The sequence below is a fragment of the Stutzerimonas degradans genome, from assembly GCF_024448505.1.
Classification (GTDB): domain Bacteria; phylum Pseudomonadota; class Gammaproteobacteria; order Pseudomonadales; family Pseudomonadaceae; genus Stutzerimonas; species Stutzerimonas degradans.
Genome location: NZ_JAMOHV010000010.1, coordinates 112,861 through 155,904 on the forward strand (window position 1 = coordinate 112,861; position 43,044 = coordinate 155,904).

Sequence of the window (43,044 nt, forward strand, 5' to 3'; positions counted from 1 at the left end):
GGCACTGGCCGACAGCGTGGCGAGCATCGCCGTGCCGCCCAGCGACAGGCCCATGAAGCGCGCCAGCAACGCGCCGACCAGCGCACCGAGCAGCGGCATCACCAGCGCAAAGGCGGCGAGCTTGATGCCGTAGCGTTTCAGCGAAGCGAGCTGGCCGGAAGCGATCAGCCCCATCTCCAGCAGGAAGAACGCCAGCACGGGCTTGAACATGCTGGTGTACAGCGGCTCCAGCGGCTTGATCGCCTCCTTGCCGGCGATCGCGCCGATCAGCAGACCGCCCAGCAGCAACATGATGCTCTTGCCGAGGAAGATCTCGCGGCCCAGCGCCTTCCAGTGGGTATCGCGCGACACGCCCTTGGCCAGCAGGATGCCGACCAGGATCGCCGGAATCTCGAGGATCGCCACGAACAGCGGCATGTAGCTCTCGAACGCCACCTGGCGCGCCGCCAGATAGGCCACCACCACGGCGAAGGTACCAGCACTGACCGAGCCGTAGTGCGCGGCGACCGCTGCGGCGTTGATGCGGTCGAAGCGCAGGCCGCGCAACAGACCGAACGCCAGCACCGGCAGCAGCATGCCCAACGCCAGCACCAGCAGCGACTGGCCAAGCAGCGCGGCACTGGCCTGCTCGGCCAGCTCGACGCCGCCGTGCAAGCCGATGGCCAACAGCAGCACGATGGACAGCGTGTCGTACAGCGCCGGCGGCAGCTTCAGTTCGCTCTTGAGCAGCCCGGCGCACAGGCCGAAGACGAAGAACAATACGACGGGGTCGATACCCATTTGTTTCTCCTGGCAGAGGATTGGAATCCGAGCCCGTCCCTGGTCGACATCCGCGGCTGAAAAAAAGGGAGCCGCGCGGGCTCCCTGATTCGTTACGACACGCGCTATCAGGCCTCGATTTCAATCAAGACTTCGCCCGGGTTGACGCGGTCACCTTTCCCGACGTGTACCGCCTTCACGGTGCCGGCGATCGGCGCCTGGATTTCGGTTTCCATCTTCATCGCCTCACTGACCAGTACCGGCTGGCCGGCCTTGACCGTATCGCCGACCTTGACCAGCACGTCGACCACGTTGCCCGGCATGGTCGTGCTGACGTCGCCCGGCGCGCTGGCCTGCTTGCGTCCGCTGCTGCCACCGCCGACGAACTCGTTGAGCGCCTCGAACACCACTTCTTCCGGCATGCCGTCGATGGACAGATAGAAGTGGCGCTTGCCTTCGGCCTTGACGCCGACGCCGGTGATGTCGACGCGGTAGGTTTCACCGTGCACGTCGATGACGAACTCGGTCGGCACGCCTTCCTGGGCGACGCTGGTGGTGGTGCCCGGGATCGGCAGCAGCGCTTCGGGCTGCAGGGTGCCGGCTTCGCGCTCTTCGAGGAACTTGCGGCCGATGTCCGGGAACATGGCGTAGGTCAGCACGTCCTCTTCGCTCTTGGCCAGCGCGCCGACTTCCTTGCGCAGCTTGTCCAGCTCCGGCGCGATCAGATCGGCCGGACGGCATTCGATGACTTCCTCGCTGCCGATGGCCATGAAGCGCAGGCGCTCGCACACCGGTGCCGGGGCCTGACCGTAGCGGCCCTGCAGGTAGAGCTTCACCTCGTTGGTGATGGTCTTGTAGCGTTCGCCGGCGAGCACGTTGAAGAACGCCTGGGTGCCGACGATCTGCGAGGTCGGGGTGACCAGCGGCGGGAAGCCGAGGTCCTGGCGCACCTTGGGAATCTCCGCCAGCACTTCGTCCATGCGGTGCAGCGCGCCCTGCTCCTTGAGCTGGTTGGCGAGGTTGGAAATCATCCCGCCGGGCACCTGGTTTACCTGCACGCGGGTGTCGACGCCGGTGAATTCGCTCTCGAACTGGTGGTACTTCTTGCGCACCGCGTAGAAGTACAGGCCGATCTCCTGCAGCAGTTCCAGATCGAGGCCGGTGTCGTACGGCGTGTCACGCAGCGCGGCGACCATCGACTCGGTGCCCGGATGGCTGGTGCCCCAGGCCATCGACGAGATGGCGGTGTCGATGCGGTCGGCACCGTTTTCCACGGCCTTGAGCTGACACATGCTGGCCACGCCGGCGGTGTCGTGCGAGTGCACCACCACGTCCAGCTGCGGCAGCGCCTCCTTCAGCGCCTTGACCAGTGCGCCGGTGGCGTACGGCGTGAGCAGGCCGGCCATGTCCTTGATGGCGATCGAGTCGATGCCCATCGCCGCCATCTTCCGCGCCTGCTCGACGAAGGCGTCGATGGTGTGCACCGGGCTGGTGGTGTAGGCGATGGTGCCCTGGGCGTGCTTGCCGGCCTTCTTCACCGCGCGGATGGCGGTTTCCAGGTTACGTACGTCGTTCATCGCGTCGAAGATGCGGAACACGTCGATGCCGTTCTCCGCGGCCTTGGCGACGAAGGCCTCGACCACGTCGTCGCTGTAGTGGCGGTAGCCGAGCAGGTTCTGCCCGCGCAGCAGCATCTGCAGGCGGGTGTTGGGCAGTGCGGCCTTGAGCTGGCGCAGGCGCTGCCACGGGTCTTCCTTGAGGAAGCGCACGCAGGCGTCGAAGGTGGCGCCGCCCCAGACTTCCAGCGACCAGTAGCCGACGCGGTCGAGCTTGTCGCAGATCGGCAGCATGTCTTCGGTGCGCATGCGGGTCGCCAGCAGCGACTGGTGGGCGTCACGCAGGATGGTGTCGGTAACGCTGATTTTCTTCTGAGCAGTCATGGGTCGTTCCTCACAGGCCTGCGTGGGCGGCAATGGCAGCGGCGATGGCCAGGGCCAGTTCGCCCGGCTTGCGTTTGATCGAGTAGTGCAGCAGCTCCGGGTGGTTGTCGACGAAGCTGGTGTTGAACTGGCCGCTGCGGAAATCCGGGTTGGCCAGGATCTGCTGGTAGTAGGTGGCGGTGGTCTTCACGCCCTGCACGCGCATGTCGTCCAGCGCGCGCGAGCCGCGCGCTAGCGCCTCTTCCCAGGTCAGCGCCCAGACCACCAGCTTCAGGCACATGGAGTCGTAGTACGGCGGGATGGTGTAGCCGGTGTAGATCGCCGTGTCGGTGCGCACGCCGGGGCCGCCGGGCGCGTAGTAACGGGTGATCTTGCCGAAGCACGGCAGGAAGTTGTTGCGCGGGTCCTCGGCATTGATGCGGAACTGCAGGGCATAGCCGCGGTACTGGATGTCTTCCTGCTTGACCGACAGCGGCTGGCCCGCGGCGATGCGGATCTGCTCGCGCACGATGTCGATGCCGGTAATTTCCTCGGTGATGGTGTGCTCCACCTGCACGCGGGTGTTCATCTCCATGAAGTACACCTCGCCATCGGCGAGCAGGAACTCCACGGTGCCGGCGTTCTCGTAGCCCACCGCCTTGGCCGCCTTGACCGCCAGGTCGCCGATGTAGGCGCGCTGCTCGGGGGTGAGCTGCGGGCTGGGGGCGATCTCGATGAGTTTCTGGTTGCGCCGCTGGATCGAGCAGTCGCGCTCGAACAGGTGCACGGTGTTGCCGAAGGAGTCGGCCAGCACCTGCGCCTCGATATGCTTGGGCTCGACGATGCATTTCTCGAGGAACACCTCGGCACTGCCGAAGGCCTTGGTCGCCTCGGAAATGACGCGCGGGTAGGCCGCTTCCAGCTCGGCGCGCGTGTTGCAGCGACGGATACCGCGGCCGCCACCGCCGGAGGTGGCCTTGAGCATCACCGGGTAGCCGATGCGCTCAGCTTCGCGCAGCGCCTCGGCGAGGTCGGCGACGTTGCCTTCGGTGCCCGGCGTGACCGGCACGCCAGCCTTGATCATGCTGCGCCGCGCTTCGGTCTTGTCGCCCATGCGGCGGATGACCTCGGCGCTCGGACCGACGAAGCGGATGCCACGCTCGGCGCAGATTTCCGCCAGTTCGGCATTCTCGGAGAGGAAGCCGTAGCCCGGATGCAGGGCATCGCAGCCGGTTTCCACCGCCAGGTTCACCAGCTTGCGCGGGTTCAGGTAGCCGGCCAGCGGGTCTTCGCCGATGAAATGCGCCTCGTCGGCGCGCTTGACGTGCAGCGCATGGCGGTCGGCCTCGGAGAACACCGCCACCGAGCGGACGCCCATTTCGGCACAGGCACGCACGATGCGCACCGCAATTTCCCCGCGGTTGGCGATCAGCAGCTTCTTGATCACGCTGTCTTCCTCGGATCGATGAGCAGGCGACCCGCAGGACGGGTCGGGAAGTGCCCGCCTCGGCGAGCGTTTTTTACCCTACGCCTTGCTTATCGATTACCGAAAATAAATAATTGTTTGCTTATGGATAAGTGAAAACTTATACATGCGTGCAGATACCGGTATTACCGGGCTGCGGCGCGCTTAGCTGACCGCTTGAACAGTAAAAATTCGTTGTCTGCCAGGCGCCCGTGGCGCCGGAGAACCTTCATGCGAAAGTCCCTGATGCGCATGACGCTGCGCCAGCTTCAGGTGTTCGGCGCCGTCTGCGAAAGTCGCTCCTACAGCCGCGCGGCTGAGGAAATGGCGCTGACCCAGCCGGCGGTGAGTCTGCAGATTCGCCAGCTGGAGGAGCTGGTCGGCCAGCCGCTGTTCGAGTACGTCGGCAAGAAGCTCTACCTGACCGAGGCCGCCGAGGCGCTCAAGCGCGCCAGCAGCGACATCTTCGCCCGCCTCGACAGCCTCGACATGCAGCTGACCGACCTGCAGGGCTCGCTGCAGGGCCAGCTCAACCTGGCGGTGGAATCCAGCGCCAAGTACTTCGTGCCGCACCTGTTCGCCGCGTTTCGTCGCCAGCATCCGGACGTCAGCCTGCAACTGAGCGTGGTCAACCGTGCGCAGGTGATCAAGCGCCTGTCGGACAACCGCGACGATCTGGTGATCATGTCGCTGATGCCCTCGGAAGTCGCGCTGGAGTTCCTGCCGTTCCTCAACAACCCGATCGTCGCCGTGGCGCCGCCGGAGCATCCGCTGTGTCAGGCCAGCCGGCTGTCGTTGCAGGACCTGGCGGCCTATCCGCTGCTGGTGCGCGAACCCGGCTCGGGCACGCGCAAGGCCTGCGAGGAATACTTCCAGCAAAAGCGCGCGCACTTCGCGCAGACGGTGCAGATCGCCTCGCTCGATGCGCTGCGCGAAGCGGTGATCGCCGGCCTCGGCGTGGCGCTGCTGCCGCGCCATGCGGTGACGCTGGAACTGGCCCACGGCCTGCTGCGCGAGCTGCCGGTGGACGAGCTACCGCTCTACCGCAGCTGGTGCGTCGCGCATGCCCGCGGCAAACGCCTGAGCCCGGTGGCCCAGGCATTCTTCGCCTTCATCCGTGACCAGCGCGCGCAGGTCAGTGCGCTGGCCGCGCGCTTCGGCGGTTCTCCGCCCAAGCCCGCTGCGCAGTGAATGCGGCCGGCTCGGCGAACGGGTCCAGCAGCGCGTGCAGACGGCGCTCCTCGGCGTAACTCTCGATGGCGCGACGGAACTGCATGCGCCGCACGTCCTGCTCCTTGCGGCGGGCCTTGGAGTCGGACGGCGGAAGGTCGGTATACGGGTACATGGGCGGTCTCCCAGGACGGGTATCGGGAAACCCAGCATCGGACCGCCAGATGACGCCTTGAAGACAGTGCGTTGAACGAGCGATGAACGCGCCCGTTCAGTCGTCGTGCTTCACCGATTTGGGCGACAGCCGCAGGCTGCGCAGGCTGCGCTTGACGCTCTTGAGGTGGTTGACCAGGCTCGGGCCGCGCGCCATCGCCACACCCATCGCCAGCACGTCGATCACCACCAGATGGGCGATGCGCGAGGTCAGCGGCGTGTAGATCTCGGTGTCTTCCTGCACGTCGATGGCCAGGTTGATGGTCGCCAGCTCGGCCAGTGGCGTCTGGCTCGGGCACAGGGTGATCAGCGTGGCACCGGATTCGCGCACCACGTTGGCGGTGATCAGCAGGTCCTTGGAGCGTCCCGACTGCGAGATACAGATCGCCACGTCGGTGGGCTTGAGGGTCACCGCCGACATCGCCTGCATGTGCGGGTCGGAATACGCCGCCGCCGACAGCAGCAGACGGAAGAACTTGTGCTGGGCGTCGGTGGCCACCGCACCGGAAGCGCCGAAGCCGTAGAACTCCACCCGCTCGGCCTTGGCGCAGGCCTCGATGGCGCGCTCCAGCGCCTGTGGATCGAGGCGCTCGCGCACCTCCATCAGGGTGTGCAGAGTGGTGTCGAAAATCTTCAGGCTGACATCCATCACCGAGTCGTTCTCACTGATGGCGAACTGGCCGAAGCTGGCGCCGGCGGCCAGGCTCTGCGCCAGTTTCAGCTTCAGGTCCTGGAAGCCCTGGCAGCCGATGGCGCGGCAGAAACGCACGATGGTCGGCTCGCTGACACCCACCGCATGCGCCAGATCGGCCATCGAACTGTGCATCACCGACGCCGGATCGAGCAGGACGTGGTCGGCCACCTTCAGTTCCGACTTCCTCAACAGGCTTCTCGATTGGGCGATGTGTTGCAGCAGATTCACGTGGCGGACTCGCTTATGCTCGCGTGCGATGGCCTGGGCGCCGCAGCGCCGCTCGACCATCAGCGGGTTGTAGTGGGGCGGTAGTTATACTACAAGCCTCGCCGCGACGCCCCCTTTTTGGCCTCCAGGAGTGCTCCCGTGTCGATTTCCTGTGACATGCTCGTGTTCGGCGGAACCGGCGACCTGACCCTGCACAAGCTGCTGCCGGCGCTCTACCACCTGCACCGCGACGGCCGCCTGCATAGCGACGTGCGGATTCTCGCGCTGGCGCGCAAGAAGCTCGACCGCGCCGGCTACCTGGCCCTGGCCGAGCGCCATTGCCGGGCGCAGGTCGCGCGCAGCGACTTCAGCGTCGACACCTGGCAGGCCTTCGCCCAACGGCTGGACTATTTCGCCATGGACGCCAGCCAGCGCGGCGAATTCGTCCGCCTGGCGCACCACCTGGGCAGCGGTGACAGGCGCGTGCGGGTCTACTACCTGGCCACCGCGCCGGACCTGTTCGAGCCCATCGCCAGCCATCTGGAAAGCGCCGGGCTGGCCGGGGAGAACGCACGCATCGTGCTGGAGAAACCCATCGGCCACTCGCTGGAATCGGCGCAGGCGATCAACGCGGCAATCGGCGCGGTGTTCGCCGAGTCGCGCATCTACCGGATCGACCACTACCTGGGCAAGGAAACCGTGCAGAACCTCATGGCGCTGCGCTTCGCCAACGCGCTGTTCGAGCCGATCTGGCGCGCCGGGCACATCGACCACGTGCAGATCACCGTGGCCGAAACGCTCGGCGTGGAGAACCGCGGCGGCTACTACGACCACGCCGGCGCCATGCGCGACATGCTGCAGAATCACCTGCTGCAGCTGCTCTGCCTGGTGGCGATGGAGGCGCCGGTGCGCTTCGACGCCGAGTCGGTGCGCAACGAGAAGGTCAAGGTGCTGCAGGCGCTCAAGCCGATCACCGGCATGGACGTGCTCGACAAGACCGTGCGCGGCCAATACGGCGCCGGTCAGATCGGCGGCCACGACGTGCCGGCCTACTACTTCGAGCCCAGCATCGACAACGACAGCGACACCGAAACCTTCGTTGCCGTGCAGGCCGAGATCGACAACTGGCGCTGGGCCGGCGTGCCGTTCTACCTGCGCACCGGCAAGCGCATGGCGCGCAAGCGCTCGGAAATCATCATCACCTTCAAACCGGTACCGCACCTGCTGTTCAAGAAGGGCGAAGCCAACCGTCTGGTGATCCGCCTGCAGCCCGAGGAATGCATCGGCCTGCAGCTGATGGCCAAGGCGCCGGGCAAGGGCATGCAGCTCGAACCAGTGGAACTGGATCTGAACCTGGCGCACGCCTTCAGCAGCAGCCGCCGCTGGGACGCCTACGAGCGCCTGCTGCTCGACGTGATCGAAGGTGATTCCACGCTGTTCATGCGGCGCGACGAGGTGGAAGCCGCCTGGCAGTGGGTCGATCCGATCCTGCGCGGCTGGCAGGGCCATTACCGCAAACCGCGCCCCTACCCCGCCGGCAGCGACGGCCCGGAACAGGCCCACCAGTTCATCGAACGTCAGGGCCGCGGCTGGTCGTACTGAGGCATTCCGCGCGCACTGGGTGAACTGCGCGGAGTGCGCGCGCGAATCACGCCATACTGCGCGGCATATATGGCCGATATGCCGCCAGATGATTCGCAGGAACTTCCCGCGCCCTACGTCACATCACAGAAGATCAACTTTCCGGCAACGCCCCAGATGAAGGCGCTCGTCGGCCAGTGAACCACGCCAAGTTCATCCAGCAGTTGGTTCGCGATATTCAACTGCATGCCATGCCATATCGGTCAGATAGTTCTGCGGCAACTTCCCGCCGTTCTCGAGACCGCCAGCGCTGCAATTGAATCCGCTGCAAAGCCACGCCGTACGCGGCCTGCAGCCTACCTTTCCGCCATTCGCATGGAACTTTGCGCGAACGCCAAGTTCAACTTCGACATCGACCTCCGTATCTCGTTCGAATTGGCGCCGTGAAACACATTGAATCACCTTCGGCAACTTACCGTTATCCGTGGATATCCTATGAGTTCATGCCCGCCGACTTGCGGCCAATATCGGCACAGCGGGTTGAGATAATCTTTTCAATGTGTTTACCCTGAAAAAGGACTGAATCAACCGAAAGGAGTTGTTTTGAGTTTTGCCACCGTAATGCTCCGTCGTCCAACCGACAGCGACGGTTACAACCTCCATCAGCTGGTAGCGCGCTGCCAGCCCCTCGACAGGAACTCGGTCTACTGCAACCTGCTGCAGTGCTCCGACTTCGCCGACACCGCCATCGCCGCCGAAACCGCCGACGGCCGCCTGGTCGGTTTCATCTCCGGTTATCGCCCGCCCTCACGGCCGGACACGCTGTTCGTCTGGCAGGTCGCCGTCGACGCCTCGATGCGTGGCCAGGGGCTGGCCCTGCGCATGCTGCTGGCATTGACCGCCCGCGTTGCTCGCGAACACGCCGTGCGTTTCATGGAAACCACCATCTCGCCGGACAACGTGGCGTCGCAGGCGCTGTTCAAGCGCGCCTTCGACCGTCTCGACGCCAATTGCACGACGCGCACGCTGTTCGCCCGCGACACGCATTTCGCCGGACAGCACGAGGACGAGGTGCTCTACCGCGCCGGTCCGTTCACCGTTTCCCACCTAGAAGAAGAGCTCAAGGAGCACGCATGAACACCTTTGAACTGAACGAATCCCAGGTTCGCAGCTACTGCCGTTCCTTCCCCGTGGTCTTCAATCAGGCGCTCGGCGCCGAGCTGATCACCCAGGACGGCACGCACTACATCGATTTCCTCGCCGGCGCCGGCACGCTCAACTACGGGCATAACCACCCGGTGCTCAAGCAGGCGCTGCTCGACTACATCGAGCACGACGGCATCACCCACGGCCTGGACATGTACACCGCGGCCAAGGCGCGCTTTCTCGACACCTTCAACCGGCTGATTCTCGAGCCGCGCGGCATGGGCAGCTACCGCATGCAGTTCACCGGCCCGACCGGCACCAATGCGGTCGAGGCGGCGTTGAAGCTGGCGCGCAAGGTCACCGGGCGCAATAACATCATCAGCTTCACCAACGGCTTCCACGGCTGCAGCATCGGCGCGCTGGCCGCGACCGGTAACCAGCACCACCGCGGCGGTGCCGGCACCGGCCTCAGCGATGTCAGCCGCATGCCCTACGCCAACTACTTCGGCGACAAGACCAACACCATCAGCATGATGGACAAGCTGCTGTCCGACCCCTCCAGCGGCATCGACAAGCCGGCCGCGGTGATCGTCGAGACGGTGCAGGGCGAAGGCGGCCTGAACGTCGCCTCGGCCGAGTGGATGCGCAAGCTGGAAAAGCTCTGCCGCAAGCACGAGATGCTGCTGATCGTCGACGACATCCAGGCCGGTTGCGGCCGCACCGGCAGCTTCTTCAGCTTCGAGGAGATGGGCATTCAGCCGGACATCGTCACACTGTCCAAGTCGCTGTCCGGCTACGGCCTGCCGTTCGCCATGGTGCTGCTGCGCCAGGAGCTGGACCAGTGGCAGCCGGGCGAACACAACGGCACCTTCCGCGGCAACAACCACGCCTTCGTCACCGCCGCCGCGGCGCTGGAGCACTTCTGGCAGAACGACGCGTTCGCCAGCAGCGTGAAGGCCAAGGGCAAGCGCATCGCCGACGGCATGCAGCGCATCATCCGCCGCCACGGCCCGGATTCGCTGTTCCTCAAGGGCCGCGGAATGATGCTCGGCATCAGCTGCCCGGATGGCGAGATCGCCGCCGCCGTCTGCCGTCACGCCTTCGACAACGGCCTGGTGATCGAGACCAGCGGCGCCCACAGCGAAGTGGTCAAGTGTCTCTGCCCGCTGATCATCAGCGACGGGCAGATCGACAAGGCACTTACCATCCTCGACAAGGCGTTCGCCGCCGTGATGAGCGAACAGACCGCGAACCAGGCTTCCTGAGGTATTTGCAGATGATCGTCAGAACCCTCGCCGAATGCGAAAAGACCGAACGCAAGGTCCACAGCCAGACCGGCACCTGGGACAGCACGCGCATGCTGCTCAAGGATGACAACGTCGGCTTCTCCTTCCACATCACCACCATCTACGCCGGCAGCGAGACGCACATCCACTACCAGAACCACTTCGAGTCGGTGTACTGCATCAGCGGCAATGGCGAGATCGAAACCCTCGCCGACGGCAAGATCTACAAGATCGAGCCGGGCACGCTGTACGTGCTGGACCAGCATGACGAGCACCTGCTGCGAGGCGGCAGCGAGGACATGAAGCTGGCCTGCGTGTTCAACCCGCCGCTCAACGGCCGCGAAGTGCATGACGCCAGCGGCGTCTATCCGCTGGAGGCCGCAACCGTCTGATTCACCGGGGCGGCCAGCATGCCGCCCCGCCACGACAAGAAAGGAGGCAAGCGTGCAGCCTATGCAAGCCGACCTGTATCCCTCGCGCCACGAGAACCAGCCGCGCTGGCAGGACCGTCTGGACCCGGTCGTCTACCGCAGCGACCTGGAGAACGCGCCGATCGCCGCCGAGCTGATCGAACGCTTCGAGCGCGACGGCTACCTGGTCATCCCCCAGCTGTTCAGTGCCGAGGAAGTAGCCCTGTTTCGCGCCGAACTCGAGCGCATGCGCCAGGATCCGGCCGTCGCCGACTCCGGCAAGACCATTCAGGAACCCGACAGCGGCGCGATCCGCTCGGTGTTCGCTATCCACAAGGACAACCCGCTGTTCGCCCGCGTCGCCGCCGATGAGCGCATCGCCGGCATCGCCCGCTTCATCCTCGGCGGCGACGTCTACGTGCATCAGTCGCGGATGAACTTCAAACCGGGCTTCAGCGGCAAGGAGTTCTACTGGCATTCGGATTTCGAAACCTGGCACATCGAGGACGGCATGCCGCGTATGCGCTGCCTGTCCTGCTCGATCCTGCTGACCGACAACGAGCCGCACAACGGCCCGCTGATGCTGATGCCCGGTTCGCACCGCCACTATGTGCGCTGCGTCGGCGCCACGCCGGAAAACCACTACGAGAAATCCCTGCGCAAGCAGGAGATCGGCGTGCCCGACCAGAACAGCCTGAGCGAGCTGGCCAGCCGTTTCGGCATCGACTGCGCCACCGGCCCCGCCGGCAGCGTGGTGTTCTTCGACTGCAACACCATGCACGGCTCCAATGGCAATATCACCCCGAGTGCGCGGAGCAATCTGTTCTACGTCTACAACCATGTGGATAATGCCGTGCTGGCTCCGTTCTGCGCGCAGAAGCCGCGCCCGGCGTTCGTCGCCGAGCGCGAGACATTCAAGCCGCTCGACATTCAGCCGCAACAGTATCCTTGAGGCGTTCGGGTGCGTCTGATGACGACCCGACCCCGGCCGTGCCACACGGCCGGGGGATGAATCCATTTCCAGCTCGTTGACCGCCGGCGCTTCCGCGCGCGGCCTGCCAGCGGCCTGCCAGATGCGGACGTAATAAATAGATGCATACCGTGGAAAAGATCGGCGGCACGTCGATGAGCCGCTTCGACGAACTGCTCGACAACATCTTCATCGGCTCGCGCCGGGGTGACGCGCTGTACCAGCGTGTGTTCGTCGTCTCGGCCTACAGTGGCATGACCAACCTGCTGCTGGAGCACAAGAAGACCGGCGAGCCGGGCGTCTATCAACGCTTCGCCGAAGCCCACAACGACGAAGCCTGGCGCGAAGCGCTGGAGACCGTGCGCCAGCGCATGTTGGAGAAGAACGCCGAGCTGTTCACCGGCACGCCCGAGCTGCAGGCCGCCGATCGCTTCGTCAACGAGCGCATCAACGACGCCCGCGATTGCATGGACAGCCTGCACAAGCTGTGCAGCTACGGCCATTTCCAGCTCAGCGAGAACCTGATGAAGGTGCGCGAAATGCTCGCCTCGCTAGGCGAGGCGCACAGCGCGTTCAACAGCGTGCTGGCGCTGCGGCAGCGCGACATCAACGCGCGGCTGGTCGACCTCAGCGGCTGGCAGCTGGACAAGCCGCTGCCGTTCGAGACGATGATCGCGCAGAGCTTCGCCGACCTCGATCTCAGCCGCGAGCTGATCATCGCCACCGGCTACGCGCATTGCGCCGAGGGCCTGATGAACACCTTCGACCGCGGCTACAGCGAGATCACCTTCGCCCAGATCGCCGCCGCCACCGGCGCGCGCGAGGCGATCATTCACAAGGAGTTCCACCTCAGCAGCGCCGACCCGAACCTGGTCGGCGTCGACAAGGTGGTCACCATCGGCCGCACCAACTACGACGTCGCCGACCAACTGTCGAACCTCGGCATGGAGGCGATCCACCCGCGCGCCGCGCGCACGCTGCGCCGCGCCGGCATCGAGCTGCGCATCAAGAATGCCTTCGAGCCCGAGCACGGCGGCACGCTGATCAGCCAGGACTACTGCAGCGCGCGGCCCTGCGTGGAGATCATCGCCGGACGCAAGGACGTCTTCGGCATCGAGGTATTCGACCAGGAAATGCTTGGCGACCCCGAGCACGACATCGAGATCAGCAAGCTGCTCAAGCAGCTCAAGCTGTACGTGATCAACAAGGGCTGCGACGCCAACAGCATCACCTACTACGTCAGCGGCTCGCGCAAGGCGATCAACCGCGCCGCGCGGCTGATCGAGGAGCGCTTCCCGGCGGCCGAGGTGACCATGCACAACGTCGCCGTGGTGTCGGCGATCGGCTCCAACCTCAAGGTCAAGGGCATCCTCGCGCGTACCGCCACGGCACTGGCCGAGGCCGGTATCAGCATCCAGGCGCTGCACCAGTCGATCCGTCAGGTGGAGATGCAGTGCGTGGTCAACGAGGAAGACTACGCCGCCGCCATCGCCGCGCTGCACCGTGCGCTGATCGAGCCGGAGAACCATGGCGATGTGATCGCCGCCGCCTGAGCCTTCGAGGCACTCGCCAAAACGCCGGACATTGTCCGGCGTTTTGCTTTGCGGCGGCTTTCACCGCAGCGGCTGACGCCGGTCAATACCCCCCGCGGGCGCCGGGCAGAGCATGGAGTCAGGAAGCCGGTCACGGTTCACGTCTGCACCTTGCGTGGCGTGGCCGTCCGCGCGCAGCTCACCCACCACGCAGGAGTTTCCATGTTTCCCGAATACCGCGATCTGATCACCCGCCTGAAGGCTGAGAACCGGGCGTTCGCCCGCCTGTTCGACGAGCACAACGAGCTGGACCAGCGCGTCAAGAACATCGAGGCGCGCATCATCCCCGGCACCGACAGCGAAGTCGAAGCCCTGAAGAAGGAAAAACTGCAGCTCAAGGACCGCCTCTACGAGATGCTCAAGGAGGCATCGCCCACCTGAGGCCAGCGGGCGCTCCGCCAGACGGGGCGCCCTGCTCGACCGCCGATCCGCCCATTGGCCGCGCACTCCGGGCACGAGCGCAGTAGAATGCCGCGCTTCGATGCCCCTGCGAGTCCCGCCCCCATGAGTACCACCCGCCGTACCGAGCTGCTGTCACCCGCCGGCACGCTGAAATCCATGCGCTACGCCTTCGCCTACGGCGCCGACGCGGTCTACGCGGGGCAGCCACGCTACAGCCTGCGCGTGCGCAACAACGAGTTCGACCACGCCAACCTCAAGCTGGGCATCGACGAGGCCCATGCGCTGGGCAAGCAGTTCTACGTGGTGGTCAACATCGCCCCGCACAACGCCAAGCTGAAGACCTTCATCAAGGATCTGGAGCCGGTGGTGGCGATGGGCCCGGACGCGCTGATCATGTCCGACCCGGGGCTGATCATGCTGGTGCGCCAGCACTTCCCGCAGCAGACCATCCACCTCTCGGTGCAGGCGAACGCGGTGAACTGGGCGACGGTGAAGTTCTGGGAAAGCCAGGGCGTCAGCCGGGTGATTCTCTCGCGCGAACTGTCGCTGGAGGAGATCGGCGAGATCCGCGAACAGGTGCCGGGCATGGAGCTGGAAGTGTTCGTTCACGGCGCGCTGTGCATGGCCTATTCCGGCCGCTGCCTGCTGTCGGGCTACATCAACAAGCGCGACCCCAACCAGGGCACCTGCACCAACGCCTGCCGCTGGGAATACAAGACCCACGAGGCCAAGGAGGATGAACTGGGCAACTCGGTCCACCTCTACGAGCCCATCGCCGTGCAGCAGGTCGAGGCACAGGACAACCCGACCCTGGGTGTCGGCGCGCCGACCGACAAGGTATTCCTGCTCGAAGACGTCTCGCGCCCCGGCGAATTCATGGAGGCCACCGAGGACGAGCACGGAACCTACATCATGAATTCCAAGGACCTGCGCGCCGTGCAGCACGTCGAGCGGCTGGTGCAGATGGGCGTGCACTCGCTGAAGATCGAGGGCCGCACCAAGAGCCACTACTACGTGGCGCGCACCGCCCAGGTCTACCGCAAGGCCATCGACGACGCCCTGGCCGGCCGGCCGTTCGACAGGTCGCTGATGGACACGCTGGAATCGCTGGCGCACCGCGGCTACACCGAAGGTTTCCTGCGCCGTCACGTGCACGACGAATACCAGAACTACGAGCGCGGCTTCTCGCTCTCCGAGCGCCAGCAGTTCGTCGGCGAACTGACCGGCGAGCGCCGCAACGGCCTGGCCGAGGTGAAGGTGAAGAACCGTTTCGCCGTCGGCGACCGGCTGGAGCTGATGACCCCGCAGGGCAATCTCAACCTGCGCCTGGAGCGTCTGGAAAACAGCCGGGGCGAAGCCATCGACGTCGCGCCGGGCGATGGCCACACCGTCTACCTGCCGGTGCCCGAGAACGTCGAGCTGGCCTACGGGCTGCTGATGCGCGAACTGGAGAGCGGCACGACGAGAGGGTAAGTCGGCGCGTACTGTCATCGGCAGGCGAACCTGATAATTCAGGCCCTGTGTTCGGCGCGCCCGGCTTCAGCGAGCGCGCCGGCAGTCGACCAACCGCGTCGAGCCGCTAGGCGTAGCTGGGTGTCGGTCTGGCAGCGACTCCCGCCAGCTTCTGCGCCGCCTGGTGCTCTTTCAGGGTCTGCCACTGGGCAAACAGTTCGACCACGTCCGCCCGCCCGGCAAATTCACCCAGGACGCTGCGCGGCGTAACCACCCGCGCGGCTTGAGCCAACAGACGCTGCTGCGCCCGCGACAAAGCCTGTTCCTGCTCGTTGCGAAGCTGCTCGCCTTTCTGCAGCGCGTCGGCGTAGATGGCGCGCAGCTCCAGATCGCTCTTGCCATAGAAGCGCATGTCGCCGCTGCGCCGGACCTTCCAGCGGAACTCATTGAAGGAGCGCGGCTGCCAACTCTCGAGAAGCTGTCGGACATTCTTCACCTGGGCGTGGATATCGCGGACTTCACTGTCGGTGAACAATGCGCCCTGGCGTTTTTCGACGCTGTCATGCCAGCGCAGCAGCGTCGTCAACGCTGCGCGGGCGTAGCCGCTATCGCTCGAGTGATGCGCACCGGACAGCGGCACGCGCTCCGGCATATCCCCGTCGAGGGCAATCTCTCCCATGTAGTGCGCACAGGTCTGCTCGTCGATCAGCGCACAGCCCGACTGCCAGAGAATGGCTGCCTCGCTTCCGCCGCCCGGCTTGCGCGGCATGAAGTGCCGCTGCTCTCCATGATGCTCGTAGGGATCGCCGTGCAGATTCACCAGTCCTGCGAGCAACAGCACGATGCCCGCCACCGGCGAGCTGAACAGCAGCGCAGTACCGGGCAACGCCAGCCTCCACTCCGCATCCATCCACGGCAGCGGCAAGGCCGGGATGGGATCGTCGTGATTGACGATGCGATGGTGGGTCAGCGCTTGAGCGGCCTGGACGAACGCACGGTCGCCGGCGCGAGGTGCACCGAAGGTATAGAGCTGAACGTCGTCGGACCACTTTCGACGAAGCCATTCCGCAAGCAGCAACGCGATAGCACCACCGAGGCTGTGGCCGCAGACGATGAGCGTGTGCTCGGCAGTGTGAAACGCATCCAAGTAACGCTCGACAAACGGTCTTACCGCCAGAAATCCGCCATGAAAGCCGCGGTGCGCCTGGCCTATGCCCTCGTAGGGCACCTGGCGCGCGTCCAGATCACGCCCGGTGTCGGCAAGCATCTCTTGGGTGCCGCGCACCGAAATCAGCACGATCTTGTCGTTGTGGGTGATGAATGCCTGGGTACTGGAATCCTTGTCGTAGAGAAAGTGCACGTCCTCAGGGTTCTTCCAGCCTTTCTCCGCCTCCTTCGCATAGCGCTCGGGATCGTACGGCATGATTTCCAGGCGTTTGGAATAAGGCACTTCCTCACAGAGCAAATGGTATGGCCCGGCGGCGTTAAATTGTGTCGGCTTGACCAGACGCCCCAGCTGATTCTGCAATACATGACCGATGCTACCGAGCGTTGTGTAGGGTGGCGGCGACGATTCATAACGCTCGAACGATCCCGGCTCCTTGCTGAACGGTGCGTAGACAAACGCACTCATCACCGCCAGGTGATAGGCGTTCAACGCACAGAACTCCTTATCCCTAGAAAACAGTGGGCTATAGGCGCGCAGGGCTTTGACTTCGAGTACGTAATGCGCGCTTTCTGCCATTAACACGATTCCCGGTTGCTCTTCCGGCAAACCGACATTTCGTTTGGGAACGGCTGGAGGGCGCGGCTGCCATGTCTCGTCTATCTCAGGTAGATGGCCAGCAGTCTTAGCGAAATCCCTAACTTCCACTCGAAAAAAACGAGCTTTCTCTTGTGATGCACGCGCTTCCGCTAGATAGGTTTTTCCGTCTGTACGACGCGGCCCAGAAGGCACCTGTTCAGCCGCTACTTGCAGAGCCGTTAGCGGCAATCTGAACGATTTCCGAATGGTCAGCCTTTTATACCAAGCATCTAATTCACCGGAATCTGGAGCGGAAAAATCCAGAATCGCCGGGCCACAATTACAGGCATTGATTCGGGCAAACCCGTCATCATTCAAAACGCCTTCGAACTTTTGCCCCTGACTGTCATGCAATGTGAAGCAAAGGCCCGAATAGGGTGCTCCGCTGCCATGCTCATCTACAAGCCGAAAGCTAATCCAATGACTACGTAACGGGCACTCCAATACAACCTCATCCTTGGCTGAATTAAGCATCCTTGCTACTCCGTGCAGTTAGGGTAAACCGTGCATTCGCGGCCATTCATCTTGAATGTTTTAAAGACCGGGGGCCGCTGGCAATTAGGCCAGCCTGGCTTAGGTAGACAAGGCTTCCACCCAGTCGGAAACTTCACCCACGTGTCATCCTGTGATGGCTCTTCTTCAGCGTTCACCAGAAAAGACAGCTTAACTTTTCGCCCTGATAGCTCATCTCTAATTAGGTACGCCCCGGCACCCCTGCAGTTTAGCAATTTGCTGATCTGGTCCCGTCGGGATTTAGCCGAACTCAACTGGAACCACCAAGAACACACCGCCGTCTTCGCAAATACCCCATCACCCCCAAACGCCGGAGCACCTTCTGGAAGTTTATCGACTATGACCAATCCCCCGCTGTCATAGGTCTGCTGCCACTCTTTTTCACCGTAACGCCCGTTTATGGTCAGCTTCACCTTTGCCAGTTGCATTTCGCATAAGCCGGAACGGTAGTTGACCGGAATCTTGAAACGATACTGATGCGGAGCGCTCTCATAATCCGTCTTGAATGTCTTGCTTTGGCTGCGGCCATTGCATGCATCGGCGACGTCATATTCCGCTTGCGCCTTGAGCGAGAAATCGGCCGGTAACTCGCCTTCAAAAATGAAGGATTCCCCGCCGAACGAACCCAGTGCACTGCAGGCACTCAGGGAGAATCCCAGCAGCAACGGTGAGAGCACATGAATGCGGGATGCCTTGAGGTAATGATTCATAACAATTGATCCCGAGCAGTAGAAGTGGCGTGCAGCATCTGGCTGAGCCTGGCGAAATGCATTTCAGGCGATTCCCGTTCTTCGGGAATCCAGGCGGGATGGTTCGCGAGTTCCGGGTCGAGCTGGTAACGCAGCAGGAACTGTAGGTGTTCCAGCGACCGCCATCCCCAGACTTCGGCCTTATCCAGCTGCTCACTCAGCCAATCGCTGAGAACGCGAGTTTCGGCGAGGCGCGCGGTGGCCGCCGCATGGTTCTGCCACAGCCAAAGCGTCAGGTTATGACGATGGATCTCCTGCACGACCCTGTCCGGTTCGGGCAGGGCCAACCAGGCGGCTTCGAACGGTGCAGCGTACTGTCCCGGCCGTGGGTTATCGAAACACCGCCAGTGCTCACCATCCCAGCACAGGGCGCTCGCCAGAGGCCCCAGCAGCAACGGTTGCTGGTGCGCTGCAAGCTCGGCAAGGTGACGGGCGATGACCCGGTTGTCCTGGAATCGGTACAGCGAGCGCTGTCCCTGATCATCTACCTGCATACGTTCGCGCCAATGCTGCGCGAGGACAGGCAGCTCGACGCGATCGGCGCTGGCCAACCAGCCCCAGTTGCGTTCGGGCGCATCGAGCAACGGCTGGATCCGCGCGATCTCGAATTCGCTCAAAGCGACCAGCCACGGACCGATATCCGCCAGGTCGGCAAACTCGGTTGCATGGTAGAGATTGACGTAATCGTGCATCAGGTCGCGGGCAAACAGCTCCTGAACGGGATTGGGTTCGGCCAGGCTGTCGATAACGAGTAGCAGCTGTCGCTGTTGCGCCCGCTGGTCATCGAGCCACTGGTACAGGGGCTCGTTCATGCGCTCGGCCCCGTGTCGCAGACGCCGTCTCTGCAGGCTTCGCAGATCGGGCAGCGGCTGGCGCCGATCTGCCGCGCCTTGCGTGCCATCATCAGCTGGGTGTTGGCCAGCGCCAGCTTCGGCTTGGCGCCGGCGCGGGCCTTGCCCGCCGCATTGGGCAGGGCGGACGCAAGCACCTTCAGCCCCGAGCCGCTACCGGGTGCGCCACCGGAATTCATTTTGATCGTCGCGCCGCTCACCGTAACGCCACTGGGGTCGAGCTTGAGGAAACTGCCACCACCGCTGGCGGTGAGTTCCATACCGGCGTCGATGACGACCTTGCTGCCGGCGTAGTAGTGGATCTCATCGCCGGCTTCGATGAACTGCCCGCTGCCGATCCGGACGTGCTGGGTGTTGCCGACGATGAGGTGATCGCTGGCTCTGACTTCGGTCTTGCGGTCGCCGTGAGTCGTGCGGTGTTCCTCGGCCCTGAACTCGCTGTAGCTGTTGGCTTCCACGGTGTCGTGACGCTCGTGGCCGACGCGGATCTTCTGGTCGTGGTCGATGTTCTCGTCCCAGTCGCGCTGGGCGTGGAGGTAGATCTGCTCGGCGCCCTTGCGGTCTTCTATGCGCAGTTCGTTGTAGCCGCCACCGCCGGGCGAGCTGAGCGTCTTGAACACCGTGCGGGTCTTGTTGGCCGGCAGGTCGTAGGGGACCTGATGCTCCTTGTGGTAGAGGCAGCCGGTCACCAGCGGTTGATCGGGATCGCCTTCGAGGAAAGTCACCAGCACTTCCATGCCAACGCGTGGGATGGCGATACCGCCGTAGCGGTCGCCGGCCCAGCTGGAGCTGACGCGCAACCAGCAGCTGGTCTTGTCGTCGGCCTGGCCGTGGCGGTCCCAGTGGAACTGGACCTTCACGCGACCGTACTCGTCGCAGTGGATCTCTTCGCCGGCGGAGCCGGTGACCAAGGCGGTTTGGCTGCCGAAAACCTTGGGCTTGGGATGTTCGCGTGGCGGGCGGTAGAAGACATCCCACGGCGAGGCGGCAAAGTGGTTGCGATAGCCCTGATGGAAGTCGGCGTCGCCACTGTCCGCTGTGGCGGTGCTGATCGACTCTTCCAACACCTGTGGCTGTCGGCCCTGATGGAATACCTCGGTGAGCAGCCAGAGATCGTTCCACGATGGACGCGGATGGTCGGTGAGGGCGAGGAAGTGACCGCTGGCCAGATAGGCGTCGCTGGCGCCCTCGGCCAGCTCGTAGTCCGCGCGCAGGCGCTGCAGGCTGCGTTTGGCCAGGTGCTTGCCGCGTTCGCGAGTGGTGAAGCGCCCGGGATAGTCGTAGGCCTCCAGTATCGGCGCGAACTCGCTGCCATGGCCGGCTTCCAACCGCAGTCTGGGCTGCTCGAAGTCGTAATCGCGCAGGCTGGCGTGGCTGCTGCGAGTCTCCAGGCGTACGCCGAAGCGCTTGACGACCGTACGCTCGGCGACCAGCCCGGAATCCTGCTGGTAGGCCAGCGGTGCCAGTTTCGCGAACACCGTCTGATCGTCGCCGAACACCAGAACATGGCCGGATTCGCTGTGCTGGAAGTGAAAGCTGATGCCCTCCTCTTCGCACAGTCGCTGGATAAAGCGCAGATCACTTTCGTCGTACTGCACGCAATAGTCGCGTTCGGGATACGAATGACCGAGCTGGAAGCGATACGCGTCGGCCTGGATGCCGTGGGCTTCCAGCACCTGCGCAATGACTTGTGGCATGCCGAGATGCTGGAAGATGCGCTGGTCGTGGCTGTGCGCCAGGTAGGCCAGCTGCGGGCGCAGGCTAAGGCTATAGCGCGTCAGGCGCTTGCCCGATTCACCCTGGCGGACGCGCTGCAGCACGCCGTGCACGCCCTTGCCGCTCGGCCCGAAGGCGAGGTACGCCGGGCGATGCAGCAGGGCTTCGAGATCGAGATCGGGGCGCTCGCTGACCACTTCGATGTCGAAGCGGTAGGGCTGATTGAGTTTCTCGTGGCCTTCGAAACTGAGCACTTGCAGGTCGGTTTCGACGCCGGAAATGGCGAGGGTGATATGCGCTCGATTGGCATCCAGCATGCCTTGGCCTCCATCCTTGAGTCAGGCGAAGGCCGAAGGTTGAACGACCTCGATGCCCGATTCAATGATGGCGGGACGACCGCATGACCGGAATCACGCTTCTTGCCGCGCAAAGTTCGTACGCCGCGGCTACCCCAGCAGCTCGGCGAGTTGGACGGCAGGCACCGGGCGACTCACGAGGTAGCCCTGGATTTCGTCGCAGCGCTGGTCCTTGAGAAAATCCATCTGTGCCTGGGTTTCCACGCCCTCGGCCACCACCTGCAGTTCCAGGTTGTGCGCCATCGCGATGATTGCGCGGACGATCGCCGCGTCCTCGGCCGAATGCTCCAGCTCGCATATAAAGGTGCGGTCGATCTTCACGTAATCCACCGGGAAGCGCTTGAGGTAGCTGAGCGAGGAATAGCCGGTGCCGAAATCGTCGATCGCCAACTTGATGCCCAGCGCACGCAGCTGCCGGCTGATGTTGATGGCGTTGTCGATATCGTCGAGCAGCTGGCTTTCGGTCAGCTCCAGCTCCAGCATCGACGCCGGCAGCCCAGTTTCTTCCAGCACCTGCCGTACCAGACTGACGAAGTTACCCTGGCGCAGCTGCTTGACGGACAGGTTGACCGAGATGCGAATGTCCGCCAGGCCAGAGCGCTGCCATTCGCGCGCCTGCCGGCAGGCCTCACGCAGCACGAACTCGCCGAGCGGGATGATCAGCCCGGTTTCCTCCGCCAGCGGGATGAACTGCGCCGGCGCCACCAGCCCCTGCTGCGGATGGCGCCAGCGCACCAGCGCCTCGGCGGCTTCCAGACGATCGTCGAGCAGGGTCAGTCGCGGCTGATAGAACACCTCCAGCTGCCCTTCTACCAGCGCCTTGCGCAGTTGATTCTCCATCTGCAGGTAATCGATGGTCGCTCGCTGCGCGCGCTCGGTGAAGAACTGCAGCGTGTTGCCGCCCAGATGCTTGGCCTGCTGCATCGCACGGCTGGCCTGGCGCAGCAGCGTCACGGCATCGCGGCTGTTGTCCGGCATCAGGCTGACGCCGATGGAAGCGCTGATCACCAGCTCCTCTCCCGCGACCGTCACCGGTTTGCGCACCCGCGTCAGCAGGCGGCTGCCCAGATGGGCGAGGCTCGACAGGCTGCCGTAGCCTTCCAGCAGCACGACGAATTCGTCACCGGAGAGCCGGGCGATGGTATCGGCCTCGGCCAGGGTCTGACTGATGCGCCGCGACATCTCGCCGAGCAGGCGATCCGCCGCCTCGTGGCCGAGGCTTTCGTTGAGGTTCTTGAAGCGATCCAGATCGATGTACAGCACCGCCAACGTGCGACCGCTCTGCTGCGCACGCAGACAGGCGGCGTGCAGGCGCTCCTTGAGCAGGCTGCGGTTGGCCAGCCCGGTCAGGTTGTCGTAATGCATCAGGTAGCGCAGGCGCTCTTCGGCCTGGCGGCGCACGGTCAGGTCGGAAAGGAAACCGACCACATGAGAGATACCGCCCAGCGCATCGCGCACCTCGCGCAGCTGGAGCCACTGCGGGTAGACCTCACCGTTCTTGCGCACCTCCAGCAGTTCGCCCTGCCAGCTGCCGTCGCGCTGCAGGGCCTCGCGCATCGCCGCGTAGCGCCGTTGCGATTCCGCCGAACCGGCCAGCCGTGCGGCACTGCGCCCGAGCAACTCCTCGCGGCTGAAGCCGGACAGCGCGCAGCAGGCATCGTTGATCGCCAGGATGCGGAAGCGCGAATCCATGATCACCATGCCCTCGCCTGCCGCCTCGAATACCGTGGCCGCCAGTCGCTGCTGTTCGGCCTGGCGACGCAGATCGCTGACATCGCGACGCGTGCCGAGCATGCGTAGCGCACGTCCGTCGGCGTCACGACTGATTACCCGCCCGCGATCCTCGACCCACAGGTGGCTGCCATCGGCGCGCAGCGCGCGATATTCGACGGCGTACAGCTCGGCCTCGCCCTTGAGGTGCGCGATCAGCTTGGCGCGCACGCCGGGCAGATCGTCCGGGTGCAGATCAGGCAGCGGTCGCCCCTCGGCGTCCGGCCGCTGGCGGGCATCCAGCTCGAAGGACACCTCCAGGCGCGAGTAATGCACCTTGCCCTGCGCCAGGTCCCAGTCCCACAGGCCCAGCTCGCTGGCTTCCAGCGCCAGGCTCAGGCGCGCTTCGCTCTGCCGCAGTTCGTCGGCCACCCGGGCGAGCTCGGCGGTGCGCTCGGCGACGCGCAGCTCCAGGCCGTCGTAGGCACGCCGTAGCTGCCGCTCGGCGGCGCGGCGCTGTTCCACTTCGCGCGCCAGTTCGGCGTTCAGCTGCTCGGCACGGCGTGCCGCGCTGCCCAGTCGCTCGATCAGCACAAGTTTGTGCAGACGCTGCGCCAGACCGTCGCCGACGATCCGGCTGATCTGCCAGGCGATCAGGCTGAGGGTCGCCAGCACGATCAGCGCCAGCAGACCCCAACCCTGTTGCTGCGGATCCGCGGTGGTGAGCATGTACAGCCCGGCGGGCAGCAGGCAGGGCACGGCGAAACTAAGAAAGGCCGGCAGGCTGACGCCGTAGGCGACGCTGGCGACCACCACCACCGAACCGATCAGGCCGTAGAGCAGCGCCTGCTGGAGAAAGTCGGCCGGTGGTACCAGCGCGACCATCGCATAACCCAGGCTGAGCGCCGAAGCCGCGCTGCCGAGCAGGAAGCAGCGATACCACGACGGCGCCGCCTGCTCGCTGCCGGTGGCCTGGCTGAAGGCGTTGACGTGCCGCAGCCACAGCAGGCCGAGCACGACCATCCAGATGAACCAGGCGCCCAACTCGATACCGCCCCGTTCGGGCCACAGCAGCAGCACGCACGCCACGCTGGCGACCAGCGAGAGCAGCGCGGGAATGCGCGAGCCGCGATACAGCAAGCGAGTGCGTTCGACGCCCTCGTGGCGAACGGGCAGTCTGAGGTCAGCGCTGGTGACATCGCTGGCAGAGAAGGCGTCAAGGGCGCGAGCGGAATCGGTCATGGCTGTTGTTCTTGTAATGATCCCCGAAGTGGTCGACGGCGGTTGGAAGCGACCGATAATGGCACGTTGCTATCGCGAAGACCTATCCGAATTGGCAAATTTATGACGATCGGAACGCTGGCTGACCGACGGTAAGACTGTCAATCAGCCATTAGCGCGAAGCGGGGCCTCCGCTCGATGCCCGACTGCCGGCCAGGACCGCCGGGCGAGCGCAGCGCGGGCATTTCCCATAGAATGCCGCGATGCATGACGATCTCTCTCTCCTCCTGAATTCCCTCAACGATGCCCAGCGCCAGGCCGTGGCCGCGCCGCTGGGGCGTCAACTGGTGCTGGCCGGCGCCGGCTCGGGCAAGACCCGCGTCCTGGTGCACCGTATCGCCTGGCTGCACCAGGTCGAACGCGCCTCGCTGCACTCGATCCTCTCGGTGACCTTCACCAACAAGGCCGCCGCGGAGATGCGCCAGCGCATCGAGCAGCTGCTGCACGTCAACCCGCAGGGCCTATGGGTCGGCACCTTCCACGGCCTGGCGCACCGCCTGCTGCGCGCCCACTGGCAGGAAGCGAACCTGCAGCAGAACTTCCAGATTCTCGACTCCGACGATCAGCAACGGCTGGTCAAGCGGGTGATCCGCGAGCTGGGCCTGGACGAGCAGCGCTGGCCGGCACGCCAGGCGCAGTGGTGGATCAACGCGCAGAAGGACGAAGGCCTGCGCCCGCAGAACATCCAGGCCGGCGGCGACCTGTTCCTCGCCACCCAGCTGAAGATCTACGAAGCCTACGAGCAGGCCTGCGTCCGCGCCGGGGTGATCGACTTCTCCGAGCTGCTGCTGCGTGCCCTCGACCTGTGGCGCAATCATCCGGGCCTGCTGGAGCACTACCAGCGGCGTTTCCGCCACGTGCTGGTGGACGAATTCCAGGATACCAACGCCGTGCAGTACGCCTGGCTGCGCCTCTTGGCCCGCGGCGGCGAGAGCCTGATGGTGGTGGGCGACGATGACCAGTCGATCTACGGCTGGCGCGGCGCGCGGATCGAGAATCTGCAGCAGTTCAGTCAGGATTTCCCCGACGCCGAGACCATCCGTCTGGAGCAGAACTACCGCTCCACCGCCTGCATCCTCAAGGCCGCCAACGCACTGATCGCCAACAACCAGGGCCGCCTGGGCAAAGAGCTGTGGACCGAGGGCTGCGAAGGCGAGCCGATCAGCCTGTACGCCGCCTTCAACGAGCACGACGAAGCGCGCTACGTGGTCGAGAGCATCGAGAAGGCCATCCGCGACGGTCTGAGTCGCAGCGAAATTGCCATACTCTACCGTTCCAACGCACAGTCACGGGTGCTGGAAGAGGCGCTGCTGCGCGAGAAGATTCCCTACCGCATCTACGGCGGCCAGCGCTTCTTCGAGCGCGCCGAGATCAAGAACGCCATGGCCTACCTGCGCCTGATCCAGACCCGTCACAACGACGCGGCGCTGGAACGGGTGATCAACCTGCCGGCGCGCGGCATCGGCGAGAAGACCGTCGAGACCCTGCGCCAACTGGCGCGCCAGGAGGAGATCTCGCTGTGGGCGGCGCTGCACCAGGCGGTCGGCACCAAGCTCGTCTCCGGCCGCGCCGCCAGCGCGCTGAACGGCTTCGTCGAACTGATCGACACCCTCGCGCTGAAGGTCGAGGGCATGCAGCTGCACAGCATGGCGCAGCTGGTCATCGAACAGTCCGGGTTGCTCGCCTATCACCGTGACGAAAAGGGCGAGAAGGCCCAGGCGCGGGTGGAAAACCTCGAGGAACTGGTCTCCGCCGCGCGTGCCTTCGACAACTACAGCGAGGAAGAGGACGACCTGCAGTCGCCGCTGGCCGCCTTCCTCGACCACGCCTCGCTGGAAGCCGGCGAACAGCAGGCCGGCGAGCACGAGGACAGCGTGCAGCTGATGACGCTGCACAGCGCCAAGGGGCTGGAGTTCCCGCTGGTGTTCCTGGTCGGCATGGAGGAAGGGCTGTTCCCGCACAAGATGAGCCTGGAAGAAGCCGGTCGTCTGGAAGAGGAACGCCGCCTGGCCTATGTCGGCATCACCCGCGCCATGCAGCAGCTGGTCATCACCTACGCCGAGACCCGTCGGCTATACGGCAGCGAGACCTACAACAAGATCTCGCGCTTCGTCCGCGAGATCCCGCCGGCGCTGATTCAGGAAGTGCGCCTGAGCAACACCGTGACGCGCTCGTTCAGCGGCAAGAGCATGGGCGGCGGCTCGCTGTTCGACGGTGCCGGTGTACCGGACACTCCGTTCAACCTCGGTCAGCGCGTGCGCCATGCACTGTTCGGCGAGGGCACCATCCTCAACTTCGAAGGCTCCGGCGCCCAGGCGCGGGTGCAGGTGAATTTCGAGGATGAAGGCAGCAAGTGGCTGATGCTCAGCTACGCCAAGCTCGAAGCGCTCTGAGCCCAGATTTCTACCAGAACCAAGGACCTCCACACCCCATGAAACGCCGCCATCTGTTCGGTGCCGTCGCCCTGCTCGCCGGCCTGTTCCTTACCGGCTGCAAGGACGAGCAGGCGCCGGCCACGGGCCAGTCCACCAGCGAACCGGCCAAGACCTATCAGTGGAAGATGGTCACCGCCTGGCCGAAGAACTACCCCGGCCTGGGCACCTCGGCCGAGCGCCTGGCCGAACGCGTCACCACCATGAGCGGCGGCCGCCTGACCATCAAGGTCTATGCCGCCGGCGAGCTGGTGCCGGCGCTGGAAGTCTTCGACGCCGTCTCGCGGGGCACCGCCGCGCTGGGTCACGGCGCCTCCTACTACTGGAAAGGCAAGGTGCCGACGGCGCAGTTCTTCACCTCGGTGCCGTTCGGCCTTTCCGCCATCGAAATGAACGCCTGGCTCAGCAAGGGTGGTGGACAGGCGCTCTGGGAAGAAGCCTACGCACCGTTCGGCGTGCTGCCGATGGTGGTTGGCAACAGCGGCATGCAGATGGGCGGCTGGTTCAACAAGGAAATTAACGCGCTGGACGACCTGCGCGGCCTGAAGATCCGCATGCCGGGCCTCGGTGGCGAAGTCCTCACGCGCCTCGGCGCGACCAGCGTCAACCTGCCCGGCGGCGAGGTGTTCACCGCGCTGCAGACCGGCGCGATCGACGCCACCGACTGGGTCAGCCCCTACAACGACCTGGCCTTCGGCCTGCACAAGGCGGCGCGCTACTACTATTACCCCGGCTGGCAGGAGCCGCAGGCGGTGCTGGAGCTGCTGGTCAACCAGAAGGCCTTCGACGAGCTGCCAGCGGACCTGCAGGCGATCCTTACCGAAGCGACCCGTGCCGCCAGCCGCGACATGCTCGACGACTACACCTATCACAACGCTCTGGCGCTCGATCAGCTCAAGCAGCAGGGCGTGGTGCTCAAGCGCTTCCCGGACGAGGTGCTGCAAGCCATGCGCAACGAGTCCGAGCAGGTGCTCGGCGAGCTGGCGGCGCAGAGCGAGCTGAACGGCCGCATCTGGGCCTCGATGAAAGCCTTCCAGGCGCAGGCCGAAGCGATGCACGCGATTTCCGAAAAGGAACTCTACGACTGGCGCTGAGCCAGCCCCGCCGGCCGGCCGCACCTGCGGCGCGGCACGGCGCGACGAACCGCCGCACGCAAAAGCCGGTAACATTCTGCCCCTCGCCAACACCTGCCCGGCTCGGCAGGATGGCGCGCGTACCTCCTCATTTCATAGCGGGAACACTCAATGCAACGTGTGCTTAGCATTTTCATGGCGCTGTGTATCAGCCTGACCTTCGCGCTCGACGCCACGGCGGCCAAGCGCTTCGGCGGCGGCAAGAGCTTCGGCTCGGCGCCCAGCCACCAGACGCGCCAGGCGCCCCAGCAGACCCAGGCGGCGCCGACCCAGGCCGGCAAGACCGCCGCGGCACCCAGCGGTGCTTCGCGCTGGCTCGGCCCGCTGGCCGGTCTCGCCGCCGGCGGCCTGCTTGCCTCGATGTTCATGGGCGACGGTTTCGAGGGCATCCAGTTCATGGATATCCTGATCTTCGGCGTGATCGCGTTCCTGCTGTTCCGCTTCCTCGCCGCCCGTCGCCGCCAGCAGCAGCCGGCCATGGCCGGTCATGCGCCGATGCAGCGCGAGATGCCGCAGCAGCCGGCCTCGATCTTCGGTGGCAGTGCGGCTCCGGCTGCCGCTGCGCCGGTAATCAACGCGCCGGCCTGGTTCAACGAGCAGAACTTCGTCACCGCGGCCCGCGAGCACTTCCTGGCGCTGCAGCAGCACTGGGATGCCAACGAGATGGACAAGATCGCCGAGTTCGTCACCCCGCAGCTGCTGGGCTTCCTCAAGCAGGAGCGCGCCGAGATCGGTGATGCCTATCAATCGACCTACATCGACGATCTGCAGATCCAGCTCGACGGTGTCGACGACGATGCCGAGAAGACCACCGCGACTTTGACCTTCAGCGGCGTCGCCAAGACCTCGCGTTTCGACCAGGGCGAAGCGTTCAGCGAAAGCTGGCGCATGGAACGTGCCCAGGGTGAAAACCAGCCCTGGCTGGTGGCTGGTATCCGCCAGAACGCCTGATCGGCACCCTTCCGGAATCCACACCGGCCTGCCTCCGGACAGGCCACGAACGACCCCGCCCTCTGGCGGGGTTTTTCGTTTCTGCCTTGCCATCGGCACGACCACTTTTTGCAGCAGCACAAAAAACCGGCCGCGGAGCGAACCGCGGCCGGCGCAACGACACATTCCGATTATTTCCGGAGGAAGTTCAGCAGGTCCTGGTTGAAGCGTTCCTTGTGGGTATCGGTCAGGCCATGCGGCGCGCCGGGATAGACGATCAGCTGCGCGTCCTTGATCAGCGCGGCGGACGCCTTGCCGGAGCTCTCCAGCGGGACGATCTGGTCATCGTCGCCGTGGATCACCAGCGTCGGCACGTCGAACCTCTTCAGGTCGCCGCGGAAGTCCGTGGCCGAGAAGGCAGCGATGGAGTCGTAGGTGTTCTTGTGCCCGGCCTGCATGCCCTGCGCCCGCCAGTTGTCGATCAGCCCCTGGGACACCTTGGCGCCCGGACGGTTGAAGCCATAGAACGGGCCAGAGGCGAGGTCGAGGTACAGCTGCGCACGATTCTCCAGCGAGGCCTTGCGGATGCCGTCGAAGACTTCCAGCGGCACCCCACCCGGGTTATCCGCCGTCTTCAGCATCATCGGCGGCACGGCGCTGACCAGCACGGCCTTCTTCACCCGCCCGGTGCCGTGACGGCCGATGTAGCGCGCCACCTCGCCGCCACCGGTGGAGAAGCCCACCAAGGTGACGTCCTTCAGGTCCAGCGCTTCGATCACCGCGGCCAGGTCGTCGGCATAGTGGTCCATGTCGTTGCCTTCCCACGGCTGGCTGGAACGTCCATGACCGCGGCGGTCATGGGCGACCACGCGATAGCCCTGCGAGGCAAGAAACAGCATCTGCGACTCCCAGCTATCCGAGCTGAGTGGCCAGCCGTGGCTGAAGGTGACCACCGGGCCGTCCTTCGGCCCCCAGTCCTTGTAGTAGAGCTGCACGCCATCGGCGGTGGTAATGGTGCTGGCGGTCTGCGCGGCGACGGCGGTGTCGGCGGGCTTCGCCGGTTGTGCGGCCTGGGCCGCAAAGGCAGGTTGCAGCGCGAGGGCCAGCAGACTGGTGGCGAAGGTGCGGGTGATGAGGTTCATGGCATGGGTCTCCGGTTCGAAAGGGTGGTCGGTCAGGCTCAGTCGGCGATGATCAGCGACACATCGATATTTCCGCGGGTAGCGTTGGAGTAGGGGCAGACCACGTGAGCCTGCTCGACCAGGGTCTGCAGCACGTCACGGGCAATGCCGGGCGCGCTGATGGTCAGCTCGACCTCGATGCCGAAGCCGGTGGGAATCTGGCCGATGCCGACCTTGCCGGTGACGCGGGTGTCGACCGGCAGGCTGACCTTCTGCTTGCCGGCAACGAACTTCAGCGCGCCGAGAAAGCAGGCCGAGTAACCGGCGGCGAACAGCTGCTCCGGGTTAGTCCCGGGGCCGCCCTCGCCGCCCAGCTCACGCGGCGTTGACAGCTGTACGTCGAGCGCCTGATCGGACGAAGTGGCGCGGCCTTCGCGGCCGCCGGTAGCGGTGGCAGTAGCGGTATAGAGGATCTTCTCGATGGACATGGCTTCGGTTCCTGTTTGCGGGTTGGCCAGGGCGTTGTTGCCCGGTGAGCGCTATTCTGCTCACCACAAAAAACTATTGGCGGCATAAAGTCTGTAAAACTTGATCAGGAATACGAAGATGGCTGATCGGCTAGCCGCGCTGATGACGCACTTCCCGATGCGCGCCCAGGTGTTCAACACCGGGCCGCTGTGCGGCATCAACACGCTGCAGAGCGATGGCGCACACGGCCAGCTGCACCTGGTGCGCCGTGGCGAGGTGGAGGTCCGCTACGGCCGGGAGACGCTGCACGTCACGCAACCGAGCCTGCTGTTGTTCCCGCGGCCGCTGACCCACCGTTTCATCACCGCGCCCGGCTGTGAGGTGGACATGGTCTGCGCGAACCTGGCGTTCGAGGGCGGCACCAGTAACCCGATTGCCTCGGCGCTGGCCGATCTGGTCTGCCTGCCGCTGGACCAGGTATGGGGCGCCGAGCCGGTGCTTTCGCTGCTGTTCGAGGAAGCCTTCGAGCAGCGCTGCGGCCGGGTCGCGCTGGTCGAGCGCCTGCTCGAGGTGGTGATGATTCAGGTCCTGCGCCAGTTGATGGAAAGCGGCGAAGTGAACGGCGGGCTGCTGACCGGGCTGGCGCATCCCCGCCTGCGCAATGCACTGGTGGCGATGCATGAGACGCCAGCGAAGGCATGGACGCTTGAAGAGCTTGCCGGTGTGGCCGGGATGTCGCGCAGCGTGTTCGCCACAACCTTCCGCGAGACGGTCGGTGTCACGCCGGGACAGTATCTGCAGGGCTGGCGCGTGCGGCTGACACAGAAAGCCCTGCGCCGCGGACGCCCTCTGAAAATGATCGCCACCGAGGTTGGCTACGGCAGCGAAGCCGCGCTCTCCCGCGCGTTCAGAGCGCAAACCGGGCTCTCGCCGCGGGGGTGGAAAAAGCAGCTCGCCGAAGCGGACGAGAGCTGAACACCCAGGCCCGGAGGTTATCCATTCATCGCCGGGGACACGGCGAGCAGCGCGCCCGTTGCCCAAGTCGCACAACGAAACGCTGCATTAACCCCCATTTTTTGTAAGTTTGGCTAAGATGCTTAACAGACGCTGGCAATGCATCGGCGTTCCAGCCTGATAAAAGGAGAACCACGATGGATATGAATCGTCGACAGTTCTTCAAGGTCTGCGGTGTAGGCCTTGGGGCGTCGAGCATGGCGGCGTTGGGGATGGCGCCGCCGACGGCTTATGCCGAGTCGATTCGGCATTTCAAGCTGACCAACACTCGGGAAACCCGTAACACCTGCCCCTACTGCTCGGTCGGCTGCGGCCTGATCATGTACAGCCAGGGCAGCGGCGGCAAGAACGTCTCCCAGAACATCATCCACATCGAGGGCGACGCCGACCATCCGGTCAACCGCGGCACGCTCTGCCCGAAAGGCGCCGGCCTGCTGGACTTCGTCCACAGCCCGAACCGCCTGCAATACCCGGAAGTACGCGAAGCCGGCAGCAATGAGTGGAAGCGCATCGAGTGGGACGAAGCCCTCGACCGCATCGCCAAGCTGGTGAAGGAAGATCGCGACGCCAACTTCGTCGAACGCAACGACAAAGGCCAGACCGTCAACCGCTGGCTGACCACCGGATTCCTCGCCGCCTCGGCATCGTCCAACGAGGCCGGCTACATCACCCACAAGGTAGTTCGCTCACTCGGCATTCTGGCATTCGACAACCAAGCACGTGTCTGACACGGCCCGACGGTGGCAAGTCTTGCCCCGACGTTTGGCCGTGGCGCCATGACCAACCACTGGTCCGACATCAAGAATGCGGACCTGGTCCTGATCATGGGCGGCAATGCCGCCGAAGCGCATCCGTGCGGGTTCAAATGGGTGACCGAAGCGAAGGCCCACAACAAGGCCCGGCTGGTCGTGGTCGATCCGCGCTTCACTCGTTCGGCCTCGGTGGCCGACCTCTATGCGCCGATCCGCACCGGTACCGACATCGCCTTCCTCGGCGGCCTGATCAACTACCTGCTGGAGAACGACAAGATCCAGCACGAGTATGTGCGCAACTACACGGACGTCTCGTTCATCGTCAAAGAAGGCTTCGGCTTCGAGAACGGTCTGTTCAACGGCTATGACGCTGACAAGCGCAGCTACCCGGACAAATCGTCCTGGGGCTACGAGCTGGACGAACAGGGCTTCGCCAAGGTCGATCCGACGCTGCAGCACCCGCGTTGCGTCTTCCAGCTGCTCAAGCAGCACTACAGCCGTTATACGCCGGACGTGGTCAGCAACATCTGCGGCACGCCGCAGGACAAGATGCTGAAGGTCTGGGAAACCATTGCCGAGACATCCGCCCCCGGCAAGGCGATGACCATCATGTACGCCCTGGGCTGGACCCAGCACTCGATCGGCTCGCAGATGATTCGTACCGGTGCGATGGTGCAGCTGCTGCTGGGCAACATCGGCATGCCGGGCGGCGGCATGAACGCCCTGCGCGGTCACTCCAACATCCAGGGCCTGACCGACCTCGGTCTGCTGTCCAACCTGCTGCCGGGCTACCTCACCCTGCCCCAGGACGCGGAGCAGGACTACGCGGCGTACATCACCAAGCGCACCGCCAAGCCGATCCGCCCCGGCCAGCTGTCGTACTGGCAGAACTACGAGAAGTTCCACGTCAGCCTGATGAAGTCCTGGTACGGCGACAACGCCACGGCCGAGAACAACTGGGGCTACGACTGGCTGCCGAAGCTGGATATCCCCGGCTACGACGTGCTCAAGTACTTCGACATGATGTACCAGGGCCAGGTCAACGGTTACTTCTGCCAGGGCTTCAACCCGATCGCCTCGTTCCCCAACAAGGCGAAGGTCAGCGCGGCGCTGGCCAAGCTGAAGTTCCTTGTGATCATGGACCCGCTGGTCACCGAGACCAGCGAATTCTGGCGCAATGCCGGCGAGTTCAACGACGTCGACACCGCCAGCATCCAGACCACGGTATTCCGTCTGCCGACCACCTGCTTCGCCGAGGAAGACGGCTCGCTGGTCAACAGCGGGCGCTGGCTGCAATGGCACTGGAAAGCGGCCGAGCCGCCGGCACAGGCCAGAACCGACGTGATGATCATGGGCGGCCTGTTCCATCGTCTGCGCGAGATGTATCGCAAGGAAGGCGGCGCCTACGCCGAGCCGCTGCTCAACATCGACTGGCCATATCTGCGCCCCGACGAGCCGAGCAGCGAGGAAATCGCCCGCGAGTTCAGCGGCAAGGCGCTGGCCGACGTGACCGATCCGGCGACCGGCGCGGTGCTGGCCAAGGCCGGCGAACAACTGGCCGGTTTCGGTCAGCTGCGCGCCGACGGCTCGACCGCCAGCGGCTGCTGGATCTGGTGCGGCGCCTGGACCCAGGCCGGCAACCAGATGGCCCGCCGCGACAATGCCGACCCGTATGGCATGGGCCAGACCCTCGGCTGGGCCTGGGCGTGGCCGGCCAACCGGCGCATCCTCTACAACCGCGCCTCGGCCGACGTTTCCGGCAAGCCGTGGGATCCGGAGAAGAAGCGCCTGGTGTGGTGGAACGGCAAGAGCTGGGGCGGCACCGACGTGCCCGACTTCAAGGTCGACTCGCCGCCGGAAGCCGGCATGAACCCGTTCATCATGAACCCGGAAGGCGTGGCACGACTGTTCGCCGTGGACAAGATGAACGAGGGGCCATTCCCCGAGCACTACGAGCCGTTCGAAACACCGATCGGGCGCAACCCCATGCACCCGGACAATGCGCAGGCCATCAGCAACCCGGCCGCGCGGGTGTTCAAGAACGACATGGAGCTGTTCGGCACCGCGGAGGAATTCCCCTATGCCGCGACCACCTATCGTCTGACCGAGCACTTCCACTTCTGGACCAAGCATTGCCGACTCAATGCGATCACCCAGCCCGAGCAGTTCGTCGAGATTGGCGAAGTGCTGGCCAAGGAACTGGGCATCGCCGCCGGCGAGCGGGTCAAGGTGTCGTCCAACCGCGGCTACATCAAGGCGGTTGCGGTGGTGACCAAGCGCATCAAGCCGCTGACCGTGGACGGCAAGACCGTGCACCACATCGGCATCCCGCTGCACTGGGGCTTCGCCGGGCTGGCGCGCAACGGCTACCTGACCAATACGCTCACGCCGTTCGTCGGTGACGCGAACACCCAGACGCCGGAGTTCAAGTCGTTCCTGGTCAACGTGGAGAAGGCATAATGGCTACTCAAGACGTGATTGCCCGCTCCGCCACGACCACCGAGCGGCCGTCGATCCGCGAGATCGGCGAAGTGGCCAAGCTGATCGACACCTCCAAGTGCATCGGCTGCAAGGCCTGCCAGGTTGCCTGTTCGGAGTGGAACGACCTGCGTGATGAGGTCGGCACCAGCGCCGGGACCTACGACAACCCGATCGACCTCACCGCCGAATCCTGGACGGTGATGAAGTTCGCCGAGTACGAGAACCCGGACAGCGGCAACCTCGAATGGCTGATCCGCAAGGATGGCTGCATGCACTGTGCCGAGCCGGGCTGCCTCAAGGCATGCCCGAGTCCCGGCGCGATCGTGCAGTACGCCAACGGCATCGTCGACTTCAACCAGGACAAGTGCATCGGCTGCGGCTACTGCATCACTGGCTGTCCATTCAACATCCCGCGCATCTCCGAGAAGGACAAGAAGGCCTACAAGTGCACGCTGTGCTCCGACCGGGTTTCGGTCGGGCTGGAGCCGGCCTGCGTGAAGACCTGTCCGACCGGCGCCATCGTCTTCGGCAGCAAGGAGGACATGAAGGAACATGCCGCCGGGCGCATCGCCGACCTGAAGGAGCGCGGCTTCGACCAGGCCGGCCTGTACGACCCGGACGGCGTGGGCGGTACGCACGTGATGTACGTGCTGCACCACGCCGACCAGCCGTCGTTGTACAGCGCCCTGCCCAACGAGCCGACCATCAGTCCGCTGGTCAGCCTGTGGAAAGGCATCACCAAGCCGCTGGCCTTGCTCGGCATGGGCGCGGCGGTGCTGGCCGGATTCTTCCATTACACGCGTGTCGGTCCGGTGCGCGTCGAGGAGGACTCCGAGGGCGAACTCAGCGAACCGGTCGTGCACAAGGTCGATCCGACGGTGCATGTGGTCGATCCGAAGGAGCCTCGTCCCTGACGAATGCGGCCCTGTACGCAGGGCCGTCTTTCCCGGGGCTGCCGAATGCTCAAGGAGCCAGCTATGAATAACCAAATCGAACGCTACACACCGTCCCAGCGATCCAATCACTGGGCCGTCGCCATCCTCTTCGTGCTCGCCGCACTGTCGGGGCTGGCGCTGTTCCATCCGGCGCTGTTCGGCCTTTCCGGGCTGTTCGGCGGCGGCACCTGGACGCGCATCCTGCATCCGTTCATCGGCGTGGCGATGTTCGTGCTGTTCCTGGTGCTGGCGCTGCGCTTTGCCGGGCACAACCGCATCGAGCCGCGCGATCGCCAGTGGTTGCGGCAGATCGGCGATGTGGTGAACAACCGCGAAGACCGGCTGCCCGAAGTGGGGCGCTACAACGCCGGGCAGAAGCTGCTGTTCTGGACGCTGATCGTCTGCATGCTGGTGCTGCTGCTTAGCGGCATCGTCATCTGGCGGGAGTACTTCGCCGGCGCGTTCGGCATCGTCACGCTGCGCTGGGCGAGCCTGCTGCACGCCGCAGCCGCGTTCGTGCTGATCGTCAGCATCATCGTGCACATCTACGCCGCGATCTGGCTGAAGGGCTCGATGGGCGCCATGCTCTACGGCACGGTCAGCCGTGCCTGGGCGCGCAAGCACCATCGGGCTTGGTATCGCGAGATCAACGAGCGCAAGTAAGGCCCCCGCCGCACCGCTGCGGCCGCCGGCGAATAGCGTCGGCGGCCGCAGTGCGCTTAACGCATGCAGCAACCCGTCACGGGCTATGCTGTCCCGCAACGCCATAAGAAAAGGAGTCCTGCGTGGCAGGCACCATTCTCGAACCCGGGCAGATCGAAGCCGCTGCCAGCAAACCCCCTTTCCTCAACCTGCCGCCACGCGAGCTGTTCATCCTGCGTGCCGAGCGCCTGGATAAACTGGCCGTCGACCATCCGCTGGGCGATTACCTGCGACTGCTGGCCGACGTCTGCCGCGCGCAGCAGCAGGTGCTCGACAACCCTCCCACACTGCCGGCGCTGGATGCCCACCGCACCCGTGAATGCCTGACGCACGGCCTGCCACCGCTGGCGGCTGACACCCTGGTCCGCGAGGATGCCTGGCTTACGATGCTCGACGCCTGGCTCGATGCGTTCGGCACGCCGGACAATCCGGCCGTTGCCGCCGCGCTGGAACAGCTGCGCGATGCCGATGCCGGCCAGCGCAAGGCCTGGGCCGTGGCGCTGATCAGCGGCCAGTACGACAGCCTGCCGGCGGCACTGGTGCCGTTCCTCGGTGCCGCGCTGCAGGTCGCCTGGACTCATCAGGCGCTGTCGCTCGATTCGACCGCCGTGCGCGAGCGCGAAGATCAGACGCATTGCCCCTGCTGTGGCGCACTGCCGATGGCCGGCGTGATCCGCCACCGTGGCCAGCTCAACGGCTTGCGCTACCTGGTCTGCTCGCTGTGCTCCAGCGAGTGGCACTACGTGCGCCTGAAGTGCAGCCACTGCCGCAGCACCAAGAAGCTCGACTACCTGCATTTCGAGGGTTCGCCGCACGGCGTCAAGGCCGAGGTCTGCCCGTCCTGCCACGGCTATCTGAAACAGCTCTATCTGGAGCTGGCGGCGGATGCCGAGACGCTGTCGGCCGATCTCGCCACGCTGGATCTCGACATGTTGCTGGCCGAGCAGGGCTTCCAGCGCATGGCGCCCAACCTGCTGCTGGCGCCGGGCGGCGAAGGATGAGCAGCGCGCACCTGCCTTCGGTCGACCGGCTGCTGCGCGCTCCGGCCTGCCAGCCGCTGCAGCAGCGCTATGGCCGTCAGGCGCTGCTCAACACCCTGCGCGACCTGCTCGACGAGCTGCGCGAGCCGGCCCGCAACGGCCAGCTCGCCGCGCTGGAGCTGTCCGAGGCAGTGCTCGCCGGGCGCGCCGGTGAACGCCTGGCCAGCCAGCACCGCAGCCGCGTGCGCCGCGTGTTCAACCTCACCGGCACCGTACTGCACACCAACCTCGGCCGCGCGCTGCTACCGGACGAGGCCATCGAGGCGATCACCCTCGCCGCGCGCTATCCGCTCAACCTGGAATTTGACCTGTCGACCGGCAAGCGCGGTGATCGCGATGACCTGATCGAAGGCTTGATCCGCGAGCTGACCGGCGCCGAGGCCGTCACCGTAGTCAACAACAACGCCGCCGCCGTGCTGCTGGCGCTCAACAGCCTGGGCGCGCGCAAGGAAGGCATCATCTCCCGCGGCGAGCTGATCGAGATCGGCGGCGCCTTCCGCATCCCCGACATCATGGCGCGCGCCGGCGTGAAGCTGGTCGAAGTCGGCACCACCAACCGCACCCACGCCAAGGATTACGAAGCGGCGATCACCCCGCGCTCGGGCCTGCTGATGCGCGTGCACACCAGCAACTACAGCGTGCAGGGCTTCACCGCCAGCGTCGCCACCCGCGCGCTGGCCGACATCGCCCACGCTCACGATCTGCCGCTACTGGAAGACCTGGGCAGCGGCAGCCTGGTCGACCTCTCGCGCTGGGGCCTGCCGAAAGAACCAACGGTGCAGGAAGCGCTGCGCGACGGTGCCGACATCGTTACCTTCAGCGGCGACAAGCTGCTCGGCGGCCCGCAGGCCGGGCTGATTGTCGGCAGCAAGGCGCTGATCCATAAGATCAAGAAGAACCCGCTCAAGCGCGCCCTGCGCGTCGACAAGCTGACCCTCGCCGCGCTGGAAGCGGTGCTCAACCTCTATCGCGACCCCGACCGCCTGGCCGAGCGCCTCACCAGCCTGCGCCTGCTCAGCCGACCGCAGGCCGAGATTCGCGTCCAGACCGAACGCATCGCCCCGGCGCTGGCCGCCGTGCTCGGCGAAACCTGGCAGGTCGCGGTAACCGACGCACTCGGCATGATCGGCAGCGGCGCGCAGCCGGTGGCACGCCTGCCCAGCGCCGCGCTGTGTATCCGCCCGCAGCAACCCAAGCGCCTGCGCGGCCGCAGCCTGCGCCAGCTGGAAGAAGCCCTGCGCTGCCTGCCGATTCCGGTGCTCGGACGCATCGACGACGACGCGCTCTGGCTCGACCTGCGCCAGCTCGACGACGAGCCGGCGTTTCTCCAGCAACTGGCGCACCTGCAAGAGGAGCTGGCGATTTGATCGTCGGTACCGCCGGCCATATCGACCATGGCAAGACCGCGCTGCTCAAGGCCCTGACCGGCCAGCAGGGCGACCGCCGCCGTGAGGAACGCGAGCGCGGCATCACCATCGACCTCGGCTATGCCTATGCCGACCTCGGTGAAGGCACGCTGACCGGCTTCATCGACGTACCCGGCCACGAGCGCTTCATCCACAACATGCTCGCCGGCGCCAGCGGCGTCGACTGCCTGCTGCTGGTGGTCGCCGCCGATGACGGCGTGATGCCGCAGACCCGCGAGCACCTGGCCATCGTCGAACTGCTCGGCATTCGTCGCGCGCTGGTCGCGCTGACCAAGATCGACCGTGTCGAGCCCGAACGCATCGCCACGGTACGCCGGCAGATCGATGACCTGCTGGCCAGCGGGCCGCTGGCTGGCGCGCCGGTCTTCCCAGTTTCCAGCGTCAGTGGCGATGGGGTCGACGCCCTGCGCCAGGCGCTGGTCGCTGAGGCCGCCCGCGCCGAGGCGCGTGGCACCGACGGACATTTCCGTCTCGCCATCGATCGCGCCTTCAGCGTCAGCGGCACCGGCGTAGTGGTCACCGGCACCGCCTTCGCCGGGCGCGTGCAGGTCGGCGATGAACTGCAACTCAGCCCGAGCGGCCGCAGCGTGCGCGTGCGCGGCCTGCATGCGCAAAACCGCGAAGCCGGGCAGGCCCACGCCGGCCAGCGCGTGGCCCTGAACCTGGCCGGCGAGCGGCTGGCGGTCGAACAGATACATCGCGGCGACTGGCTGCTGCAACCGCTGCTGCATGCGCCGACCCAGCGCATCGATATCCAGTTCCAGCTGCTGCCCGGCGAGACCCACGAACTCAAGCACTGGACCCCGGTGCATGCCCACCTCGGCGCGCAGGACGTCACCGCACGCATCGCCCTGCTCGAAGGCGAAAGCCTTGCGCCCGGCGCATGGATGTTCGCCCAGCTGCTGCTCAACGCACCGATCCATGCCGTGCACGGCGACCGCATCGTGCTGCGTGACCAGTCCGCCCAGCGCACCCTCGGCGGCGGCCGGGTGCTCGACCCGTTCGCGCCGCCACGCAACCGCCGGCGCGAGGCACGTCTGGCGCAACTGCGCGCACTCGATGCCGCCTCGCTGGAACAGGCGCTGCCCGGCCTGCTGGCCGAAGCGCACAACGGCCTCGAACCGCAGGCTCTGGAGCGTCAGTTCAACCGCCCACGCGACGGCTGGCAGCTGCCGGCCAGCGCGGTGCAGATCGCCACGCGCCAGGGGCCGCGACTGTTCGATCAACAACGCTGGCAAACCCTCGGCACGCAGCTGCTCGCCGCCCTGCAGCGCTTTCACGAGGAGCAACCCGACGAGCTCGGACCGGACCGCGACCGCCTGCGCCGTTTCGCGCTGCCGCAGCTGGAGCGACCGGTATTCATCGCCCTGCTCGAGCAGGCCCTGGCCGCTGGCGAGATCGCCAGCAGCGGCCCCTGGCTGCATCGCCCCGACCACCAGGTCCGCTTGACGGCACAGGAAGAAGCGCTGAAGGCGCGACTCTGGCCGCTGCTGGAAGCCGGCCGGTTCGACCCGCCCTGGGTCCGCGACCTCGCCAGCACGCTTGGCGCCGAAGAAATGCAAACGCGCCAGCTGCTGCGCAAGCTCGCCCGCCTCGGCCTACTGCAACAGGTGGTCAAGGACCTGTTCTACCCCGAGCCCACCATTCGCCAGCTCGCCGGGCATGCGCTGCAGCTCGAAGCGCAAAGCGGCGTAATCCGCGCCGCCGCCTTCCGCGACCAGATCCAACTCGGACGCAAACGCAGCATCCAGCTGCTCGAACACTTCGACCGCATCGGCTTCACCCGCCGCTTCGGCAACGAACGCAAGATCCGCCACGATAACGCCTTGGCGACAGACGCACCGCTCGGGTAGTCTGGCAGCCGTTCGCTGACCTATCGGTCAGCATGACCCTTCTCAAGGAAGGCAATCGCAGCCGGTGCTGCGGCCGGGCTTCAAACCCGGTTGGGGGCGGCAGCCGTTCCCGGGTGGGTTCGACTCCCACTGCCTTCCGCCAATTTCCCCTCTGAAAGCCCCGAATGACGCGGCCTCCAGCTACTCGACCGGAGCGGCTTCGGCTTGGGTGTCGAAGAAGTGTCGAAAACCCAAGACTTCCGTTTGTTATCGGCAGCATGATGCCTATGATGTCATTACGACATCACTCCATCGTGCAACCAAGAAGGAAGTTCGAATGAAACAGATTTCCGCCGTAATGATTGCCGCTTTGATCGCAATAACTTCGGTCTCAGCCCTCGCGCACAGCGGCGGCACGGACTCGAAAGGTTGCCATCGCAACCACAAAACCGGCGACTACCACTGCCACTAAACGGCCGTACATTCGCCCCGCCACGGCGAGGTTCTACGTTCTGTCGCAAGTTTGTGCAGCGTAGAAGTGGCGAAAACCTCGAATCGGGCCGAGGGTAATCACGTCCTTGAGATAGTCCGGCGCCAGGTGCGCGTAACGCATCGTCATGTTCAGCGAGGCGTGGCCCAGGACCTTTTGCAGCGTGAGGATGTTGCCGCCGTTCATCATGAAATGAGAGGCGAAGGTGTGCCGCAGCACGTGGCTTTTCTGCCCGGCCGGGAGCTTGAGTCCTGACATGTTGACGGCATAGTCGAAACTGTCGCGGCAGTTGGTGAACAGGCCGTGTTCCTGGAAGTGCTGGTGGATGCGGTCATGCAATGCCTGATCGATCGGCACGGAGCGTCGGCGCTTGCCCTTGGTATTCACGAACAGCACGTGTCCGTCTCGCACCCGTTCCGGTCGGAGCGCTTGCGCCTCTCCCCAGCGGCAGCCAGTGGCAAGGCAGATCGTTGCAACCATATAGGTATGCGGCGTCCGGCAATGATCCTGGATCGCTCGAAACAACTGGTCGATATGCGCGTCGCTCAGGTACGTCAGTTCGCGTTCCTGGAGCTTGAGCGGCTTTACCGAGGCCAACGGGTTTTCATAGTCGATCTCGCCGAGCTGGCGGAGCACGTTGAACACCGAGCACAGGTAGCCGAGCTGGTTGTTCACCGTCTTACCGCTTGTGCCCGAGGCGAGACGAGCCGCCCGGTAGGCCGTATAGGTCGCGCCGGTCAGTTGGCTGGCTACCGGATTGCCCATTTCGCGGGCCATGCGGTTCAGTACCAGCTCCGTGCGGTGAATGTCGCTCAGCGCATGGCCGTGCAGCAGCCGCCAGCGTCCAATCAGTTCCAGCAGCCTGCGTCGGTCCCTGGGCTTGGGCGTCCAGTCTGGTTTGTCGATCACCTTCGCGCGACACGTCGCTTCGAACCGCTGGGCCTCGCCCTTGGTCTTGAACGTCTTGCGGAAGCGCTTGCCCTTGATCGGCTCTACATCGACTTTCCAGCGGCCATCGTCCGTTTGCTGGATCGCCATTAGATCGCCCTGCCCCACCTCACGTGCCGTTCTTGCAGCAGATCCTTGATGTGCTTGTAGAGGTCGCGCTCGCTCATATCCTTGGCGGCATAGTGATCGCGAATCACCGGCCAGCAGTCCCATTGCTTCAAGGTCTCGAATGCTTTCTTAGCGCCCACTCGCTCCCGTGCCAGCAGGCTTACGAAGTTTCCCAGGAACAGCTCCACGTTCTTCCCCGAGAAGCCTCGAGAGGTCTTGTAGTAGCGCTTGTACTCGGTTTCATCGACCAGGGAATCGACCGGCAGATCGACCCGCGCATCGTCGCGCATCAGCGTCCAGATCGGATCGAAGTAGCCGGGCCGGGCGAGCAGCTTGAACTGGCTCAGGCCATAGCGCCACAGGCCGTCGAGGTGTGCCGAGAAGGCGGCAAAGGAGTCCGTATCGATGGCTTGGCCGGTCTTTACGTCTACCGAGCCGCTGGCGAACTGCTGGATGATCGAGTGGTGATAGCGCAGCTCGACGCGCCACACTTCCTGGGCCGGGTTGTAGTTCTCCGGGTCCTTGGCATCGAACGAATCCCGGCGACGCCAGACGCTTTCCCAGTAGTCGAGCTTGTCCGTTGCGCGGGCCTGTTCGGTCTTGTTGTAGATGCAGAGCTGGACGCCACCAGCGGAGCCGAACATGGACGTTTCCCCGCGACCGTAGACGCTGGACTTCGTCGCCCACTCCACCTGATTGATGCCCGAGATATCCCGATGTGTTCTGGCCCGGCAATGCAGGCGTGCGACCAGATCCACTGGCGGTTTCCAGCCCTGCAGATCCAACGCCAGATGGACGGCACACTGGTTGCGCTCGCGGTGCGTCATCACGGCTGCAGCGTAGTAGTCCATGCGATCCTGCAGGCGCTCAGGCGACAGCGCGTCGATGGCGTGCGGTGACACCTCGATTTTCAGATGCGGGCCGATCTGCTCCAGCTTGGCGTTGAAGTTTTTGATCAGCAGGACGAACCCGAGATCGGCGTTTT

34 protein-coding genes and 1 tRNA gene (1 of these 35 only partly in view) are annotated in these 43,044 nt (G+C 64.9%); 21 read left to right on the plus strand and 14 right to left on the minus strand.

Going from position 1 to position 43,044, the window contains the following annotated elements:
- From NAV27_RS13970 to NAV27_RS13980, 3 genes are all read right to left on the minus strand, one after another.
- Positions 1 to 780: the 5' portion of a sodium-dependent bicarbonate transport family permease gene (locus NAV27_RS13970; RefSeq protein ID WP_008568595.1), read on the minus strand. Its footprint begins 162 nt before the window's first position; the window shows 780 of its 942 coding nt (coding positions 1-780); it begins with the start codon at positions 778 to 780; its stop codon lies off the left edge, out of view.
- A gap of 107 nt (positions 781 to 887) precedes the next feature.
- Positions 888 to 2,699 carry a sodium-extruding oxaloacetate decarboxylase subunit alpha gene (gene oadA, locus NAV27_RS13975; protein ID WP_102829159.1) on the minus strand — a complete coding sequence of 604 codons (1,812 nt, stop codon included), beginning with the start codon at positions 2,697 to 2,699 and terminating at the stop codon, positions 888 to 890.
- A gap of 10 nt (positions 2,700 to 2,709) precedes the next feature.
- The gene (locus NAV27_RS13980; RefSeq protein ID WP_102829160.1) at positions 2,710 to 4,125 is read right to left on the minus strand and encodes an acetyl-CoA carboxylase biotin carboxylase subunit; all 1,416 of its coding nucleotides are present in this window, start codon (positions 4,123 to 4,125) and stop codon (positions 2,710 to 2,712) included.
- Positions 4,126 to 4,374: 249 nt separating this feature from the next.
- On the opposite strand from NAV27_RS13980, the gene NAV27_RS13985 reads away from it, so the two are divergent.
- Entirely contained in the window at positions 4,375 to 5,334 is a 960-nt protein-coding gene (locus NAV27_RS13985) for a LysR family transcriptional regulator (protein ID WP_102829161.1), read from the plus strand.
- Here the strand turns inward: NAV27_RS13985 and NAV27_RS13990 are convergent.
- Positions 5,279 to 5,488 (minus strand): PA3496 family putative envelope integrity protein, encoded by a 210-nt coding sequence (locus NAV27_RS13990; protein WP_008568599.1) that lies wholly within the window; start codon positions 5,486 to 5,488, stop codon positions 5,279 to 5,281. The genes NAV27_RS13985 and NAV27_RS13990 overlap by 56 nt on opposite strands.
- A 96-nt stretch (positions 5,489 to 5,584) precedes the next feature.
- Positions 5,585 to 6,448, minus strand: coding sequence for a transcriptional regulator HexR (hexR, locus tag NAV27_RS13995; protein ID WP_008568600.1), 864 nt, complete (start codon positions 6,446 to 6,448; stop codon positions 5,585 to 5,587).
- A gap of 138 nt (positions 6,449 to 6,586) precedes the next feature.
- On the opposite strand from hexR, the gene zwf reads away from it, so the two are divergent.
- From zwf to trhP, 8 genes are all read left to right on the plus strand, one after another.
- Positions 6,587 to 8,029, plus strand: a complete 1,443-nt coding sequence (gene zwf, locus NAV27_RS14000) for a glucose-6-phosphate dehydrogenase (protein ID WP_054094122.1) — start codon at positions 6,587 to 6,589, stop codon at positions 8,027 to 8,029.
- 600 nt (positions 8,030 to 8,629) lie between these two features.
- Positions 8,630 to 9,145, plus strand: coding sequence for a diaminobutyrate acetyltransferase (gene ectA / locus NAV27_RS14005; protein WP_102829162.1), 516 nt, complete (start codon positions 8,630 to 8,632; stop codon positions 9,143 to 9,145).
- Entirely contained in the window at positions 9,142 to 10,419 is a 1,278-nt protein-coding gene (gene ectB / locus NAV27_RS14010; RefSeq protein ID WP_102829163.1) for a diaminobutyrate--2-oxoglutarate transaminase, read from the plus strand. The genes ectA and ectB overlap by 4 nt, the downstream gene beginning before the upstream one ends.
- 11 nt (positions 10,420 to 10,430) lie before the next feature.
- Positions 10,431 to 10,832: an ectoine synthase gene (locus tag NAV27_RS14015; RefSeq protein WP_043298767.1), complete on the plus strand. Its 402-nt coding sequence runs from the start codon at positions 10,431 to 10,433 to the stop codon at positions 10,830 to 10,832.
- Positions 10,833 to 10,893: 61 nt separating this feature from the next.
- Positions 10,894 to 11,802 (plus strand): ectoine hydroxylase, encoded by a 909-nt coding sequence (gene thpD / locus NAV27_RS14020; protein WP_102829164.1) that lies wholly within the window; start codon positions 10,894 to 10,896, stop codon positions 11,800 to 11,802.
- A gap of 140 nt (positions 11,803 to 11,942) precedes the next feature.
- Positions 11,943 to 13,373, plus strand: coding sequence for an aspartate kinase (locus NAV27_RS14025; RefSeq protein ID WP_102829165.1), 1,431 nt, complete (start codon positions 11,943 to 11,945; stop codon positions 13,371 to 13,373).
- A 201-nt stretch (positions 13,374 to 13,574) separates the two neighbouring features.
- Positions 13,575 to 13,793 carry an HP1242/YdcH family protein gene (locus NAV27_RS14030; RefSeq protein ID WP_102829166.1) on the plus strand — a complete coding sequence of 73 codons (219 nt, stop codon included), beginning with the start codon at positions 13,575 to 13,577 and terminating at the stop codon, positions 13,791 to 13,793.
- A gap of 123 nt (positions 13,794 to 13,916) precedes the next feature.
- Positions 13,917 to 15,287 carry a prephenate-dependent tRNA uridine(34) hydroxylase TrhP gene (gene trhP / locus NAV27_RS14035; RefSeq protein WP_102829194.1) on the plus strand — a complete coding sequence of 457 codons (1,371 nt, stop codon included), beginning with the start codon at positions 13,917 to 13,919 and terminating at the stop codon, positions 15,285 to 15,287.
- A 106-nt stretch (positions 15,288 to 15,393) separates the two neighbouring features.
- On the opposite strand, the gene NAV27_RS14040 is transcribed toward trhP, so the two are convergent.
- The 5 genes from NAV27_RS14040 to NAV27_RS14060 all read right to left on the minus strand — a co-directional run bounded on the left by NAV27_RS14040 (position 15,394) and on the right by NAV27_RS14060 (position 24,207).
- Positions 15,394 to 17,544: a lipase family protein gene (locus NAV27_RS14040; protein WP_232249079.1), complete on the minus strand. Its 2,151-nt coding sequence runs from the start codon at positions 17,542 to 17,544 to the stop codon at positions 15,394 to 15,396.
- Positions 17,545 to 17,549: 5 nt separating this feature from the next.
- Positions 17,550 to 18,293 carry a hypothetical protein gene (locus NAV27_RS14045; RefSeq protein ID WP_102829168.1) on the minus strand — a complete coding sequence of 248 codons (744 nt, stop codon included), beginning with the start codon at positions 18,291 to 18,293 and terminating at the stop codon, positions 17,550 to 17,552.
- A complete protein-coding gene (locus NAV27_RS14050; RefSeq protein WP_077682830.1) occupies positions 18,290 to 19,144 on the minus strand; it encodes a DUF4123 domain-containing protein in 855 nt (284 codons plus the stop codon). The genes NAV27_RS14045 and NAV27_RS14050 overlap by 4 nt, the downstream gene beginning before the upstream one ends.
- Positions 19,141 to 21,216 (minus strand): type VI secretion system Vgr family protein, encoded by a 2,076-nt coding sequence (locus NAV27_RS14055; RefSeq protein WP_102829169.1) that lies wholly within the window; start codon positions 21,214 to 21,216, stop codon positions 19,141 to 19,143. Before NAV27_RS14055 ends, NAV27_RS14050 begins: the two co-directional genes overlap by 4 nt.
- A 129-nt stretch (positions 21,217 to 21,345) precedes the next feature.
- Complete coding sequence (locus NAV27_RS14060; protein WP_102829170.1) at positions 21,346 to 24,207, minus strand: putative bifunctional diguanylate cyclase/phosphodiesterase; 2,862 nt, start codon at positions 24,205 to 24,207, stop codon at positions 21,346 to 21,348.
- A 242-nt stretch (positions 24,208 to 24,449) separates the two neighbouring features.
- On the opposite strand from NAV27_RS14060, the gene uvrD reads away from it, so the two are divergent.
- From uvrD to NAV27_RS14075, 3 genes are all read left to right on the plus strand, one after another.
- Positions 24,450 to 26,639 carry a DNA helicase II gene (gene uvrD / locus NAV27_RS14065; protein WP_102829171.1) on the plus strand — a complete coding sequence of 730 codons (2,190 nt, stop codon included), beginning with the start codon at positions 24,450 to 24,452 and terminating at the stop codon, positions 26,637 to 26,639.
- 38 nt (positions 26,640 to 26,677) lie between these two features.
- Entirely contained in the window at positions 26,678 to 27,772 is a 1,095-nt protein-coding gene (locus NAV27_RS14070; protein WP_102829172.1) for a TRAP transporter substrate-binding protein, read from the plus strand.
- Positions 27,773 to 27,922: 150 nt separating this feature from the next.
- Positions 27,923 to 28,762, plus strand: a complete 840-nt coding sequence (locus NAV27_RS14075) for a Tim44 domain-containing protein (protein ID WP_102829173.1) — start codon at positions 27,923 to 27,925, stop codon at positions 28,760 to 28,762.
- Between the two features lie 170 nt (positions 28,763 to 28,932).
- Here the strand turns inward: NAV27_RS14075 and NAV27_RS14080 are convergent, their stop codons facing one another.
- A complete protein-coding gene (locus NAV27_RS14080; RefSeq protein WP_102829174.1) occupies positions 28,933 to 29,883 on the minus strand; it encodes an alpha/beta fold hydrolase in 951 nt (316 codons plus the stop codon).
- Between the two features lie 38 nt (positions 29,884 to 29,921).
- The gene (locus NAV27_RS14085; protein ID WP_102829175.1) at positions 29,922 to 30,350 is read right to left on the minus strand and encodes an organic hydroperoxide resistance protein; all 429 of its coding nucleotides are present in this window, start codon (positions 30,348 to 30,350) and stop codon (positions 29,922 to 29,924) included.
- A 118-nt stretch (positions 30,351 to 30,468) separates the two neighbouring features.
- On the opposite strand from NAV27_RS14085, the gene NAV27_RS14090 reads away from it, so the two are divergent.
- From NAV27_RS14090 to NAV27_RS14130, 9 genes are all read left to right on the plus strand, one after another.
- Positions 30,469 to 31,305 (plus strand): AraC family transcriptional regulator, encoded by an 837-nt coding sequence (locus tag NAV27_RS14090; protein ID WP_102829176.1) that lies wholly within the window; start codon positions 30,469 to 30,471, stop codon positions 31,303 to 31,305.
- Positions 31,306 to 31,481: 176 nt separating this feature from the next.
- Complete coding sequence (fdnG, locus tag NAV27_RS14095) at positions 31,482 to 34,556, plus strand: formate dehydrogenase-N subunit alpha (protein WP_146029398.1); 3,075 nt, start codon at positions 31,482 to 31,484, stop codon at positions 34,554 to 34,556.
- Positions 34,556 to 35,491 (plus strand): formate dehydrogenase subunit beta, encoded by a 936-nt coding sequence (gene fdxH, locus NAV27_RS14100; protein ID WP_043298744.1) that lies wholly within the window; start codon positions 34,556 to 34,558, stop codon positions 35,489 to 35,491. Before fdnG ends, fdxH begins: the two co-directional genes overlap by 1 nt.
- Positions 35,492 to 35,554: 63 nt before the next feature.
- Complete coding sequence (locus NAV27_RS14105) at positions 35,555 to 36,175, plus strand: formate dehydrogenase subunit gamma (protein ID WP_008567270.1); 621 nt, start codon at positions 35,555 to 35,557, stop codon at positions 36,173 to 36,175.
- Positions 36,176 to 36,297: 122 nt separating this feature from the next.
- Positions 36,298 to 37,215, plus strand: coding sequence for a formate dehydrogenase accessory protein FdhE (gene fdhE, locus NAV27_RS14110; RefSeq protein WP_102829178.1), 918 nt, complete (start codon positions 36,298 to 36,300; stop codon positions 37,213 to 37,215).
- The gene (gene selA, locus NAV27_RS14115; protein WP_102829179.1) at positions 37,212 to 38,621 is read left to right on the plus strand and encodes an L-seryl-tRNA(Sec) selenium transferase; all 1,410 of its coding nucleotides are present in this window, start codon (positions 37,212 to 37,214) and stop codon (positions 38,619 to 38,621) included. Before fdhE ends, selA begins: the two co-directional genes overlap by 4 nt.
- Positions 38,618 to 40,534 (plus strand): selenocysteine-specific translation elongation factor, encoded by a 1,917-nt coding sequence (selB, locus tag NAV27_RS14120; RefSeq protein WP_102829180.1) that lies wholly within the window; start codon positions 38,618 to 38,620, stop codon positions 40,532 to 40,534. The genes selA and selB overlap by 4 nt, the downstream gene beginning before the upstream one ends.
- A 46-nt stretch (positions 40,535 to 40,580) precedes the next feature.
- A tRNA-Sec gene (locus NAV27_RS14125) sits at positions 40,581 to 40,676 on the plus strand.
- Positions 40,677 to 40,871: 195 nt separating this feature from the next.
- Complete coding sequence (locus NAV27_RS14130) at positions 40,872 to 40,985, plus strand: YHYH domain-containing protein (RefSeq protein WP_232249193.1); 114 nt, start codon at positions 40,872 to 40,874, stop codon at positions 40,983 to 40,985.
- Positions 40,986 to 41,018: 33 nt separating this feature from the next.
- Here the strand turns inward: NAV27_RS14130 and NAV27_RS14135 are convergent, their stop codons facing one another.
- A complete protein-coding gene (locus NAV27_RS14135) occupies positions 41,019 to 42,041 on the minus strand; it encodes a phage integrase (RefSeq protein ID WP_102829182.1) in 1,023 nt (340 codons plus the stop codon).
- Positions 42,041 to 43,044, minus strand: a 1,004-nt coding sequence (locus NAV27_RS14140; protein ID WP_256055305.1) for a phage replication initiation factor, incomplete at its 5' end; no start/stop codon positions are given. The genes NAV27_RS14140 and NAV27_RS14135, both read right to left, overlap by 1 nt.

Bases quoted from the DNA above. Each gene is read 5' to 3' on its own strand.
- oadA (WP_102829159.1), bottom strand. From the start codon at position 2,699: ATGACTGCTCAGAAGAAAATCAGCGTTACCGACACCATCCTGCGTGAC.
- NAV27_RS13985 (WP_102829161.1), top strand. From the start codon at position 4,375: ATGCGAAAGTCCCTGATGCGCATGACGCTGCGCCAGCTTCAGGTGTTC.
- NAV27_RS13990 (WP_008568599.1), bottom strand. From the start codon at position 5,488: ATGTACCCGTATACCGACCTTCCGCCGTCCGACTCCAAGGCCCGCCGC.
- ectA (WP_102829162.1), top strand. From the start codon at position 8,630: ATGCTCCGTCGTCCAACCGACAGCGACGGTTACAACCTCCATCAGCTG.
- ectB (WP_102829163.1), top strand. From the start codon at position 9,142: ATGAACACCTTTGAACTGAACGAATCCCAGGTTCGCAGCTACTGCCGT.
- NAV27_RS14015 (WP_043298767.1), top strand. From the start codon at position 10,431: ATGATCGTCAGAACCCTCGCCGAATGCGAAAAGACCGAACGCAAGGTC.
- thpD (WP_102829164.1), top strand. From the start codon at position 10,894: ATGCAAGCCGACCTGTATCCCTCGCGCCACGAGAACCAGCCGCGCTGG.
- NAV27_RS14025 (WP_102829165.1), top strand. From the start codon at position 11,943: ATGCATACCGTGGAAAAGATCGGCGGCACGTCGATGAGCCGCTTCGAC.
- NAV27_RS14030 (WP_102829166.1), top strand. From the start codon at position 13,575: ATGTTTCCCGAATACCGCGATCTGATCACCCGCCTGAAGGCTGAGAAC.
- trhP (WP_102829194.1), top strand. From the start codon at position 13,917: ATGAGTACCACCCGCCGTACCGAGCTGCTGTCACCCGCCGGCACGCTG.
- NAV27_RS14040 (WP_232249079.1), bottom strand. From the start codon at position 17,544: ATGCTTAATTCAGCCAAGGATGAGGTTGTATTGGAGTGCCCGTTACGT.
- NAV27_RS14045 (WP_102829168.1), bottom strand. From the start codon at position 18,293: ATGAATCATTACCTCAAGGCATCCCGCATTCATGTGCTCTCACCGTTG.
- NAV27_RS14050 (WP_077682830.1), bottom strand. From the start codon at position 19,144: ATGAACGAGCCCCTGTACCAGTGGCTCGATGACCAGCGGGCGCAACAG.
- NAV27_RS14055 (WP_102829169.1), bottom strand. From the start codon at position 21,216: ATGCTGGATGCCAATCGAGCGCATATCACCCTCGCCATTTCCGGCGTC.
- NAV27_RS14060 (WP_102829170.1), bottom strand. From the start codon at position 24,207: ATGACCGATTCCGCTCGCGCCCTTGACGCCTTCTCTGCCAGCGATGTC.
- uvrD (WP_102829171.1), top strand. From the start codon at position 24,450: ATGCATGACGATCTCTCTCTCCTCCTGAATTCCCTCAACGATGCCCAG.
- NAV27_RS14070 (WP_102829172.1), top strand. From the start codon at position 26,678: ATGAAACGCCGCCATCTGTTCGGTGCCGTCGCCCTGCTCGCCGGCCTG.
- NAV27_RS14075 (WP_102829173.1), top strand. From the start codon at position 27,923: ATGCAACGTGTGCTTAGCATTTTCATGGCGCTGTGTATCAGCCTGACC.
- NAV27_RS14080 (WP_102829174.1), bottom strand. From the start codon at position 29,883: ATGAACCTCATCACCCGCACCTTCGCCACCAGTCTGCTGGCCCTCGCG.
- NAV27_RS14085 (WP_102829175.1), bottom strand. From the start codon at position 30,350: ATGTCCATCGAGAAGATCCTCTATACCGCTACTGCCACCGCTACCGGC.
- NAV27_RS14090 (WP_102829176.1), top strand. From the start codon at position 30,469: ATGGCTGATCGGCTAGCCGCGCTGATGACGCACTTCCCGATGCGCGCC.
- fdxH (WP_043298744.1), top strand. From the start codon at position 34,556: ATGGCTACTCAAGACGTGATTGCCCGCTCCGCCACGACCACCGAGCGG.
- NAV27_RS14105 (WP_008567270.1), top strand. From the start codon at position 35,555: ATGAATAACCAAATCGAACGCTACACACCGTCCCAGCGATCCAATCAC.
- selA (WP_102829179.1), top strand. From the start codon at position 37,212: ATGAGCAGCGCGCACCTGCCTTCGGTCGACCGGCTGCTGCGCGCTCCG.
- NAV27_RS14130 (WP_232249193.1), top strand. From the start codon at position 40,872: ATGATTGCCGCTTTGATCGCAATAACTTCGGTCTCAGCCCTCGCGCAC.
- NAV27_RS14135 (WP_102829182.1), bottom strand. From the start codon at position 42,041: ATGGCGATCCAGCAAACGGACGATGGCCGCTGGAAAGTCGATGTAGAG.